The following is a 57319-nucleotide window of genomic DNA, read 5'->3' as shown; positions in this document are numbered from 1 at the left end:
ACCAGGACGTCTAGCTCTAACTCGACCGCGAGAACGCATTCATCATGGCCCGCACTCCTTTAAACGACCGCCTGCCCGACTTCCCCTGGGACTCACTGGCCAACGCCAAGGCCCGCGCGAGAGCCCACCCGGACGGACTGGTGGATTTATCCGTCGGCACCCCGGTGGACGAGGTCGCCCCGTCGATCCAGCTCGCCTTGGCGGAAAACGCCGCCGCGCCGGGCTATCCCCAGACCACGGGCACCCCTGAGCTGCGGGCCGAGATCACTGAGTGGATGCGCCGGCGCTATCACGTCAGCGGCTTAAGCGATGACGCGGTGCTGCCGGTCATTGGCACCAAAGAGGCGATCGCCTGGCTGCCGACGCTTCTGGGCCTGCAAGGCCAAGTGGTCATCCCCGAGATCGCCTATCCCACCTACGAGGTCGGCGCCCGCCTGGCGGGCTGCGAGATCCTGCGCGCCGACTCGCTCACCGCGATCGGCCCGGGCCGGCCCGATCTGATCTACATCAACTCGCCGTCGAACCCGACTGGCAAGGTGTTAGGGGCGGATCACCTGCGCAAGCTCGTGGACTTCGCCCGCGAGCGCGACGTGATCATCGCCGCCGACGAGTGCTACCTCTCGCTCGGCTGGGACGATGAGAACCCGCCGATCTCGCTTCTCGACGATCGCCTCACCGACGGCGACCACACCAACCTCTTGGTGCTCAACTCGCTGTCGAAGTCCTCGAACCTTGCCAGCTACCGCGCCGGTTTCATCGCCGGCGACGAGCAGCTGGTCCGCGAGCTCCTCGAGGTGCGTAAGCACGCCGGCCTCATGATGCCGGGGCCGATCCAGCACGCCATGCTCGCCGCCTTGCGCGACGATGACCAGGAGCATTTCCAGAAGCTGCGCTACGCCGCCCGCCGCGCGAAGCTTCTGCCCGCGCTCATCGACGCCGGTTTCCGCATCGACAACTCCGAGGCCGGCCTCTACCTCTGGGCCACCCGCGACGAGGACTGCCGCGACACCGTCGACTACCTCGCCGGCCTCGGCATCCTGGTCGCCCCGGGCGAGTTCTACGGCCCGCGCGGGCAGCGCCACGTGCGGATCTCGCTGACGGAGTCCGACGAGCGTATCGACGCCGCCGTCGGCCGACTTGCCCAGCACTGACCCCAGCGGGCGCCCACCGGCCCGTGACGGCATCCCCGCGCGCAAGGTGGTGCTCAGCGGCGTCGTCCCCGAGGGCGAGTACTGGGCCGCCCGCGCCGGCGACTCGCCGTTTCCGGCCGGCACACAGCTGGCCGCCGGCACCCGCCTGGCACGCGCCGTGCCCGCCTGGACGTATCCGGAGCTTCTCGACGAACCACCGATCCCCTTCGATTACGAGGTGGTGTATGCGGATGCGGGGATTATGATCGTCGATAAGCCGCCTTTTTTACCCACCACCTCCAACGGCCGCATCCAGCGCGAGACCCTGCAGACCCGCCTGCGCCGCGATCACGGCGACGAGGTTATCTGTTGCCACCGGCTGGATCGGCTGACCGCTGGGCTGGTGCTATGCTCGCGCAATCCGGAAACGCGCGGGGCGTATCAGCAGCTCTTCGCGCGTCGCGAGGTACGCAAGACCTACCGGGCTCTTCTGAGTGCGCCGGTGTCTTTCCCCGAGTGGGAGCGCGTGGAGCTGACGATGAACAAGCCGGCGGGCGCTCGGCGTGTGGAGGTCTCGCACACGGGCACGCCGACGCTCACCTATGTGCGTGGGGTGGGAAGGCTAGTTGAGATGCGGCCGGTGACGGGGCATACCCACCAGTTGCGGGTGGTGGCGCAGCATCTGGGCGCGCCGATCGTGGGCGATGATCTCTACCCGGAAGACCTCGGGCGCGGGTTGTGGGACTTCTCGACGCGCCTGCATCTGCTCGCCGAGCGGATCAGTTTTATCGATCCGTTAAGCTTCCGCCCGCGTGCGTTTCGGTCCCCGAGGCCGCTACTCGATATAATCGATTAACCAACTGTTCACTATAGGGAGCTCATGACGGACGTACGCAGTCGCAGCGCCGGCTCCACGGGAGCCCGGCAGGTTTCTGCCACCCGTCTTATGAACGGCATGCGCCAGTTCCTCATGTTCGGCGTGGTGGGCGGCTCGGGCACCATCGTCAACCTCGCGGTCATCTACCTGACCAAGAAGGCCGCCGAGCTGGGCTGGGGGATCTCTGAGCACGAGGTGTTCTTCAGTATCGTCGGCACGCCGTGGAACGTGCGCTGGTACCACGTGTTCATGATCATCGCCTTCCTCGCGGCGAATACCTGGAACTACCAGCTGAACCGCTCGTGGACGTTCCGGGGGATCGCGAAGCGGTCCTGGTGGCGCGGGTTCTTCCCATTTTTGGCCTCTGGGCTGGTCTCGCTGGTGGTCTCGACGTTCGTGGCCACCCTGTTGATGAACCCCACCTCGCCGATCGCGCTTCCCGAAGACATCTTCGACGACTCCTCGGGCCTGCGCACGAAGTTCTACTGGGCGTCGGCGATCTCGATCATCGTGGCGATGCCGGTGAACTTCGCGATCAACAAGCTCTGGGCGTTCCGCAAGCCCAAAACGACCGCGATCGTGCAGGAACCGCCGTATCGCTAGCGGCGTTGGTAGGCCTCGGCTGATTCCAGGAATGCCTTCTTATCGTCGCAGTAGATCTCGACGGCGGCGGCCTCGGCGCAGCCTTTGTGCAGATCGGCGGCCGTTACCGGCGGGTCGAGATCGATTCTGACGTTGACTTCGCTCAGCACCGGCAGGCGGGTCTCGCCGTTGTCGCTGATGGTGATATCGCCACCTTGGCCGGGCCGGGCGCCGGAGATGCGCGTGACGTTCTCCCAGGGGATCTCGCAGAAAAACCGGCCGCCGTGGCGCAGGATGAGCGCTTGTGGGGTCACGAGATGCGGGCGGGATTTCACCGAGGCGTAGAAGCCCAGGAGCACCATCAGGGCGTAGACGCTTAAGACCAGTAGCAGGAGTCGCCAGAACTCGCTGGGCACGGCCAGGTGCACGACGACGATCTCCACGACGACGAGCCCGACGATGACAATCACCACGGTGCGTAGGTTCTTATACCCGGGGTGGGTCTTGGTGACGGCCGTGTTGCCGGCCTTGTTGCCGGTCTTGTCGCCGGAGGGACGGCGCAGCAGCCAGGGGAGTGAGGCGAGGAAAATGACCTCGGAGACGAGGAGCGCGAGTGCTTTTCGCGGGACCCCGAAGCGCTCGGAGGTAATGGACAGGGAGACGGCCCAGGAGCCCGCATGGCGCCGGTCTGTGAGCATCCCTGAGAACAACAGCGCTAGGGCCGACAGAATCAACGCGAGGGGGAGGAGCAGCCAGGCCGGGGAGGTGCCGGAGGACGTAGCGACGACGATCAGCACCGCGATCTCGGCGCAGATGCCGAGGGCAAGGAGGGCACGGAATGCGGTTTTCATGATGGTGGGTTGTGTGGGTGGATTGTTGTTCTCTTTATTGTGTCTGAATTGCGTTTGTGTTCGCTAGGCTTAGGAAGCGGTTTTGTAGGGAGTTTGTGTGGAAGATGACGCGGAGGGAGCACGGGTGATGACCAAAAGAGAACTTGGCCTCAACGTGTGCTGGTTGCTGGCGTTGTCGGTGCCCTCTGCTGCCGGGGTGTGGTCGTGTGTGGCGAATGCGCGCACTGGTTTTGACTATGCGCTGGGGCTTCTCTCGGCGGTGATCCTCGTGGGGGCGCTGGTGTACTTTGTCCCGAAGTACAAGGTGCTAAAGCCCAAGGAATTCATGGACAACTCGTCGTTGGTGCTCTATGCCTCGTACGTGCCGGCCGCGATTGCACTTCCGGAAATCGCCGCCGTTATTTCTGCCCTGCTGTACCCCCTTATCGTATATTTCTTCATGGCCTTACTTGGGGATTTGCGCGAATGGGCAGCGAAAGGTGAAAAGTGACATCCCTCATGCTGCTGGGGTGTGTAACCTGAAGAAAAGGTTTTAACATTGTAACTTTTCAGGCGAACTCTTTGAAGCAAGGAGAATGACCACCATGACCGCTTACTCGATCATTATGACCGTGGCCTTGCTGGCGACTGGCGCGCTTATTCTCTGGCTCGGGGTGAGATCGGGGCAGGGAAAGCTTCCGAAAAACCAGTGGGTTGGTATCAGGACCGAAAAGCTCATGGCGAGCGACGAAGCCTGGGTGAAGGGGCATAAAGCTGCTGCGGGTTACTTGAAGCTGTCGAGCATCCCGCTTTTCGCCGGTGGTGTCGCTTGCTTGGTGTTGGATGACTCGTTGATCGCGTGGGGCAGTCTCCCCGTGGTTGTCCTATTGATCGCGATGGTGTTGCTTGCCTCGAAACAGGCGCACGTCGCGGTGTAGTACGTGCTTGGTGCGGGTCGGGGGGCGCTGGATTATGCCATGGCATAGAGGGGCCGGCTGTGTTTTACGCACGTGCGTAAAATGCAAAGGGTTTCCAGCAAGAGTATGTGACGGCGTGGGGGCTTCGGTGACCACCGTGGCTTTGGGGCGTGTCGAGGATTTTTGCGGACGTGCGTAATCTCTGGAGACTGTGTCGCGGCATGGTGGGTTAGATCCTAGGAGCTTTTCTCGCGCCTTAATTTCGGGTGTCGTCATTACGCACGTGCGTAAAATGCGAAACGTTTCCAGTAAGAGTATGCGACGGCATAGTGGTCGGGACTTCATCGCGAATGCCGTTCGGGGATTGGGGTACGCCCCGTTTACGCACGTGCGTAATGGTGTTGCGAACTATGCCGCGGCATAGGGGCTTCAGCGGCGACCGTTGCTTTAGGGTTGTCTTTCCGATCCGGGGTAGGTGGTAGCGCGTGTCCGCGGAGTTGGTAGTAGGGTTCCGGCTACGCGGTAGCATCCCTAACTCCGACGCATCCCTGATGCAGAGGCTCCGGCGATACATCTCATTCCACGCTGTCAGGCACCGCGAAATCTCCCACACGTCTGAGCGTTCTTACGGGAATGTTCCTGGCCTCTTGGTGATCAGCCTGAAAAGAATTGCGGGACCGCCGTCTTGGTCTACTGGCGGAGGTGAAGAGAGCCCCAGAATCCCTCTGCTGCCGCATAGTGCGGAGCGGGTTTTTACACACATGCGTAATCGGAAATCAATGGATCCCGGAGAATTCATGGGTACACGAGCCACACTGTCCCCTTGAGGCTTCTAATTTTTACGAACGTGCATAAAACCAAGCTCGGCTGTCGGAGTCGTTCGCCCTTTGCCCTCACAGGGCCGGACCCTGCGAGCCGAAACAGCTCCCAGACTCACTCTGCCGCCGCATAGTGCGGAGCGGGCTTTTACGCACGTGCGTAATCGGAAATTGATGGATCTCGGGGAATTCATAGGTACCCGAACCCCACCGTCACCCGAGGCCTCTGATTTTTACGCACGTGCGTAAAAGCCTCCGCCGGCTGGCACTGTGATCGTCCCCGCTGCCGATTGTGCCGTGCGGCGAGCACCGAGCCGCCTTGACACCCCAGCCGCGCTCGGGGGCTGCCGAGAGTTGGGAAGTCTGCGCCACTGCGGCCTAGGGCGTGGCGGCGGGGCCGGATGGCTGCTACCAACAAACCGCATCGGACAAGCGGCTTGAAGAAACGAGCCCTGCTCCCGCTTCAGAGTCCGCGCCGCAATCGGACAAGGACCAGCCCAAACAATGAGCCGATTCTCTAGACAATCGCCAGATGTGGGCGAATTCGGGCAGTCGTAGGGAGGCCGGGTCAGTTAAGGAAGTCCCGCTCCACAACGGTGTGCGCGTATCGAACCCAAGCGCAGACCGCCCTCGCAACGTGTTAGGGCGTGTCTGATAATTGAGGGAAGCGTGGCATGGGACCCTGGCTCCCGTGTCGCGTTTTCACATGTTGAGTGATGCCCAGTGGGAGATGGTCGAAGAGCTTCTGCCCCGTCGCACGGGGAGAAAAGGCCGACCGTTCTCCGATCCCCGGCAGATGCTCGAGGCCATCCTCTACTGCCTTCGGGCAGGGATCGCGCGGTGTGACCTGCCCGCCTGCTTCGGGTCCTGGCAGACGGTCTACACCTGGCACAACCGGATGGCCAAGGACGGACACCTGGGACGTGATCTTTCAGCGACTTCTTAGACAGGCCGATACGGAAGACCTGATCGACTGGTCGGTGTCGGTGGACTTTGACGATCGCCCGGGCCCATCAGCACGCCACGAACATCACGCGGGTCACAGGGGGCTTTGTCGAATTACAACAACCTGCTGGCCGAGCCGCCTGATCACGCGGTCGGCCGATCACGGGGTGGTCTGTCTACCAAGGTCCACGCCCTGGTCGACGGCCACGGCATGCCCCTGACCATGATCGTTACTGCGGGCCACCGCGGTGACTGCCCGGTGCTGATCCCGTTGTTGAAACGCCTGCGGGTGCCCGGGATGGTGGGCCGACCGCGCACCCGGCCCGATGAACTGCGCGCGGATAGGGCGTATGCATCGAAGGCTGTGCGCAGGTATCTGCGCGAGCACAAGATCACGGCGACGATCCCGGAGAAAAAGGACGTGATCGCCGCCCGGAAGCGGAAAGGCTCGATGGGTGGGCGTCTACCGACGTTCGATGCGCAGTCCTACAAGGGCTGCAACGTGGTGGAACGGTTTTCGGCAACCTCAAGCAGTGGCGGGGTGTGGCAACCCGGTACGACAAGCTCGCGGTTGTCTACCGGGTCGGCGTGATGGCTATCGCCGTCATGACCTGGCTGAAGAAATTGTCAGACACGCCCTAGCGCTCAACCGGGCGGTTCGCCGGATCGCCTATCACGAGCAGCGCACCGGCGATGGTGATGAGGATCAGCGCCACCCAGTTCGGTCCGCCCACAATGTAGTTGACCACTAGGCCAATCAGAGCGAGGCCAGCGATAGCGATTTCTGTAGCGCGGTTCATGGCTGCTCCTTTCAACACCGACTTTCCACACCGGATCCTAGTTCTTATGCAGCGAGGCGTTGAGCTCGACGCCGTCGACCTTGCCACGGAGAGCTTCGATCGCGCCGCTGATGGAGTTCCGACGGAACGTCACCCCGGACACACCGGAAAGCTTTAGGGCTTTGACTTCGTCGCCGGGGGTGGCGTCGACAAGCTCGGCGACCTCCTCGCCGACGATCACCCGCGTGCCGGCAGTGAGGTAGAGCCCCGCCTCGACGGTGCAGTTATCGCCGAGCGAGATACCCAGCCCCGAGTTAGCACCCAGCAGGCAGCGCTTGCCCACCGAGATCGTCTCCTGCCCGCCGCCGGAGAGCGTGCCCATGATGGAGGCGCCGCCGCCGACGTCGGAACCATCGCCGACGACCACGCCCGCCGAGACGCGGCCTTCGATCATGGAGCTGCCCAGGGTGCCGGCGTTGAAATTCACGAAACCTTCGTGCATCACCGTGGTGCCTTCGGCCAGGTGGGCGCCGAGGCGCACACGGTCGGCATCCCCGATGCGCACCCCCGAAGGGACCACGTAGTCCACCATGCGGGGGAACTTATCCACCGAGTAGACCGTCACCGGGCCCCGGCCGGCGAGGCGGCCGCGCACCATCTGGAAATCAGCCACGGAGCACGGCCCGTAGTTGGTCCACACGACGTTCGCCAGAAGCCCGAACACCCCGTCTAGGTTAAGCCCGTGCGGGCGCACCAGCCGGTGGGAGAGCAGGTGGAGGCGCAGGTAGGCGTCATAGGTGTCGACGGGCGCCTCCTCCAACGAGGCGATCGACGTGGCGACGGCGATGCGGGCGACGCCGCGCTCGTCGTCAGGCCCTATCAGGTGAGCGAACTGCTGCGGCGAGTCTGCCAGCCGCTCGGTGCCCGTGGCGGTCACCGTTTCGTCGAGAAGCGGCGCCGGGTACCAGACATCCAGTACCGTGCCGTCGTGGGTGATGGTGGCCAGTCCGCGGGCGTATGCAGTGGTCATGCGGGCAGGGAAGTCCCTTCTGGTGAGGCTGGTGCAGCTATGGGCGCTTATCTTACGCCTTGGTGGCAAAAGCCTCGGTTTCCCGCGCGTGGGCGATGGACTTCTTACGGGATAGCAACGACAGCGCCACGATCACCGCGACCATGATGGCGACGGAGACGACTTGGCCGCGGGCGCCGGCGTCGAAAAGCATGAGCACGATGAGACCGCCCAAGCCCACCAGCGTGGCCCACGGCACCCAGGGGTAGCCGGGCACGCGCATGACGGTAAGCTCGCCGTTGAGGCGCATCTGCGGGTGCAGGCGCAGGTAGCTTAAGGTGATCATGATCCAGATGACCAGCAGGCAGCCGCCGACGGCGTTGAGCAGGAAGGTCAGCAGTCCCGGCGGGTTCCACCACTGCAGGCCCACGGAGGCGAAGGCGAAGATGATCGACAGAATCACCGCGTTGATCGGCACCTTGTACTCGGAGGTCTTGCGGAACAGGGCGGGCGCGTCGCGCTCCTCGGCGAGGTTGTGCACCAGGCGCGAGGTGGCGTAGATCTGCGCGTTGAAGGCGCTGAGCAGCGACAGGACGATGATCGCCTCCATGAATCCGACCACGCCCGGGATGTTCGCCAGCTCCAGCACGCGGGTGAACGGCGACTCGGCGGCGGTCTCGGCGTCGGTGATGCGCTCCGGCGGCAGCAGGGCGATGATGATCGCCACCGAACCCAAGTAGAAGATCATGATGCGCACGACCACGCTGCGCACCGCCGTGGTGATGTTCTTCGCCGGGTTCTCCGACTCGGCGGCGGCGATGGTCACCAGCTCGATGCCGCCGAACGCGAAGGCCACCGCCAGCAGGCCGGCGGCGATGCCCGGCAGGCCGTTCGGGGCGAAGCCGGATTCAGCCACGTTGCTCAGGCCGACGAAGTCATGCCCGGGCAGCAGGCCGAACCAGAGGGCCAGGCCGATGAGCAAGAAGCCGATGATGACGGCGACCTTGATGAAGCTGAACCAGAACTCGAACTCGCCGAAGCCCTTCACGGCGGCGAAGTTGATGATGGTAAACGCGATGACCACCACTAGCGCCGGGATCCACGGCTCCACGCTGAACCAGGTGGCCATGATGGCAGAGGCGCCGGTGATCTCCGCGCCCATGACCATCACCAGCATGAACCAGTACAGCCAGCCCAGCAGGAATCCACCCCAGTGGCCGAAGGCCTGCCGGGCGTAGGTGGAAAAGGACCCGGACGACGGGCGGGCGGCGCCCATCTCGCCGAGCATGCTCATCACAGAGACGACGAGGATGCTGGCGACGAGGTAGGCGATGAGGACGGCCGGGCCGGCAGCCTGGATGCCGACGCCGGTGCCCAGGAAGAGGCCGGCACCGATAGCCGAGCCCAGCCCCATCATGGTCAGGTGGCGGGTTTTGAGACCCCGGCCCAGACTGGTGTTTTGATTTCCGTCTGCGGCGGAGGTGGACGTGGCAGTGCTCATACAGGACACACTAGTAGTGCGCCGCCTCACAGGAATATGTCAGGGTGCCTTTAAGCCCCGGTGGTTACACCCGCCCGGCGCACAGGGGGTTTAGGAACTCATTAGGAACTCGTCCAGCGCACCGTCGGCACGTTGTAGCCCGACTCGCTGCGCACGTGCCAATTCGACTGCCCGTTGAGATAATAGCCCTTGACCACCTGGCCGAGGGCGACGTCGAAGAGGTCGGTCTCCGGCTCGATGATGATCGACGGGCCGATCGAGCAGCCATTGCCCATCGAGATCCCGTGCACACCCGCCGAGACCGCGAAGTGACAGTTTTCCCCGATGCGCAGCGGCTCGCGCAGCCCGCTGGCCGAACGCTCGCTGACCACGGTGGCGGAGAGCCCAATATCCGAGCCCTTGCCGACGACCGTGCCCGAGGTCAGCCTCCCCTCGATCCGCGCCGCCCCGAGCGTGCCGGAGTTGTAGGAGACATAACCCTCCCGCAGCACCCGGGAGCCGGGGGAGAGGTACGCGCCTAAGCGCACGCGCTCGGCCTCTGCGATGTTGATGCCCGAGGGCACGACGTAGTCGACCATGCGCGGCAGCTTCTCGATGCCATAGACATGGATCAGCCCGCGCGAGCGCAGCGCGGTGCGGAGGTATTCGAAGTGATCCGGCAGGCACGGGCCCTTGTTGGTCCACACCACCGTCGACAACAGATGCAGGGCACGATCCAGGTTGATCGTCAGCGGCTTGATCAGCCGGTGCGACAACAGGTGCAGGCGCAGATAGACGTCGTGGGCATCGACCGGGGAGGCGTTGAGATCCGCGATGGTGGTGCGCACCGCGACTTGTTCGACCATGCGCTCGTTGTCGACGGAGACGAGCTTCAACAGCTGGTCCGGGATATCTGAGGCGCCGAGGCGCTCGGTGCCGGAAACCAGCGACACCTCCGGGTCATCGAGGTCGACGACCTCCGGCGAGGGGTACCAGGTATCCAGAATGGTGCCGTCCATGGCGATGTTGGCGATTCCGACGGCGCGCGCTCCCAGTCTCTGCATGCTTTTCACACTATCGGTTCTGCCGAAGGGCTACACGGCAAGGGGGACGGTCAGTAACATGTGCCGATGTGTCTAGACTCACCCTCTCTAAGGATCCGGTCGCGCTGGCCGCTGACCTCATCGACATCGCCAGCCCCTCGCACCACGAGAAAGCCCTCGCCGATGCCATCGAGGCCGGACTGCGCCCGCTGGAAAAAGACGGCGTGGAGATCCTGCGCATCGACAACACCCTGCTCGCGCGCACTAACCGCGGCTTTCGCGAGAGGGTGATCCTCGCCGGACACATCGACACCGTGCCGATCGCCGACAACGTCCCCCACCGCCTCGAAGGCGCCGGCGAGGACGCGATCCTGCACGGCTGCGGGGCAGTCGATATGAAAACCGGCCTGGCCTGCTACCTGCACGCCTTCGCCAGTTTGGCCGGCTCTACCCGGCTCAGCCGGGATCTCACCCTCATCTGCTATGAGGGGGAAGAAGTCGCTTCGAGATTCAACGGGCTGGGGTTCGTCGAAAAGCGAGCACCCGAGTGGCTGCGCGGCGACGTTGCGCTGCTCGGCGAGCCCTCCGGCCGGGTGATCGAGGCCGGCTGCCAGGGCTCCATCCGCCTCACCCTCACCGCGCACGGCGAACGCGCCCACTCCGCGCGGGCCTGGCTCGGCGACAACGCGGCCCATAGGCTCGCCGGGGTGATGCAGCGTATCGACGACTACCCACCGCGCACCGTGACTATCGACGGCTGCGAGTACCGGGAAGGGCTCAACGTCGTCGGACTCGCCGCCGGGGTGGCCACGAACACCCTGCCCGATGAGGCGAGGCTGACCGTCAACTTCCGCTTCGCCCCGGATCGCCTTCTGGAAGACGCGATGGGCCACCTGCGCCAGGTGCTGGCGGTGGACGACGACCCCGCGTTCGACGTGCACGTCGACGATGCCGTCGGCGGCGCGCTGCCCGGTCTGCACGCTCCGGCGGCCGAGGAACTTGTGCGCGCGGTCGCAGGGGAGGTCCGCGCCAAATTCGGATGGACGGATGTAGCCAGGTTCTCTAGTCTGAATATACCGGCTGTGAACTTCGGCCCCGGCGATCCGGGGTATGCCCACAAGCCGGGCGAGCAGTGCCCGGTCAGTGACATCACGCATGTCGCCGGCGTCTTAGAGTTGTATCTGACCGGCGAGTTCAGCAAACAGTAGAAGGAATTCTTTTTAACCCCATGGCCCCGAATCAGACCCCGGATCCGAGTAAACAGCGGATGCTGCGCGGCCCGGTGCTCATGCGCACCGCCGAGGAGAAGCAGCAGTCGACCTACGATCAGCGACTGTTCGAACTCGGCGCGGACCACGACTGGCAGCACGCCGACCCGTGGCGCATCTTGCGCATCCAGTCCGAATTCGTCGCGGGCTTCGACGCCCTGTCCGGCCTGCCGCAGGCCGTGACCGTGTTCGGCTCCGCCCGCCTCGGCGAAGGGACCCCGGAATACGAGACCGGGCGCGAGGTTGGCGCCGCCTTACACAACGCGGGCTACGCCGTGCTCACCGGCGGCGGGCCCGGTCTGATGGAGGCCGCCAACCGGGGCTGCTCCGAGGCCGGCGGGCTGTCGGTGGGCCTTGGCATCGAGCTGCCACACGAGCAGCACCTCAACGAGTGGGTCGATCTCGGCATCAACTTCCGCTACTTCTTCGCCCGCAAGACCATGTTCTTGAAGTACTCGCAGGCGTTCATCTCGCTGCCGGGCGGGTTCGGCACCATGGACGAGGTCTTCGAGATCCTCTGCATGGTCCAGACCAAGAAGGTCACCAACTTCCCGATCGTGCTCATCGGCACCGACTTCTGGGGCGGGCTCGTCGACTGGATGGACAACCAGCTCGTCACCCGCGGGCTGATCTCGCCGGAAGATACTGATCTCTACCTCGTCACCGACTCGGTGACGGAGGCGGTGGACTACATCGTCGAAAAGCACCAGATCATGACCGACGGCCGCCTGGCCGCACGGGGTCAGGCCCGCGAGTGAGTGCCCGCCGACTCGCCGAGGTGATGGCGATCGTCAACCGCACGCCCGACTCCTTCTATGACAAGGGCTTGACCTGGCAGCTCGAGGCCGCGCTCGAGCGTTGCGATGTCGCCGTCAGCGAAGGCGCCACCATCATCGATGTCGGCGGCGTGAAAGCCGGCCCCGGCGACGAGGTCACCGCCGCCGCCGAGATCGACCGCATCGTGCCGGTGGTGGAGGCCGTCGCGAAGCGCCACCCCGAAGTTACCGTCTCGGTGGACACCTGGCGTGCCGATGTCGCCGAATCCGCCATCTCCGCCGGCGCCCGCCTCATCAACGACACGTGGGCCGGCTGGGACGAGAAGCTCGTCGAGGTCGCCGGCGCCCACCAGACCGGCTACGTCTGCTCGCACACCGGCGGCGCCACCCCGCGCACCCGCCCGCACCGCGTGGGCTACGACGACATCGTCGCCGACGTCATCCGCGAGACCACCGCGCTGGCCGAACGCGCCGTGGCCTGCGGCGTCCCCGCCGAGCGCGTCTATATCGACCCCACCCACGACTTCGGGAAGAACACCTTCCACGGCCTGGAGCTTTTGCGGCGTGTCGACGAGCTCGTCGCCACCGGCTGGCCCGTCCTCATGGCGCTGTCGAACAAGGACTTCGTCGGCGAAGCGCTCGACCGCGGCGTGGGCGAGCGCACCGCTGGCACGCTGGCCGCCACCGCCTGGGCCGCCGCGCGCGGGGTGGCGGCGTTTCGCGCCCACGAGGTCGCCGAAACCGTCGACGTCATCGCCATGACCGCCGCCATCGCCGGTGATATCCCGCCCGCCGCCACGATCCGAGGACTCGCATGAGCACCGCGCTGAAGGTGAGCGTGGTCATCCCGGTTCTCAACGAAGAAGACACCATCGCGGCGGTGGTGCGTGCCGTCGCTGCCGATCGGCCGCACGAGATCCTCGTCATCGACGCCGACTCCACCGACAACAGTGCCGCACGCGCCAGCGAGGCCGGGGCACGCGTGCTCAACTGGCGAGCGATCCTGCCCACCGTCACACCCCGCCCCGGCAAGGGCGAATCCCTCTGGCGCGGGACCATCGCCGCCACCGGCGACATCGTCTGTTTCATCGACGGCGATCTCACCGCCCCACCCACCGACATGGTGGATCGGCTTAGCGCCCCGCTTATCGACGACACCATCTACCTCGTCAAGGCCCGCTACCAACGCACGCTGGGCGGGCAGCCGAGCGGGGGAGGACGCGTCACCGAGCTGACCGCCCGCCCACTGTTGGCGCTGTTCTTCCCGGAACTCGGAGACATCGCCCAGCCTTTAGCCGGCGAGTACGCGATCCGGCGCTCGGCCGCGCTGGAACTGCCGTTCGTCGGTGACTACGGGGTGGAGGCGGGCCTGCTCATCGATACCTGCCGGCGGTATGGGCGTCAGGCCATCGCGGAGGTTGACCTGCCGCCGCGGCAGCATCGCAACCGGCCTCTCGACGAGCTGGCGCCCATGGCCCGCACCGTCGCAGCCACCATCGCGCAGCGCGCCGGGAAGCTCGAGTCAGAGCATCCACATTTCCCAGGCGAGCGCCGCGCGCCGGGTACAGTGTGATGATATGTTCTCCTGGATTCTGCTGCTGCTCGTGCTCGCCGCGCTCGTCGTGCTCAGCACGTGGGGGTGGGGCAAGATCTTCGGGCTTGGAGACGTCATGGGCGACGTCGACGAGAAGGTCGACGTGCGGGCTTTCAACCGCGCCGCGCTGGACCGCGGGGAGCTTGACGATCTCCGTTTCGAACTCGTACCCAGGGGATATCGCCCCGAACAGGTCGATGAGGTCATCGCCGATCTACGGGCTCAGCTGGATGAGGCCCACCGCCTCGAGCGCGAAAAGGACTAGGCTAGTGGGAGTAAGGCCCGACTAATCTCGCCGCAGGAGCACTATTCATGGCTGCAATGAAACCCCGCACCGGCAGCGGCCCCATGGAGGCCGTGGTCGAAAACCGCATCATCGTCACCCGTATCCCGGCAGACGGTGGTGGTCGCCTCGTCGTCGAGATGACTCATGAGGAAGCCGCCGAACTCGGTGCACTGCTGACCGAGGCCGCAGGAGATACTTCCGCCTAAAGCGACTACCCTCAAGGTCATGCTCTCGCACGTCATCGACCTTCTCGCCGACCCCGTCGACGGCACCGCGCTGTCCGGGGTCGATGATTACGCCCGCCTAACCTCCGCTTCCGGCCACAGCTACGACGTGGCCAAACAGGGCTACGTCACCCTCGCCGGCGGCGCCGGACTTAAACACCAGGGCGATTCCGCCGAGATGGTCCAGGCGCGCGAGACCTTCTTGTCTCTGGGGCATTTCGCTCCTTTCGTCGAGGCCGTCTCGGCGGCCGCAGCCGACGCTTTGGACGCCGCCGGCGTGCCGGAAGACCACGACCCCGCCATCCTCGAAGTCGGCGCCGGCACCGGCTACTACCTAGCGCACACCCTCGACGTCGTGCAGGAAGCACGCGGGGTCGGGCTGGACATCTCGACGGCGGCGGCGCGTCGCCTGGCCAAAGCCCACCCGCGGCTCGGTGCCGTCGTCGCTGATATCTGGGATGGCCTACCACTTCTCGACGACACCATCGACGTCATCTCCGTCATCTTCGCCCCACGCAACCCCGCCGAATTCGCCCGCGTCCTGCGTGCGGATGGGCAGGTCATCACCCTCACCCCGGCGCCGGGGCATCTCGATGAGCTACGCGAACCCCTCGGCATCATCGGCGTCGAGGCGAACAAACTCGAGCGCATGATCGACCAGGCCGAAGGCCACCTCCGAGTGCTCGGCGAGCCGGAGTCGCTGGAGTTCACGATGACGCTGGATCGCTCCGCGATCGCCGCGCAGGTGGGGATGAGCCCCTCGGCACGCCACATCGAGGACCTATCGGAAAAGCTCGAGCGCTTGCCCGAGACGATGACCGTCACAGCCCGCGCGCACCTGACCCGGCTGGGGAGGGTGTAGGTTCGGGTCTGGTTTCTGGTTCTGGTTCTGGTTTCTGGTTCTGGTTCTGGTTCTGGTTCCTCGCTGGTTGGTGCATGTTGCGTTTGCGCTGGTCGAAAGGAGGGCTATCGAAAGGAGTGTTGGTTTCGACCGCGTGGGACTCCTTTAGGGGTGGGTGATTTCGACCAGCGTTAACGCAACACGGGTGTCTGCAAAGATAGGCGCTTGGTGTTGCTGGGCGGTCCGTCCCATCCGTCACGCGGGCCTCTTCTGTAGCGATCCCGTGGTCTGTTGGCTCTGCCCTGGTATGCGGCGCTAGCGCTAGTCGAAAGCAGGGCTATCGAAAGGAGTGTTGATTTCGACCGCGTGGGACTCCTTTAGGGGAGGGTGATTTCGACCAGCGCTAACGCAACACTGGTGTCTGCAAAGATAGGCGCTTGGTGTTGCTGGGCGGTCCGTCCCATCCGTCACGCCGGTCTCTTCCGTAGCGATCCCGTGGTCTGTTGGCTCTGCCCTGGTATGCGGCGCTAGCGCTAGTCGAAAGCAGGGCTATCGAAAGGAGTGTTGATTTCGACCGCGTGGGACTCCTTTAGGGGAGGGTCATTTCGACCAGCGCCAACACACACGGGAGTCCTCAGAGATATGCGCTTGGTGTTGCCGGCGAGTCGCCCCACCCGTCCCATCTGTCGCGTCGGTCTCTTCCGTAGCGCTCCCGCAGTCCACCAGGTCTGCCCCCGGTATGCAGCGTTAACGCAACACGAGGGGCGAAAGGGATAAGCAGCCAGCTAGTCGCCAACCATTCGCCCCACAGTACACCAAGCCGCCCCAGCCAACCAGAAAACCGACCTACCCCTCGCCGTCGCCGTCGGAAAACAGTCCGTCTTCGTCGGCGAGTTCCTGCAGGTCGGCAAGCAGGTTGGAGTCGGCCGTGTGCGGGGAGTGTTCGTAGGCGCGCTCAATCTTTGCCCCACCGGAGGTGGTGACCTCGAAGGTAGCCTCGCCGCCCACAATGTAGGCCCGTGATGCCAAGGCGGCCTCGCCACCGTCGACGAAGACCTCCACGGTGGAGCCGTCGACGAAGATCGACAGCGACTGCGAATCGCTATCCACGACCGGCGCGGAGGCGGTCTCTTCGTCAGAGTGCAGCGGGTTCATCGTGCGATCGACAATGACCTCGGTGCCGCGGTGTGTCACGCTGAAGGCGATGTTGCCTTCGGTATCGCGCAGGTCAACGTGGACTTCGCCGCCGTGCGGGATCTCGCAGAGTCCGATCCAGGAGCGGGCGCGATGCGAGGTGTGGATGGCGTCGAGGACTCCGGAGCGCGGGGGCTGGAAGATGCGGCCGCCCTGGAGCGACAGCACGCGCGGTAAGGAGAGGACGTTGGCCCAGTCGGATTCGCGGATCGAGAGGTGCTGCGAAGGATCATCGGCCCGCCCGGCGCGGTTGAGGAGGCCGAAGATGACGGCCTCGTCGAAAAGCGGGCCGGACTCCAGCGTGCGCTGGGTGATGTTCGCGGTGCGCGGGCGGGTGAAGTCGTAGCCGTGGTCGATGCGGGTGAAACCGGTGACGACCTCGAAGTTCGCCCCCTCGAGGGTGCCCACGAGGTAGCCGGAGATGTCTTGGCCGTCGTTTTCGATGGTGATGAGCAAGACGTCGTAGATCTCGCCGTCGACCTCGTCGCGCAGCCGCAGGAAACGCGGCGCCACCAGGTGGGTGGTCGATTCCAGCCCGTGGTCACCGGAGAAGGTGAGCGCGCCGGTGACGTGCCAGTCGCGGCCGTCGTCGCTGTGCAGGATGACCGGCTGCGGGTCCTCGGTAGCGCCGGTGACCGCGAGCATGAGCCAGCCGGCGTGCCCGGCGTCGCGGTCGTCGGCGTTCTGCCATCCCGGCACGACGCAGGGGGAGCGGAAGTTGTAGAAACCGTCCCGATCGTCGACGACGGTGCCGGCGCGGGCGACGGAGGCGTCGAGAAGCGAGGGATCGTCGGAGACCTCGCAGGCATCCTCCACCGACTCGATGTGCGCCACCTCCACGGAGGTGCCCTTGTCGGTCACCGAGGTGAAGTAGAGGTCTGCGCCCTGTTGCGTGGCGACGACAGCGCCCGCCCGCACCGCGATCTCCTCGCCCTCGGGCGCGAGCGCGTCGTCGCACTCGCTCCAGTCGAAGGGGCCGTCGTCGCTGACGACATGGCCCCAGCGCGGCGGGGCGTCGAGCTGCGGCTGGAACTGGTAGAAGACGTGCCACGCGTCGCCGTCGCGTAAGACGCCGGCGGGTGCGTTGAGCACGCCGATCTCGGCGGTGACGTGCAGTTCAGGGCGGTACGGGACAGGCATGGTGAAAAAGCTTCTCGACTTTCCGGTGGGGTGCAGGTGCGTGTCTTCGGTCGCGGGAGGCGGGCTAGATCAACGAGCGGTAGATCTCGACCGTCTGCTTGGCGATCTCCTCCCAGGAGAACGTCTCGACGGCCCGCTCACGGCCGGCCGCTCCGAAACGAGCCGCGCGGTCACGGTCCGCCACCATAGCGTTGACTGCCTCGGCGAGGTCTTTTTCGAAGGTGGTGGTGTCGTTCTCGTCGTAATGCACCAGGGTGCCGGTCTCGCCGTCGACGACGACCTCCGGGGTACCCCCGACATCGGAGGCGACCACCGCCGTCGAGCACGCCATCGCCTCGAGGTTCACGATGCCCAGCGGCTCGTAGATGGAGGGGCAGACGAAGACGTCGGCCGCGGTGTATATCTCCTTGATGTGCTCCGGGCCCAGGTGGTCCTGGACCCAGTAGACGCCGTCGCGCGTCTCGCGCAGGTCGGCGACTAGCTGCGCGGTGCGCTCGCCGATCTCCTTGGTATCCGGCGCTCCGGCGCACAGGACCAGCTGGATGTCCGGATCGAAGTCGTGGGCGGCCTTGACCAGGTGCTCGACCCCCTTTTGGCGGGTGATGCGGCCGACGAACGCGGCGATCGGGCGGTCTTTATCTACCCCCAGGCGGGTGAGATAAGAGTCGGGGTTGTCGGCGAAGACCGGCTGCGGGGTCCACAGCGTCGTATCGATGCCATTGAGGACGACGTGGATGCGGGATTCGTCGATACGCGGGTACGCATCCATGATGGCCTCCTTCATGCCGGCGGAGACCGCGATGACGCCGTCGGCGTATTCCATCGCGTTCTTCTCGGACCAGGAGGAGACGTCGTAGCCGCCGCCGAGCTGCTCGCGCTTCCACGGGCGGTGCGGCTCTAACGAGTGGGCGGTGGCGATGTGCGGCACGCCGTGCAGCTTGCCGGCCAAGTGACCGCCGAGGCCGGAGTACCAGGTGTGGGAGTGGACGACGTCGACGTTGTCCGCCGCATGCGCCATCCGCAGACCGCTCGACAGGGTCTTGATCGCGCCGTTGGCCTCCTCCAGCGCCGGGTCGACGCCGTGGGTGAAGACATTCTCTTCGTCGCGGGGCTGGCCCATGCAGTGCACATCGACCTCGACATCGTCGAGACCCCGCATGAAGCGGGTCAGTTCCGTGACGTGCACGCCTGCGCCGCCGTAGACCTCCGGCGGATACTCTCTGGTCATCATTCCGACTCTCATATCTCCGAGCGTAGTGATGCGCTGGTAGTCGTGCAGGTGACCCTGAACGGGCGGGATGCGGGTGGGGAATTCGCACGCATCGCTGCAAAGTGTGACAGGGACGAATAGATTTGGAAGTGTGAAGAATCAGCCGAATGTCCTCAGCATCGTTCTCGCCGGCGGCGAGGGGAAGCGCCTGTTTCCCCTGACCGAAGACCGCGCCAAGCCCGCGGTCCCGTTCGGCGGCACCTACCGTCTCATCGACTTTGTTCTGTCTAACCTCGTCAACGCCGGGTTCTCCAAGATCGCGGTGCTGACGCAGTACAAGTCCCACTCCCTCGACCGGCACATCTCCCAGTCCTGGAACATCTCGGGACCGGTCTCGCAGTACATCGCTTCCGTCCCGGCGCAGCAGCGCCGCGGCAAGCGCTGGTACAACGGCTCGGCCGACGCGATCGTGCAGTCGCTCAACCTCATCTACGACGAGAAGCCCGACTACGTCATTGTCTTCGGCGCCGATCACGTCTACCGCATGGACCCGGCGCAGATGCTGGAGGATCACATCGCCTCCGGCCGCGCCGCCACCGTCGCGGGCATCCGCGTGCCGCGCCGCGAGGCCACGGCCTTCGGCTGCATCCAGTCGGACGAGGACGGCAAGATCACGGAGTTCCTCGAAAAGCCCGCGGACCCGCCCGGCACCCCCGACGATCCGGACCAGACGTTCGCGTCCATGGGTAACTACATCTTCACCACCCAGGCGCTCATCGACGCCCTGTTGCGCGACGAGAAGAACGAAGACTCCAACCACGACATGGGCGGAGACATCATCCCGTACTTCGTGGAGCAGGGGGAGGCCAACGTCTACGACTTCTCCGGCAACGAGGTCCCCGGCGTCACCGACCGGGACCGCGGCTACTGGCGTGACGTCGGCACGATCGACTCCTACTACGAGGCGCACATGGACCTCATCTCGGTCCACCCGGTGTTCAACCTCTACAACATGACCTGGCCGATCCACTCGACCGACGATTCCAACCTGCCGCCCGCCAAGTTCGTCCAGGGCGGTATCGCGCAGGCCTCCATGGTCGCTCCCGGCTCGATCATCTCGGGCGGCACGGTGCGCAACTCGGTGCTCGCCACCGACGTCCACATCGAAGACGGCGCCACCGTCGAAGGCTCCGTGCTCCTGCCAGGCGTGCGCGTGGCCAAGGGCGCGGTGGTACGCCACGCGATCCTGGACAAGAACGTCTATGTCCGCGAAGGCGAGATCATCGGCGTCGACCAGGCCCGCGACGAGTCCCGCTTCAAGGTCTCGCCGGGTGGCGTGGTGGTCGTCGGCAAGGGTGAGGTCGTCTAAGTCTTTAGGCCGTGCGCGTCACCAGCGTCACGCCCGCGCCCAGCGGCAGGCGGGTGGTGATGCAATTCTCGAGGGCGCGGGCCTCCGCATCCGCCTCGCGCGCGCCCCGAGTGTCCGGGTCAGTGCGGGTGGTGTCGGCGACGGTGCCGTCGAGAAGCGAATCCGCCATCACCAGGGTGCCGCCGACCGTGAGTAGCCCCACCGCGGCCTTCAGCGCGGCCGGCATGTCCAACGGCGAGACGTCGAGGTAGACGAGATGGTAGGCGTCGTTGGCAAGTCGGCTTAAGACATCGAGCGGGCGCGAGGGCAGGAAGCGGGCCCGCGAAGGAGAGTACCCGGCGGTGCGGAACAGCGACTTCGCGTGCTGCTGGCGCTCGGCCTCCGAGTCGATGCAGGTCACGTTCTGGCGCTCGCCGAGACCCTCCAGCATGTACAGGCCGACGACGCCGGCGGCTGGGGTGATCGCCACCGCCCCCGAGCTTCCCGACGCCGCGCCGGCAGCCGCCAACGTCGTCACCAATTGGCCGGTGACCTCGTCGGGGATGGTCAGGCCGAATTCCTCAGCGTCCGCGCGGGCGGCGTCGAGCGCCTCGCTCGTCTCGCTGGTCGAGCGGATGTATTGCACCTGTGCGGCTACAGCCGCGTCCGTCGTATCAGTCACGCCCACCAGTCTAGCCACCGCGCGGGGGCACTCACAGAATGTATTTAGGCTATTATCTGGTCTTTTTGCGTAGGGTAGGACAAAATAACAGGTATGACCGTACGCCACGCCGACGATGAGCCGGCCGTCAAGGCCGCAGGAAGCACCGAACCGTTGACCGGTACCGCCGCATTTGATGCGGGCGAGGGGGAGATGCCGTCGTGGTCGTCGCTTGTCGCTGAGCACGCAGACAGTGTTTACCGCCTCGCCTACCGGCTGTCCGGCAACCCGCACGATGCGGAGGATCTCACCCAAGAGACATTCATGCGCGTGTTTCGGTCGTTGAAGAATTACCGGCCCGGCACGTTCGAGAGCTGGCTGCACCGCATCACCACGAACCTGTTTTTGGACATGGTGCGCCACCGCCAGAAGATCCGCATGGAAGCGCTGCCGGAGGACTACGAGCGCGTCCCGGGCACCGACATGACCCCGGAGCAGCAGTACTCGGTCAACCGCTTAGACCCGGCGCTGCAGGACGCACTCGACGAGCTCGGCCCGGAATTCCGCGTGCCCGTGGTGCTGTGTGATGTCGTCGGGATGACGTATGAGGAAATCGCCGACACCCTCGGCGTGAAGATGGGCACCGTGCGCTCCCGCATCCACCGCGGGCGTTCGCAGCTGCGCGCGCACATCGAAAACGCCGCCGAAGGTTGTGACGATACCCGCGCCCTTCTGCGCACCAGGTAGCGCGTGCGCGCCACGGGCATACGCGCATTTCACTACAGTGGGCGGAAACTGAGACCTGCGTACACGTTGGAAAGGGCGGCGATCAGTATGCGCGGACATTTTGGCGAGAAGCCGAAGCGCCGGTCCGTGGTGGACTCCGTGGGTGCGCTCTTAGGTAGCACCGCGTCCCGCGTCAGCGGAGGGTGGAATTTGGGGCGTTTGGGCCGTTTGGGGCGCCGCAAGCGCCTGAAGAGCCGCACCCAGCCCCGTGAATTCAGCTCGATCGAGCACCTAAGCCACGAGGCGGTGGCGGCGTTCGTCGACGACGAACTCAGCGACAACGCCGCCCACCGCGCCCGCGTGCACGTCGTGCAGTGTCCCGAATGCCGACACGAGGTCCATGCCCAACGCCGCGCGGCCCAGATCCTGCAGGGCTCCAACATGTCCGCGCAGGTCCGCGCTCCCCGCGAGCTCCTCAACCGCCTAGCCGGCATCGCCGACGGCCCTGTTGCCGACGGACCCACCGCCGAAGCCACCCCCACCGCCCAGCCGGAGGACGTGATCGACCGCGTCGAGACTTTCGTGCGCACCTTCCGCCGCATGCATGGCCACCGCCCGGCACGCGGCGGACGCGGATAGGCGGCCGGACGCGCACCAGATAAGGTGTATGTGTGTTTGACAATATCCACTGGAGCGAGATCCTGGTCCTGTTGGTGGTCATCCTGATCATCATCGGACCGGAACGGCTCCCGGGGGTCATCAAGGACGTCCGCGCGGCCATCTTCGCCGCGCGCCGCGCCATCGCGAACGCCCGGGCCGAGCTCGACGGCACCCTCGGCGACGACCTCAAAGAATTCCGCGAGCCCCTTTCACAGGCCGCGGAATGGTCGCGCATGGGGCCGCGGCGGGCGATCACGAAGGCGCTTTTCGACGGCGACGAATCCGCCCTCGACGACTTCGACCCCCGCACGCTTCTGTCGGAGGCGGGGATCGACACCACCCGGGAGACGCCGCAGCAGGCTGCCCGGCGGCTGCGCCGGCAGGCGGATGCGCTGGAAAAGCGTTCGGCGGCGGGGCGTTCTGGTTCTGGGCGTTCTGGCCAGGCTTCTGCTCCGGAGCAGCGCCGTCAGCAGCCGACCCGCAATCCTCAAGGCCCGCCACCGGCACCGAAAAACCCATCGCAGTCTAAGGGGAATTACGAAACTGGTGGCGGATTCTCGTGGGAGGACATCACCTAGAGGCAGCCTGCCGCTGTCCGTTGGTAAAAGCCGAACCTAGCGTGTGACCCCGAGCCCCAGCGGCTTGCCGGCGATGGAGGTGCGGCGCACGGCGAGCTTGTCGGCGATTCCGGCCAGTGCCTGCGCGGACGGGGAGTCCGGCTGGGAGCCGACGACGGGGTGGCCGTCGTCGCCATGTTGGCGCAGCGCCGGATCGAGGGGGATCTGGCCGAGGAGGGGGACGTCGGCACCTGTGAGCACACTGAGGCGCTCGGCGACCGTCTCGCCGCCGCCGGAGCCGAAGATGTCCATGGTGGTGCCGTCGGGAAGAGCCATCGCGGACATGTTCTCCACCACGCCCGCGATACGCTGCCGGGTCTGCTGGGAGATGGAGCCGGCACGCTCGGCGACCTCGGCGGCCGCGGCCTGCGGGGTGGTGACGATGAGCAGCTCCGCGTTCGGCACCAACTGGGCGACGGACAGCGCGACGTCGCCGGTTCCCGGGGGCAGGTCCATCAGCAGGATGTCGAGATCACCCCAGAAGACATCCCCCAAGAACTGCTGGATCGCGCGGTGCAGCATCGGCCCCCGCCAGACGACGGGCGCGTTGCCCTCGACGAACTGCGCAATAGAGATGTTCTTAATGCCGTGGGAGATGGGCGGGAGGATCATGTCGTCGACAACCGTCGGCGGCTGCACGGAGCCGAGCATGCCCGGGATGGAGTGGCCGTAGATGTCGGCGTCCAAGACCCCGACCTGCAGGCCCTTGTTCGCGAGGGCGAGCGCCAGGTTCACGGTCACCGAGGACTTGCCGACACCCCCTTTACCCGACGCCACCGCGTAGACGCGGGTGGTCGAGCCGGGCTGGGCGAAGGGGATCACCGGGTCCTGGGCGTCGCCGCGCAGCTTGCGGCGCAACTCCTTGCGCTGCTCGTCGCTCATGACGTCCAGGGTGACGGTGACGTCACCGACGCCGTCGATGTCCTCGAGGGCGGCCCGGGTGTTGTTCTCGATGGTGTTTTTCATCGGGCAGCCGGCGATGGTCAAATAGAGCTCGACGGCGACGTCGTTGCCGTTGACCTCGACGGATTTGACCATGTCGAGTTTGGTGATCGGCTTACCGATCTCCGGGTCCTCCACGCGAGACAGAGCGGTGTTCACGGTTGATTCGTTGACAGTCATGATGGCTTTTGAGTCTATCGCTTCGCCTGCTTATCGGAAAGATCGCCCTGGATGGGCTCGTGCAGATCCTCGGGTGCCTGGTAGTCGTCGGCGGTGGCGTCGTCAAGTTTTGCCTCGATGCGTCCCATGAGGCTGCGCATGTCGTCGAGTTCCCGACGCAGGTAGTCACGGGTGACGGTATCACCCAGGTTCAGGCGCACCCTGGCGAGCTCGCGGGCGAGGAACTCGGTGTCGGCTTTGGTGAGCTCGTCACGACGACGATCCGCCGCCAGCGTGACCTTGTCGCGGTCCTCCTGGCGGTTCTGCGCGAGCAGGATGAGCGGGGCGGCGTAGGCGGCCTGCGTGGAAAACGCCAGGTTGAGCAGGATGAAGGGGTAGGGGTCCCAGTTCCACCAGAACCCGCCGAGGTTCAGCGCGATCCACACGACCACGACCACCGTCTGCCACATGAGGTAGCGGCCGGTGCCGAAGAACCGGGCGACGGTCTCGGCGGCCTCGCCGATGGACTCGTCGTCGATGCGGAACAGCCTGCGGCGCCGCGTGCCGACGGGCGTGGTCAGATCACTCCGGGTGGGCTCAGCCATGATTCACCTTTCTCGTGTCATCGGGACGTACGCCTTCTTCGCGCCAGTTTTCGGGCAGCAGGTGGTCGATGAGGTCGTCGACGGCGACGGCGCCGAGCAGGTGGCCGTCCTCGTCGAGAACCGGCCCGCACACCAGGTTGTAGGCCGCGAAGTAGCGGCCTGCGGTCTCCTGGTGATCGTCCGCGTACAGCGGCGGGAAGTCCGGGTCGAGAATGCCGCCGATCAGCGTCGAGGGCGGCTCGCGCAACAGCCGCTGTAGGTGCACGCAACCGAGGTAGCGCCCCGTCGGGGTGGCCGTCGGCGGGCGCACGACGAAGATGAGGGAGGATAACGACGTCGGCAGGTCCTCGTCCCGGGCGAGCGCCAGCGCCTCCGCCACCGTGGTCTGCGGGGTCAAGGTGAGAGGCTCCGGGGTCATGAGGGCACCGACGGTGTCGTCGGCGAAGCTCATCAGGCGGCGCACCGGGGCGGATTCCTCCGGATCCATGAGTTCGAGGAGGACCTCGGCCTTGTCGTGTTCGAGTTCCTGGAGCACGTCGGCGGCATCGTCTGGGTCCATCTCCTCCAGCACGTCCGCGGCACGCTCGATGTCCAGGGTGCCGAGGATCTGGGCCTGGCCGTCGTCGGGAAGCTCGGCGAGGATGTCGGCGAGCCTTTCGTCGTCGAGCTCGCGGGCGATCTGGCCGCGGCGGGTGGGGGAGAGGTCGTTGATGAAGTTCGCGATGTCGGTGGGATGCATGTCGTCGAACTCCGCGATGGTCTGCGCCAGCGGGGTGGCCTCGCCCGCGCCGGAGACCGACAGGCCCTCGACCCGCTCGAAGTCGACGGTGCGCAGGCGCGGCGAGCGGCCGAACTTCGGGCGCTCGGCGAAGACCGCGATGCGCGAGATGGCCCAGTCGCGGGTGCGGGTGCGCTCGAGCTCGACGTCGGCGATCTCGACGGCGCGGCCGTGCAGGTCGGCGACGTCGGGGTCGTCGGTATGCACCTTGGAGCCGACGATATCCCCCATCACCGTGACCTCCGTGGTGCGCGGCATAAACGTGCGCATGGACACCGATCCCGTCGACAAGGTTACGTCACCCGGCTCGATGGCGGCGATGCGCAGCATGGGCACGAAGATGCGGCGTTTGTTCGCCAGCTCGACGACCAGGCCCAACGCGCGGGAGGCGGAGTGGGAACGGATGATGACGACGACGTCACGCACCCGCCCGATCACCGCGAAGTCAGGGCCGCGGACCTGCAGGCCGACCAGTCGTCCGGCATAAACCCGGCTAACAGCACTCATGGTTGGCCAGTCTAAACGCCGGGGCTTAAACCAACCGAACGCAGCGAAAAGCGGGGTTACGCGGGGTTACGGAAAAGTTGGAATAAATGGTGCCACGTTTGTGTTGTGTAGGCTGAAACCCCAAGACACACGTACCCGGAAAGGATTCTGCCCGCATATGGCCGTAAACAACCGTCGTCCGAACCGCTCTCGTCCCACCGGCTGGCCGGTCGGCAGCTTCACCACGTATGAGAAGGCGCAGGCAGCCGTCGATACGCTGTCCGACAACGAGTTTCCCGTCGAGCACCTGTCCATCGTCGGCGTCGACCTCATCCAGGTGGAAAACGTCCTGGGTCGGCTGACCTGGCCGAAGGTCCTGCTCTGCGGCGCGGCCTCGGGTGCATGGATCGGTCTGTTCATCGGCCTGCTGCTCAGCATCTTCAGCCCGGCACTACTCGGTCCGATCCTGTGGGGCGTGATCATGGGTGCGATCTTCGGTGTCGTCATGGCGGCCGTCTCCTACGGTGTGACCGGCGGCCGGCGTGACTTTACCTCGCAGACCTCGATCGTCGCCGGCCGTTACGACGTCCTGTGCTCCGAGCAGTACGCCACCCGCGCCCGCGACATGATCGCCGATATGGGACTGGCGGACCAGCCGCGCCGCCAGCACCCGGAGGAGATGGGATTCGCCGGGCCGACGCCCACCGAGAACCAGGCTCGTCTGGAAGACCGCGCGGACGAGCGCTCCGAGAAGGATGAAGATCTCGATCGCTAAGACGTCGATAGTAGACTGACTCCGCCAGGGCACCGACCGGCAAGGAGTTGAATCGTGAAGCACACGCCCCGCACGCGCCGCCCGCGTTCGGCCGTCCGCCTGCTCGCCGGGCTGGCGCTGATTGCCACCACACTGACGGGCTGCGCGGCTGCGGAACCCGGCCGGGAACCTGCCCACGCGAGCGGGCGGCCCGTGGTCATCGCGGTGTCTGATACTTCCGACAAACAACAGATCATGGCGGAAATCTACCTTCGCGCGCTCGCCCGCGAGAGCCGGGACGCGGAGGTCACGGTCGTTGACGAGGGCGACCACGAGAACCAGATAGAATCTGTCGCTTCCCGAACGAGCGACTTCATCATCGGCTGCACCGGCGATCTTTTGCACCAGGCCGACCCTTCCCGCGCACGCGACCTCGTCGCCGAGGTCGAATCCGCCGACACCGACACCCACGCCCACGATCCCACGGTCGCCATCGAGACCTTCGAGTCCTTCCGCCGCTCACTGCCCGGCGGGGTGACCGCCACCGACCAGTCCGGCGCCGAGGCGTGCGAAGACTCCCCGGTGCACGGAAAGCTGCCGCAGCAGGTCGTGCCGGTGTTCCACTCCTCCCTCTTCGACCGCGAGGAGCTCGAGGCCCTCGACTACTACACGAAACTCGTGACCACCCAGGACCTCGACGAGATGGCCGAAAAGATCGACGACGGCGCCACGATCCCAGAAGTCGTCACCGACTGGGTCGGCGTGGCGGACACCGACTCCGGCGAACTCGGCGATTCCGACTCCGACGACGGCGGCGGCTTTAGCGGGGTGAACGGTTAGCTGCGTTGGGGTGCGGGGCGGTGGGGTGCTTGGAGGGCACGGATGCTTGGAGGGCGCGGGTGCTTGGAGGGGCGCGAAGTCGAATTCACCCTCACGAAAGGACCCCGTAAACGGTGCTCCTTTCGACTTCGTGGGACTCGTTTCTGTCGGGGTGATTTCGACCAGCGCAAGCGCGGCATGGGGGTTCGGAGGGGCAGGCGGTTAGTGTCGTCGCTCGGTGGTCCCATCCGTCTCACTGGTCTCTCCCGTGAGGCTCTCACCGTCTACCCGGACCGACCCGCCATGCAGCGCTATCGCTGGTCGAAGGGAGGTGTATCGAAAGGGCTCTTCCTTTCGACCTCGCGGGACTCGTTTAGTAGAGGCTCCTTTCGACCAGCGCAAGCGCAACATGAAAGCGCAGAGCGGCAGGTGCCCAGTATCGCCATTCGGTGGCCCCATCCGCCTCATCAGCCCCTTCCGTGAAGCCTCTCGCCTTCTGCCGGGCCGGCCTCGGAATACAGCGCAACCGAACTATGCACGTTTGTCCAAGGAACAGCGCAAAACCGAACCACAAGCGCACGCAAAAACGCCCCGCCGAGGCACCAACCTTAAGATCAGCACCTCAACGGGGCGTCAGCACCCGGAAGCACCCGGAAGCACCCATAAGCCCCGGAAACCCCGGAAACTTTAGTCCTCGAACGCCTCCTCAAGCAGAGCCTTCTGCTCGAGCTGGTGCACCTTCGCGATACCGGTCGCAGTCGAGGACTGCGGGCGGCGGGAGACCCGCTTCATCGCCGGCATGTCCGGGATGAGGTTCGGCAGGTGCTCGTTGAGGAACGGCCACGGGCCCTGGTTGGCCGGCTCGTCCTGGACGAAGCGGACTTCCGCGTAGTTCGGGAAGGCATCGAGGGCGTCCTTGATCCGGTTGAACGGGATCGGGTGGATCATCTCGATGCGCACGATGGCGACGTCCTCGCGGCCGAGCTCCTCACGCTTCTTCTCCAGCTCCCAGTAGATCTTGCCGGAGCAGAGCAGGACGGTCTTGACCTTGTCGGTGTCGCCGACCTTGTTGCCGTCGAGGTCCACCAGGCGCGGGTCGTTGATCACCGAGTGGAACTTCTTCACGTCGGTGAACTCTTCGGCGGTGGAGGTGGCGGCCTTGTTACGCAGCATCGACTTCGGGGTGAAGACGATCAGCGGGCGGCGCATCGAACCCAGTGCGTGGCGACGCAGCAGGTGGAAGTAGTTCGCCGGGACCGTCGGCTGGGTCACGGTGTAGGAACCCTCCGCGGCGAGCTGCAGGAAGCGCTCGATACGTGCCGACGAGTGATCCGGGCCCTGCCCCTCGTAGCCGTGCGGCAGCAGCATGATCAGGTTCGACAGCTGGCCCCACTTGGCCTCACCGGAGGAGATGTACTGGTCGATGATGGTCTGGCCACCGTTGACGAAGTCGCCGAACTGAGCCTCCCAGGCGGTGACGGCGTCGACGTTGCCGACGGAGTAGCCGTACTCGAAGCCGAGGCCCGCGTACTCGGTGAGCGCCGAGTTGTAGATCATGAACTTACCGCCGTTGCCGGTGGCAGCGGCTGCCTCGTTCAGCGGGTTGTACTCGGCACCGGTCTCGGCGTCGAAGGCGACGCCGTGGCGCTGGGTGAAGGTACCGCGGCGGGAGTCCTCACCGGAGAGGCGCACGGTCTTGCCCTCGGCCGCGAGGGTGCCGAAGGCCAGCAGCTCGGCCCAGGCCCAGTCGATGCCGCCCTCGTCGATGGACTGGCGACGCTTCTTCGCGATCGGCTTGACGCGCTTGTGGTAGGTGAAGCCCTCGGGCGGGTTGGCGTAGGCGTCGCCGATTGCCTTTAGCGACTCCAGCGACACGGAGGTGTCCAGGCCGCGGGTGAGCTCCTGGGAGCTGGTGATGCCGGTCTGCTCCTGCGGGCCGGCGTTCTCGGATTCCTTGACCTCGGTGAAGACGGACTCCATCTGGTCGGAGAAGTCGCGTGCTGCTGCCTCGGCCTCTTCCTCGGAGATGTCGTGGCGTCCGGAGAGCTCCTGGGTGTACTTCTCGCGGACGGTGGAGCGATCGTTGATGCGCTCGTACATCTCCGGCTGGGTCATGGTCGGGTCATCGGCCTCGTTGTGGCCGCGGCGACGGTAGGTGATCAGGTCGATGAAGACGTCCTTGCCGAAGCGGCGGCGGTACTCGGTCGCGAGCTGCGCGACCCACACGACGGCCTCCGGGTCGTCGCCGTTGACGTGGAAGACCGGGGAATCGAAGCCCTTGGCCAGGTCGGTGGCGTAGTAGGTGGAGCGCGAAGAATCCGGGGTGGTGGTGAAGCCGATCTGGTTGTTCACCACGATGTGGACGGAACCGCCGACCTTGAAGCCACGCAGCTGGGACAGGTTGATGGTCTCCTGGACCACGCCGAGTCCGGCGAAGGAGGCATCGCCGTGGAGCATGAGGGGCATGACGGTGTAGCCGTCGTCACCCTTGTCCAGCAGGTCCTGCTTGGCGCGGGAGATACCCACCATGACCGGGTTGACGGCCTCGAGGTGCGAGGGGTTGGCGGTCAGCGAGACCTTGATCTCGCCATCGCCGAACATCTGGATGTGCTCGCCCTCGGCGCCGAGGTGGTACTTCACGTCGCCGGAGCCGCCGTCCTGGCCACCGGTCATGCGGCCCTCGAACTCCTCGAAAATATCGGACAGAGGCTTGCCGACGATGTTGAACAGCACGTTGAGGCGACCGCGGTGCGGCATGCCGATGACGACTTCGTCGAGACCCTGGCCGGCGGCGGTGTCAATGACGGCGTCCATCATCGGGATGAGGGCCTCGGCGCCCTCCAGCGAGAAGCGCTTCTGGCCGACGTATTTGGTCTGCAGGAAGTTCTCGAAGGCCTCGGCGGCGTTGAGCTTCTGCAGGATGTACTTCTGCTCGGCGTTGGTCGGCTTCGGCATGCCGGCCTCGAGGCGGTCCTGCAGCCACTCGCGCTCGTCGCGGTCGAGGATGTGGGTGTATTCGGAGCCCACCTTCAGCGTGTAGGCCTCGCGCAGGGTCTGCATGACCTCGCGCAGGGTCATCGTCTCACGCCCGGCGAAGCCGCCGACGTTGAAGGTGCGGTCCAGATCCCACAGCGTCAGACCGTGGGTGGCCGGATCCAGGTCGCGGTGATCCGGGATCGGCAGACCCGGCTGCTGCCAGCCGAGCGGGTTGGTATCCGCGATGAGGTGGCCGCGGGAGCGGTAGGCCTCGATCAGCTGCATGACGCGGGTGTTCTTGTCGATGCCGGTGTTCGGCAGGTCCTGCGCCCAGCGGATCGGGGCGTAGGGCACGCCCATGCACTCGAAGAGGTGGTCCCAGAACTTGTCGTCGACAAGCAGCTGGGAGATGGTGCGCAAAAACTCACCGGTCTCCGCGCCCTGGATGATGCGGTGATCGTAGGTGGAGGTCAAAGTCAGCAGGCGGCCCACACCCATATCGGCGAGGCGATCCGGCGCGGTGCCAGCGAACTCGGCGGGGTAGTCCATGGAGCCGACGCCGATGATGGCGCCCTGGCCCTTCGTCAGACGGGGGATGGAGTGGCGGGTGCCGATGCCGCCCGGGTTGGTCAGGGAGATGGTCACCCCCTGGTAGTCCTCCAGCTTCAACTTGCCCGCCTGAGCACGGGAGACGATATCGTCGTAACCCTCGACGAACTCCGAGAAGTCCATCTTCTCGCATTCCTTGATGGCGGCGACGACGAGGGCGCGGGTGCCGTCCTTCTGCTCTAAGTCAATGGCCAGACCCAGGTTGATGTGCTCCGGGGTGATGGCGTACGGGCGCTCTTTCTCGCCGAGCTCGTAGCGCAGGTTCAGGCTCGGGTGGTTCATCACGGCGCGCACGACGGCGTAGCCGATGATGTGGGTAAACGAGATCTTGCCGCCGCGGGTGCGCTTGAGATGATCGTTGATCATCTGGCGGTTTTCCCACATAACCTTCACCGGCATGTCGCGCACGGTGGTCGCGGTGGGAATCTCGAGGGATTCCTCCATGTTCTTAGCGATGGCCTTGAACATGCCCTTCAGCTGCTTCTCGCCTGCCTCTGGGGCGTCCTTCGCCTTAGCCATCGGCGACTGCGGGGCCTTCTTCGCCGGCTTCTCCTTCTTGGCGGCCTTCTCTTCGGTGGTGGCCTTGACCTCGTTACCGGGGGTGACGGTCTTCGGCTTCTTCGGGGCCTTCGCGGTAGCGCCGGCCTTCACGCCCTTCTCACCAGCCTGGGTGTCATTGCCCTGAGAGGAATCGGACGATGCGGAGTGCTGGGAGGCCGAAGAGGTAGTAGTGTCCTTCTTCGCTGCCGCGGAGCGCGGCTCCCCATGCTTCTCGAACAGCTCGCGCCACTCCGAACTGACCGAGTCCGGATCCTTCTTGAACTGCTGGTACATATCGTCGACCAGCCACTGGTTCTGGCCGAACGTGCTAGCGCTGCTCACAGTAGAGGCACTCCTCATTACATCGTTGACAATTGTGGGATTCGTGATGTTCAACCCTAGCCTAACGGGCGCTGGACACACGTGGATAAGTCAGGCCAGGGGCTTAAAGAATCCCTTCGCGCCCATTCCGGTCACCATCCTACGGTTGAAACCGCGACCTAAGCCATAGTCCACCCCGAATTCATGGAAGGAGTCGCTACTTCTTGTCGGCCTCCATGGCATCCAAGGCGAGGCGGTCGAGATCGGTGGCTTCGTCGTCGATATCCGTGTCCTTCTTCCGCCCCGGCAGGATGCGTTTCGCCCACCCGAAGCGCGAAGAGCGCTTCCTCTTCTCGGCAGGCTTCGGGGCAGGGGTGGAAAACTCCGCCGGCGGGGCGCCCAAGGACTCGCCGACGTTCGCAATGATGCGGCGCGCTAATCGACGGTTGAGCACCACACCCGCCACAGCTCCCACCCCCATGGGCATGATCTTTCCGATCCAGCCACGCATCAGCTTGCGGGTGAAACGCTTCAGCACCAACCGCACCAGCCGGTTGTTCAGCGGCTGCAGGCGCGGGCCCGACATGCGTCCCACCGCGGTGACCGCCGAAAACACCCCGGTTTTCGGGTTGCGCTCCAGATCGCCGACGACGGCCTCGACTAGTTGGTTGCCCTGCCCGCCGAGCAGCGCCAGTAGCACGAGCGTGCGGCGCCGCTCGGGGTCGTCGATATCGACGCCGCGCAGCCGCGCGCTCGCGATAGTGAAGAAGGCGGCGGCATCCAGAAAGATCAACGACTCGCCGGCGATGGCGGCGGTGCCCGTCATCAGCCCCACGCCCGGGATCGCGGCTGCCGCGCCCGCACCGCCGCCCGAACCAGACGCCAGCCGCAGGAAGTGCTTATCGAGCATCTCCTGGACCTCCGCCGGAGACGCCTCCGGGTTCCTGCGGCGCATGGCCCGCAGATAAGGATCGATCGCGGAGGTCTGCATGCGCACGGCGCGATTGAGCGCAGAGATCAAGATCTTGCCGGCACGGCCGACCGACTCCTCGATGTCAGCAGTCTCGGTGGTCAGGTCTTTAAGCTCGGTGTCTACGTCCTTGCGCGTGGTCATGGCGATCAAGTCTAAACATAAAGAACTCAGCAGGAATCCAGCCGGCGACCTTAAAATCGCGGGCATGAACACGTGGGCGGGTACGCGGCGCAACCCAGAGGTGGTCACCACCACCGCCGGCGCCGTGCGCGGTCTCATCGATACCGATGCCGGGATCTGCACGTGGCGCGGCGTCTACTACGGTGCGGATACCTCCGGGCGTCGCCGATTTCGCGCGCCCACCCCCGCGCGCCCCTGGCAGGGGGTGCGCCCGGCCGCCGACTTCGGCCCGCCGGCACCGCAGCCGACGAACTCCTGGAGCGATAAGCCCGAAGGCGACGAAGACTGCCTCCACCTCGACATCGTGCGGCCCAACACCGATGAACAGCTGCCCGTCGTCGTCTACTTCCACGGCGGCACCTTCCTCGTCGGGTCGTCTTTCGAGCCGGTGCTACAGGGCTGGAACCTGGCCACGGGCCTCGATGCCGTGTACGTCTCGGTGAACTTCCGGCTCGGGGTGCTGGGCTATCTGGATATGCGCAGCTTGACGGAGGGCGACGATGTCGTCGCCACCCCCGCGCTGCACGACCAGGTGCTCGCGCTGCGGTGGGTGCAGGACAACATCGCCGAGTTCGGCGGGGATCCGAAAAATGTCACCATCATGGGCGAATCCGCCGGCGGCGCCAGCGTGTTATCGCTCATGGCGGTCGCTAGCGCCCATGACCTCTTCCACCGGGTGATCGCGCAGTCGCCGCCGATTGCGCAGATCCATTCGCGGGCGCAGTCGATCATGTGGACGCGCCGGTTGGTGGAGAAGATGGGGTTGGGGCGGTCCACGGGCGTCGATAAGCTCCGCGAGGTCGAGGCCGGCGATTTGGTGCGCGCCGGGCAGGCGATGCTCGGGGTGGGCAAGGAGCTTTTGCATTTGAACCCCTGCTTCGCGCCGACGGTCGACGGGATTTTGCTGACGAGGCATCCTCTGGCGGTATTTGCCGACGGCGAGCAGGCGCGGGTTCCGCTGATCATCGGCACGAACGCGGACGAGGCGAGCTTCGGCAAGTTCATGTACCAGCGCTCCTCGCGCAGGTACCGGGCGGCGCGGCGGCTTCTCGACGTCTACGACCCCGAATTCACCGAGACCATCCTCGAGTCCTACCACGGCGCCACCCGCCGCGAGTGCTTCGCCGAGCTCCTCGCCGACGTCATGTTCTGGGCGCCGGCCGTTCGTGTTGCCGACCAGCACTCCGAGGTGGCGCCGACCTGGATGTATCGCATGGACTACGCCCCGCGGGCGCTGCGGTGGCTCGGGCTCGGCGCGATGCACACGCTCGATCTCTCGGTAGTGTTCAACGACCTGCGCTCCTCGCGCGCCGGGGCGATTTCCCGGCTGAGCAAGGACGATGGTTTTCGGGAGGTGGCCGCCGAGATGCAGGCGCAGTGGCGAAGCTTCATCCATCACGGCACGGCGCTTTCAAGCTGGCCGCGGTATCGCCGCGCGGAGCACGCGGTGCGGGTATTCGACGCCGAATCCAGCGTGGAAAACGCGCCGAAGGAGAAGCAGCGTCAGGCGTGGGAGAGCTTCCAAATGACGGATTGGGGCATCGGGCGTCCCGATCTTTTGGCGGAGTTGGGGCTCGATTCGGTGACGCCGGCCGCGGTGGAGAATTCGGCCCTAGCAGGGGGCTGGAGTCAGGACTAGGCTAGGTGAGCGATCGCCTCGGTAGCGGTCGTCGACAGGTCCAGCAAGCGGAACGGCCCCAGGAAGGACGCCTGACCACCATGAGCTTCTTCGAAGATATTGCTAGCGCACTCGATGCCGAGGGGATCGAGTCCCGGGTGCATGACGATGTCATGTTTGTCCCCATCACCCCCGAGATCGAGATCCAGTTCGTCGAGATCGATCCGCACCTGCCAGCGGCCAACGTCTATATCGCCGACGCTGCCGTCTCGGAAGATGATGACGGCTTCCAGTCCGCACTCGTCTCGGTCGTGTTCTCCGTGGAGGATGCGGTCGCCCGCGTCGGCGAGCACGTCGCGACCAACCAGGTGGTCACCCTGCTGCGCGATCTTCTGCAGGGCACCGACGAGCGCATCAGCGATCTGTCGTTCTACCCGGACGATATCGACCCGACGCTCGTGCGCGCCGATGTCGGCCAGAGCGCCGAGATTCACGTAGGCGTGAGCGTTCAGGAACACTCCGTGGTGGCCCACGTGAAGTTCGTGGTCACCTCCCACGAGATGGACGAGTGGTTGGACGAGGCCATCGATGAGGTGTGGGGGCCGGAGGTCCCGGCCGCTCTCTCGGAGGAAGACCGCGCACGCCTGTTTAACAACCTGCAGTCGGATCTCTCCGAAGAGGTCCTCGTGCTGGGTGATTTCGAGGACTTCGACAAGCTTTTCGACGTTCTGTCCCTCGCCTCCGACCAAGCCGAGGAGTGGGAGAGCCAGCTCGATCCCCTCGACTTCCCCGATTTCGGCGACGTCGATCCCCTCGACTTCTTCGACGAAGATGCCATCAACTTCGACGACATCGACACGGACAACTAGGCCGCGTCGCTGAACCCGGCGAACAAGGAGCTGGGGGAGGGCACGGGCTGGTAGTGCGCGTCGGCCAGCCAGACGAAGGTGAGGGTGTGGCCGTCGCCCAGCTCGTGGACACATTCGATGTGCAGCTCGCCGACGAGTGCGCGTAGCCAGGCCTCGCTCAGAGTCGGATCGACCCGGCCGCCGGCGGGATCGGTGATGCGTATCGCGATGACGTAGGCCGGTTCGCTGCGCCCGCCGTAGCCGAGTGCGCGGGCTCGGGCGCGGGGCCCGACCCGGTGGCGGGTGACCGACGCGCTCAGTTCCGGATAGCCGGAGACCGCCGGCAGGCCCAGCGTGATTGGCCGCCAGGCGGCGCTGGTGCGTGCCAGTGAGCGGGGATGGCGCAGCATGGTGTACAGGGTGCCCAGCACATCGTGGTGCCGCTGGGCTATGCGATCGGCCAGCTGGCCGGGGTTGAGGTTGGATCGGGTGCGGTGGGCGGTGGTGCGTGCGTGGTTGATCTTGTGCATGTCTCGCACGCTAATAAACACCCCGGACAGGACCGCCTGAGGGCTCGAACATAGATTCGAAAAACCGGGGCGGGCCGGCCAGTTTGCCTAAGGGGCTAGGCTAAGTAGTCGCCATGTCATCTTCCGCTTCTTCCCCTCGCCGTGGGCGTACGCCGCTGCCCACGGAGATCTGGGTCCTCGTCGCGGCGGCGTTCATCATCGCTTTAGGCTACGGGCTGATCGCCCCGTTGCTGCCGCAGTTCGTCGTCAGTTTCGATGTCTCCATGGCGGCCGCCGGCCTCGTCGTTTCCGTCTTCTCCGGCGCCCGGCTGGTCTTTGCCCCGGTCTCTGGCTCGCTGGTGGATAGGCTCGGCTCCCGCAAGGTCTATCTGACCGGCCTTATGACCGTCGCCGTGAGCACGGGGCTGATCTCCGTGGTCTCGGAGTACTGGCAGATCGTCGCCCTCCGGGCGCTGGCGGGCATCGGCTCGACGATGTTCACCGTCTCGGCGATGGGGCTCATCGTGAAGATCTCCCCGCCGGATTCCCGCGGCCGCGCCTCCGCGGTCTATGGCTCGGCGTTTTTGATCGGCAACGTCATCGGTCCGGTCGCCGGCGCCGCGATGAGCTTTCTGGGTTATCGCTGGCCGTTCGTCATCTACGGCATCGGGGTGGCGTTGGCCGCGTTCGTCGTGTGGTGGCGCATGCCCACGCATACGGACGCCGCCGACGATCCCCGCAAGACCTCGGCCCAGCCACCGATGCCGCTGGCGGAAGCGCTGCGCGATCAGGCCTATCGCGCCGCTTTGAGCTCGAATATCGCGCACGGCTGGATCAACATGGGCATCCGCGTCTCGGTGCTGCCGCTGTTCGCCGCGGCCGTGTTCGCCAACGGCGGTGCGATTGCCGGCTTCGCCTTGGCCGCCTACGCGCTGGGTAACGCGGTGGTGCTGCAGTTCTCCGGGCGCCTGGCAGATACCTATGGCCGCAAGCCGCTGATCATCATCGGTCTGATCGGCAGTGCGGTGCTCATGGCGCTGCTCGGCTTCGCGGATACCGCGCCACTGCTGTTGGGCGTCTCTGTCCTTTCCGGCATGGCCGCCGGCCTGCTCAACCCCGCGCAGCAGGCGGTGCTCGCCGATGTCATCGGCAACCACCGTTCCGGCGGCAAGGTGCTATCGACCTACCAGATGGCGATGGATCTCGGCCAGATCATCGGCCCCGTGCTCGTCGGCATGCTCGCTGATGTTTATGGCTTCCGCGTTGCCTTCGCGTCTTCCGCGGTGATCGCGGTCGTCGCCGTCGCCATGTGGTCCGTCAGCCGCGAGACCTTAGGCACCCGCTGCCCCGCCCCGACGTGGATCAAGAGGATCACACCCCGTGGCCGCCGACGCACATAACGCCGAGTCGCACGGGGAGTTGCGCGCGGCCTACCTCGCGCTCGTCGCCATGTGTATCGGGATGTTTCTGACCCTTATGGATCCCGCGCTCGTCGCGGTCGCGCTCCCCGAAATCCAGGCCGAGTTCGACGCCAGCGTCAACCAGATCTTCTGGGTCCCCGCGGTATTCCTGCTGGCCTTCGCGGTGCCGATGCTCATCACCGGCCGCCTCGGCGACCGCTTCGGCCACCGCCGGATCTATTTGCTCGGCATGGTCGGTTTCATCGCCGGCGCCTTCGGCACGGCACTCGCGACGACGATCGAGTTCGTTATCGCCATGCGCGCCCTCCAGGGCCTGGGGGCGAGCCTTCTCAACCCGCAACCCCTGTCCATCATCAACCGGATCTTCCCGCGTTCTTCGCGGGGACAGGCCGTCGGCATCTGGGCGGCGGTGGCCAGCTCCGCCAGCCTGTTCGGCCCGGTGATCGGCGGCGTGATCGTCGGGCTTTTCGACTGGCGCTTCGCCTACGCCCTCTACCTCCCCGCGGGCCTTCTCGCCCTCATACTCGTGACCCTCTTCGTGCCTCGGCTGCCTAGATCCGCCCCGCCGATCGCGATCGGCTCTGCGCTCTTGTCGCTCATCGCCCTGTTCGGCATCGTCTTCGGCCTGCAGCAGGGCCCGGAGCTCAGCTGGAGCCCGCTGATCTGGGCCTCGCTGGGCATCGGCATCGCGGCCTTCGGCTGGTTTATCCGGGAGCAGGCCCGACTCGGCGAGCGTGCGCTCATGCCGCTGCGGCTTTTCCGCAACCGCAACTTCCGGCTCGCCACCATCGCCGTGTTCGCCCTGGGCTTCGTCAATTACTCCTTCCAGCTGCCGTTGATGCTCTTTCTCCAGACGGTCGCAGGCATCGCCCCGCAGCACGCCGCGCTCATCGTCGTGCCGATGGGCATCATCTCGGTGATCCTCTCCCCGGTGGCCGGACGGCTCACCGACCGCATCCGCCCCGGGATCCTCTCGCCGATCGGCTTCGGGTGCATGGCCGCCGCCTTCGTGTTCTTCGTGGTACTGATGCTTATCGACGCCTCCATCCCCTGGTTCATCCTTCCGGTCTCTTTGCTCGGTGCGGCGCTCGGGCTGGCGTGGACACCGAACTCGGTGATCGCGCTGCGCGGGCTGGGTAAAGAGATCGTCGGCGCCGGCTCCGGCGTCTACGTCACCTCCCGGCAGGTCGGCGCCGTGGTGGGGGTGGCCGCGCTCGGAGCGACGATGCAGACGATCACGCCGGCGTCCTATGGCGCAGCGGCGGCGATGGCAGTGCCCCTCATCGTCGTGGTCATGGGCGCCGTCGCGGTCTGCCTTTTTGTCGACGATCGCCGTGCCTAGACGAATAGCGAATCAGCCATGCGTAGCGTACTGTTGCCAGGGCAATGAGCATTACCGATGAAAACGCCTCCGGCGGCGTCAACGAGCCGGATAACTACACTACGTCGGAATCTCAGGACAACTCGCAGGGTGACGCAGCTCAGGCTGCCAACGACACCAGGGATGCGAACGCTTCTGAGTCCACCGGCTCCGCACAGGCAGAAAACGCCGACGCGGACAACGACAACCAGGGCGCCAACGCAGAATCCTCGGCCGACGAGGCCGCTGCCGAAGACAACGCCACCACCAACGGATTTGCTGGACTCGGCCTTTCGGACAAGGTCCTTGACGCCGTGAAGCGCGTGGGCTTTGAAAACCCTTCGCCCATCCAGGAACAGACCATCCCGCTGCTGATGGAAGGCCGCGACGTCGTCGGCCTCGCCCAGACGGGTACCGGCAAGACGGCCGCGTTCGCGCTGCCGGTCTTGTCGCAGATTGATATCGACGACCGCAGCCCCCAAGCCCTCGTCCTCGCGCCGACCCGCGAACTCGCCTTGCAGGTCGCCGATTCCTTCCAGTCCTTCGCGGACCACCTCGGCGGGGTCGAGATCCTGCCGATCTACGGCGGCCAGGCCTACGGCATCCAGCTGTCTGGTCTGCGTCGGGGCGCGCAGGTGATCGTCGGCACGCCGGGGCGCGTCATCGACCACTTGGAGCGTGGCTCGCTCGACATTTCGAATCTGAGCTTCCTCGTGCTCGATGAGGCCGACGAGATGCTCAACATGGGCTTCCAGGAGGATGTCGAGCGCATCCTCGAAGACACCCCGGACGACAAGCAGGTCGCTCTGTTCTCGGCCACCATGCCGACGGGCATCCGGCGCATCTCGGGTCAGTACCTCGACGACCCCGTCGAGGTCACCGTCAAGTCCCAGACGCGCACCGCCACCAACATCGAGCAGCGCTACCTCATGACGGCGCACCGCAACAAGCTCGACGCGATCACCCGCATCCTCGAGGTCACGGACTTCGACGCCATGATCGTCTTCGTGCGCACCAAGCAGGAGACCGAGGAACTCGCGGACAAGCTGCGCGACGCCGGCTTCTCGTCTGCCGCCATCAACGGCGACATCAACCAGGCGCAGCGCGAACGCACCGTCGATCAGCTCAAGGACGGCCGCCTCGACATCCTCGTGGCGACGGACGTGGCCGCCCGCGGCCTCGACGTCGAGCGCATCTCGCACGTGCTCAACTACGACATCCCGAAGGATACCGAGTCCTACGTCCACCGCATCGGCCGTACCGGCCGCGCCGGGCGTAGCGGCGAGGCGATTTTGTTTGTCACTCCGCGCGAGCGCCGCATGCTGCGCTCGATCGAACGCGCCACCAAGGCCGAGCTCGAGGAGATGGACCTTCCCACGGTCGACGAGGTCAACGAGTCCCGCAAGAAGAAGTTCGCCGACAAGATCACGGAGTCCCTCGAGTCTGACCAGGTCGAGATCTTCCGCAGTCTCGTGCGCGACTACGCCGAGCAGAACGACGTTCCTATGGAGGACATCGCCGCCGCCCTCGCCGCTCAGGCGCAGGCAGGCGACGAGTTCCTCATGAAGGAACCGCCGCCGGAGAAGCGCCGCGGCCGCGAGCGCGAGGATCGCGGGCGGGGCGGCAAGGGCCCGCGGCGTGACGACGGCGATTTCGACCTCTACCGTCTGGCCGTCGGTAAGCGTCACCACGTGCGCCCAGGAGCCATCGTCGGCGCGTTGGCCAACGAGGGTGGCCTAAGCTCCCGCGACTTCGGGCGCATCACCATCACGCACGAGAACTCGCTGGTCGAGCTCCCGAAGAACCTCGACCCCTCGTTCTTCGATCGCCTGCGCGATACCCGTATCGCCGGCGAGCTCATCAACATCGAGCGTGACTACGGACGTCCGCCCCGCAAGGGCGGACCGCGTGGCGGACGCGGTGGCGGTGGCCGTGGTGGCGATCGACGCGGCGGCGGTGGACGTGGTGGTCACCGTAAGGGTGGCGACCGCGGGCGTGGTGGCCGCGGTGGAGATCGCGGTCGCGGAGGCCGGCGCTAGCTGGATGTGGTGCGGAAGCGTCGACGGAACCGCCCGCCGGCTGGGGCTGGGTCTGGGTGCTCTTATTCGCATGCGGCGCTAACGCAGGTCGAAAGCAGTCGCCCCTAAAGGAGTGCTCGTTTCGACCTCGTGGGACTCCTTTCTGTGGGGCTCCTTTCGACCAGGCGTACGAACGCGGTACTGCTTGATGGCTGCGGGGGTGCTTGACGCTCTGCGGCTCGTGGCGATCTGGAGGCGCTGCGAAGCCGCCCTCGACCGGAGCTGATTACTCTTGTTCGCATACCGCGCTAACGCTGGTCGAAAGCAGTCGCCCCTAAAAGAGTGCTCCTTTCGACCGTGCACCCTCTCCTTTAGGGGAGGGCCCTTTCGGCCCGGCGTGCGAATGCCCGGCCACCAGCGCTTTGACCAGCAAAAAGGCACCCCAGAAACCCCAGAACCCCCAGAACCCCAGAACCCCCACAAAACCAAAAGCCCCGGCCACTCTCGCGAAGAGGAACCGGAGCTGTCAGTTTCTAGCGTAAAGCCGCCGAGAAAACCTAGATGTACATCAGCACCAGCATGATGATCCACAGCAGGTTGAAGATGCCGCTGGAGATGGTCAGCTGCTTCTTGAGCTTGACTGGGCTGGCCTTCTCCTCAGAGACGGTGGCCTCGCCGGGGGCGAGCAGGCCGGCGGCGGCAGCCATCTTCTTCTGCTTCGGGATGACGAAGAAGAGCAGCAGCGCCCAAGCGATCACGCCGAGCAGAAGGGCGGTGTGGTACTGCGGCTGGGAGGCGTAGGTGTCCCAGTCCGTGAACAAAAGCGTGATGCCGAACAGTGGGACGAGCGCCGAGAGGTAGCCGTAGAGGGTGGACATGCGGTGGGTCGAGCGGGCGATTCCCTCGTTGGCGGTGTCACCGTTCGAGGCGGCCAGCGCCGCCTTCGGGAACACGGAGGTGCCGTAGGTGACTGCGCCGAGGAAGAGGATCGCCGCAGCGACGTGAAGGAACACGAAGATCGTAGACATGAAAGCCTTTCGACAAATTGGGGTGGGGGAGTACAAGGCTCGCCCGAGTGCGCCTAGCTGTGCCCGCCTCCCACCACGAAGCACCACGAAGCACCACGAAGTAAAGAGTACGGGCGTATTGCACGCCCAACTCTAATAAATCTTGAGCAATTCTGATAGTCGACACTGTCGGCGCATCGCCGCGATGTCGTCGGCGGGCAGCGGCAAGGAGTAGCGCACCGCCACCACCGCGATGCGCCGGGAATACCAGCAGCGGCGGTGGCGGTCTGTGGGTAGCCAAGAGCTCGGCAGCTGGTCGGATTTTGCGCGGTTTTCTTCCGCGGCCGTCGCAACGAGATTGATTGGGTCGTTGGCGAACTGTACGCGGGTGGCCTCGTCCCAGCGGTGCGCGCCTAAATCCCAGGCGGCGGATAAGGGGATGACGTGGTCGATCTCGACGTCGTCTGGTTCCAGCGCCAAGCCTGTATACGGGTCCGTGGCTGTGCCGGTGGCGGTGCAGGGGGCTTGGTGGTCGTCGAAAAGCTCCAGCATCGCAGCCTCGCGCACGGTGCAGGCCCCGGCGCTGCCCCAGCCGGAGCCGAAGGCCTCGCGCTCGTAGCCGAGCACGCGCTGGCGCAGGGGGATTTCGGAGGTGTGGGAAATAAGCGTCGATAAGCGGGGCAGCGACGGGTCGGTGACCGGGCGCAGTTGAGGCCAGGCAAGCCATAGGCCGTATAGCACCGTGGCCACCACCAGTAGATAGGCGAAAAGCCGGGTCCACGTCAGTCTCATGTAGTGATGAGACTGACCGGACCCGGCAGGAGGTTCCAGACGAACCGGCGAAAGCCTAGTTCGTGCGGTTGTCCTCGGCGTCGATGCGCTCGGCTTCCTCGGAGAAGTCGATGTTCTCATCGACCTTGACCGCGTTGGAGAGCTTCGCGGCCTGGTCGAACTCGATGCGCACGCGCTCGTCGGGCTCCTTGGTCATCAGGGAGACGACGACCATGAGGATCGTGGAGACGATGACGCCTGGGACGATCTCGTAGATGACGTCGCCGAGGAACATGCCCCAGATGATCGCGGTGATCGCACCGCTGACCATGCCGACGATAGCGCCCGGTGCGGTGAGACGCTTCCAGTAGAGGCTGGCGATGACCAGCGGGCCGAAGGCCGAGCCGAAGCCGGCCCAGGCGAAGCCGACCAGGCCGAGGATGGAGTCGCTCGGGTTGATCGACAAGAGCAGGGCGATCGCGGCGATGACGACGACGGCGCCACGGGAGAGGAACACCAGGAACTTATCCGACGGGTTGGTCTTGGTGACCATGCGGTAGAGGTCCTCGATGAGCGAGGAGGAGACCACCAGCAGCTGGGAGGACATGGTGGACATGATGGCCGCCAGCACGGCGGTGAGCACCAGACCCGCGATCAGCGGGTGGAACAGGATGCGGGACATGTCCAGGAAGATGGTCTCGAAGTTCTCCTGGTCGGTGACCTGGATGTCCGGGTTCTGGCCGAAGAAGGCGGTACCGATCATGGCGACGAACAGGCCGCCGATGAGCGACAGGCCCATCCAGGAAATGCCCCAGAAGCGGCCAGCGCGGGCATCCTTCGGGGAGCGCAGGGCCAGAAAGCGCACGACGATGTGCGGCTGGCCGAAGTAGCCGAGACCCCAGGCGAGGTTACTGATGATCACGGCAGCGGAGACGCCGGCGAACATGTTGAAGTAGGTCGGGTTACCTTCGTCGCCGTACGGGCCGTACGCGTTGTCGGTGGCCCAGGTGAACATGTCGGACGGGTTGTCGAGGGCGAACAGCGCCATGATGGGCACGATCATCAGCGCCATGAACATCATCAGGCCCTGGACGACGTCCGTGTAGGAGACCGCCAAGAACCCACCGAAGAAGGTGTAAAGGATGGTCACCGCGGCGACGATCAGCATGCCGGTGAGGTAGTTGCCGTCGAAGGTCGCCTCGAAGTAGCGACCGCCGGCGACCATGCCGGAGGCGACGTAGAAAGTGAAGAAGAAGATGATGATGATCGCCGCGATGGTGCGCAGAAGGTGCGACTTGTCGCGCAGGCGGTTCTCGAAGAAGCTCGGCATCGTAATCGAGTTGCCGGCGATCTCCGAGTAGGAGCGCAGGCGCGGCGCGACCAGCTTCCAGTTAGCCCAAGCGCCGATGGTCAGGCCGATGGCCATCCAGGCCTCAGCCAGGCCCACGAGGTAGAGGGCGCCGGGCAGGCCCATCAAGAGCCAGCCGGACATATCAGAGGCGCCCGCGGAGAGGGCGGCGACGAACGGCGGGAGCCCGCGTCCGCCGACGGCGTAGTCATCGTAGGCCTTGGTCTGGCGGTAACCCCAAAGCCCGATCAGGAGCATCACCAGCAAATAAATGACAATGGCGATGATAAACCAGGTGGATTCCTGCATAGGAAGTTCCTTCCGAATGTGCAGTGCTCACGTGTGCAAGCGTCGTACAGTGAACGTGGTCATAGTAAATGCCAGCGTGTGTGCATCAAACCGGCATCTATCTCACAGGTTCGCGGTGGCTTGTCGAAGAGCCTGTACAAACCGTCCGACCGTCCGGGTGTAAGACCAGACATGTCGGCGTGAATAAAATAAACCTTTCCGTCAAGATGTCTGAGAAACGACCGCTTGCACAATAACGTAGCCACAGCAGAATGTCAGATGAACGACGTCGAATCAGGGCCTTTTGGACGCTTGTCGACGCCTGCAGGCCCCCTAAATGTGGACACCAGCTCAAAGTTGGCTGTGTATTGGCTGTGCGCGATGATATGGGGAGAAGGCCGTATCGCGTTAAAGACACTGTAGCTTCATACGGCCACTGGCCGCATTCGAGCTCAATGGTAGAAATGTCCCTATGGCCTCTCACCTCCTGCACGGACTCTGGTTGCCGGATAACGGCCTGAACCTGTGGGTCGAGCAGGTTGCGGGCCACCGGATCGTTCTGCCCTCGGTCGTGCCCAAAGGTACGTTTCCCTCGGTCGTGGAAAACCTGTTGGACGAGAGCATGTTCCGCCACCGGGCGCGGGTGGATCTGCAGTCGCCGAAGGGGCGACATGTCCGCCTCGTCATCCCCACCGCAGCGCTGGGGCCCGAGAAGACGATCGAGTGGTTAGAGGCCTTGGCGTATCTCGATCAGGATTCGCCGGTGGCGACGAAGAGGCAGCGCGAGGCTATCGCCCCCGATCTTTATTGGCTGATCCGCGCCTACCGGGGCTTGAGCCGTTTTGTGAAGGCCGGGCGCGTGATGATTCGCATGGTCCATTCCGAAGGCGCGTGGATGCCGCAGTGGCAGCTGGCCACCGGCCTGTCGGAGCGCGGGTGGATCGCCGAGATGGAGGCAGCGGCGCCGGGCATCCTGAAGGCCAATAACCCGCAGCTCAAGGAGAACATACGCGATACCCTCACCCACTTCATCGCCACCGCGATGCTGAAGGGTTTGGAAGAGCGCCCGCGGCCCTATCCCTGGCATGACTTCGCCGCCGCCCTCATCGAGGACCGCCCGCTGCGCCGCGGCGGGTCGAGCCTGATCCGGGCGCTCAACAGCTGGCGGGATTCGATTACGGCGGTGGATTTACAGCTGGTGTTCATCATCGAGGCGCCGGATGACGACGTAGACGTCGACCCGAGCGAGGTCGCCTGGCCGGTGCGGCTCCAGGTGCGCAGCTCCACGGACTCGCCGCGCCCGATCCGGGTGCGCGAGCTCGACGTCGGCAGCGTCGAGCAGCTGCGCGCCGCTCAGCGCCGGGCCATCCAGGTCACCGACATGGTCGATGACCTGCGCCATCCCCGCACCAAGTTCGCGTATCCGGGGTTTAACCCCGAGTCGGAAGGCGACTGGGACGTCTATCTGACCACCTCGGAGATCGTTACGTTTATCTCCAAGGAGGTGCCGAAACTCCAGCGCCGCGGCTTCGACGTCATGCTGCCGAAGGCGTGGACGGCCCAGGAGACGAAGGCGAAGCTGGTCACTAGTTCAGCTGACGACGCCGCCGTGGCTGCGACCACCTCCCAGATCGGCATGGACCAGCTGATCAATTACAACTGGCGCATCTCCGTCGGCGACACCGAGCTCACCGACGAGGAGATGGAGGAGCTCGTCCACTCCAAAACCGGTCTGATTCGCCTGCGTGGGGAGTGGGTGATGGCGAACACCCAGTCGCTCAAGCAGGTCGCCAACTACATGGACCGCCTGCAGGAATCGAGCCAAAAGCGCAAGCGCGAGGCCCTAGAGGAAGCGGCGCAGATGGCCGAGCGGGCGCGCAAAGCCGGCTCGCCGGACGCCGAGGAACTCGCCGCCGAGGCCGAGCGCCTGCGCGAGAAGTATAACGAGGAGTATCGGGCGTTCGGCGAGGTCACCGTCGCCGAGTTGCGCGAGCTCGCTCTGGAGTCGCTTGCCGACGAACCCATCGAATTCACCGGCACCACCTGGCATTCCAGCCTGCTGGGAGATGGCCAGGCCACGGCGCCGGAGCGCGTCGAGATCCCCGAGACCGTCCACGCCGAGCTGCGCGAGTACCAGCGCCGGGGCGTCGACTGGATGTACTGGATGAGCCGCAACAACTTAGGCTGCGTGCTCGCCGATGACATGGGCCTCGGCAAGACCCTGCAGCTGCTCACCGTGCTGGAGATCGAGCGGGTGCGCGAGGAGGCCACCGGCCCGTCGCTGGTGGTCGTGCCGACCTCGGTGGTGGGCAACTGGGCCCGCGAGGCCGCCCGCTTCACCCCGGAGCTCAAGATCATCGTCCACCACGGCACCGACCGCCTGCACGGCGAGGAGCACGCCGACGAGCTCGCCGGGGCCGATGTGCTCATCACCTCCTATGGCGTGGTCGCGCGAGATCATAAGGAGTTAGCGGAGTTCGACTTCGACCACGTGGTCCTCGATGAGGCGCAGGCTATTAAAAACTCGACGACAAGGGCGTCGAGAAGCGTTCGTGCCATGCGTTCGCGCCACCGCATCGCGCTCACCGGCACCCCGGTGGAAAACCGGCTGACCGAGATGCGCTCGATTTTGGACTTCGTCAACCCGGGGGTTTTGGGATCGGCGAGTTTCTTCCGCAACCACTTCGCCCGGCCCATCGAGCGGAACAAGAACGAGGAGATGGCCGAAAGGCTGCGCCGGCTCACCGCTCCGTTTATCCTGCGCCGGCTGAAGACCGACACGACGATCATCAATGACCTGCCGGAAAAGACCGAGCAGATCATCACCGTGGAGATGACCGCCGAGCAGGCCGCGCTGTATAAGGCGCTGACCGACAGCGTGCAGAAGGAGCTCAAGGAGCGCGAGGGCATCGGGCGCAAGGGGCTGGTGCTGGCGACCATCACGCGCATCAAGCAGATCTGCAACCACCCGGCGCACTACTTGGCCGATGGCTCGGCGGTCGCTCCGCGCGGCAAGCACCGCTCCGGCAAGGTCGCCGAGCTGGTCCGGCTGTTGGATATGGCGGTCGAGAACAATCAGCGCGTGCTCATCTTCACGCAGTACCGGGCGTTCGGGGACATCCTCAAGCCCTATCTCTCCGAGCGCTACGGCACCGACATTCCCTTCCTGCACGGCGGGGTGAGCAAAAACGCCCGCGACAAGATGGTCGAGCGCTTCCAGGCCGACGACGGACCGCTGGCGATGCTGCTGTCGCTCAAAGCCGGCGGTACGGGCTTAAACCTCACCGCGGCGTCGATGGTCATCCACCTGGATCGCTGGTGGAACCCGGCCGTAGAAAACCAAGCGACCGACCGCGCTTTTCGCATCGGGCAGGAGAGTAACGTCGCGGTGTATAAGATGATCACCACGGGCACCCTCGAGGAGTCCATCCAGGATATTCTCGACGGCAAGACCGAGCTTGCCGGCGCCGTGGTCGGCGAAGGGGAGGGCTGGATCACGGAGCTCGAGCCGGAGCAGCTCGCCGAGCTCATGAGTTACCGAGGAAGAGAGAGCGCCGATGGCTGAGAAGAACGCACCGCGCAAGCGGGTGCAGCATGACAATGTCATCTACGCCAACTTCGGCGCGCGCCAACGCGTGGAGTCCTCGCAGGATCTGCCGGAGCGCCGCGTCGATAGGCAGGTCTCCCCGGCGGCCGCCCGGGTCATCAACGCCGTCGTGCCCCACGCCGACCAGGGACGGCGTACGCGCGGGCGCGACTATGCGCGCAACGGCAACGTCGTGGAGATCCAGGAAAACAAGGGCGCGATCCACGCCCAGGTGGCCGGCTCGCAGCTCGCGCCCTTTAACGTCACGATGTGGCTGCCGCACCGCGCGCACGAGGACATCGAGGCGGCGGTGCAGGAGCTCAACCGTATCCCCAACGGACTCCAGCGGGCCCAGCGGGGCCAGCTCGACGGCCAGATCCTCGACGAGCTTTTCGCCCAGGAATCGGAGCTGCGTTTCACCTGCGACTGCCCGGATAACCACCGCGTGTGCAAGCACATCGTGGCCGTCGCCGATCGGGTTGCCGCGCGCATCGACTCGGATCCCGGCCTCATCTTCCGCGTGCGGGGCTTCAACCTCTCCAGCATCGCCCGCCGCCTGGAGAGAAGCGTCGAGCACCGAACGACGCAGACGCCCGTACACAGCGATCCGGACTTCTGGGACGGCGGAAAGCTTCCCGACCTGCCGGAGCCCAAGGTGGCCCCGGCTCTCGACGACTCGGATTCCGATCAGCTGCAAAAAGCCATGCGCATGATCTCCTATACCAACATTGACCAGCTGCGCGCCGTCAGCGACATCGAAGACCTCTACGACTATTTGACCCACTAAACCCCGTAGCGAGGACAGCATGCCCGACCTAAAGTTTTTGCACACCTCCGACTTACAGCTCGGCATGCGCCGCTGGTTCTTAAGCGATGAGGACCAGGCGAACTTCGATGCCGCGCGCCTCGAGGCTCTGACGACGCTCGGCCAGCTCGCCGAAGAACACGGCGCCGAATTCATCGTCATCGCCGGGGACGTCTTCGAACACAACTCCTTAAGCAACCGCGTCATCGAACGCGTCAAGGAACAGCTGCGCCGCCTTAAAGTGCCCGTCTACCTCTTGCCCGGCAACCACGACCCGCTGGTAGCCGACAACGTCTTCCTGCGCACCGAGGACCTGGACGGCGTGCATGTCCTCAGCGACAACCGACCCGTAAAGGTGCGTGAGGGCGTCGAGGTCGTCGGCGCGCCCTGGCGCTCCAAGGCCCCGGTCGGCGATCTGGTGGCGGAGATGCTTAGCGATCTCGAGCCCACCGACAACATCCGCATCGGTGTCGCCCACGGCCAGGTGGAATCCCGCAGCCAGGAGATCGTGCCCGGCCTCATCGATCTGGAGACAGTGGAGAAAGCGATCGCCGAACGCCGCCTCGACTACCTCGCACTCGGCGATACGCACTCCACCCAGTCGCTGGGGGCGACCGGCAGGGTGTGGTTTTCCGGCGCGCCGGAGACCACCGACTTCGCCGAGCCCGGCGGCGGGGGAGAGGCCGACTCCGGAAACGCCCTGCTCGTGACGGTGCAGAAAGGCGAGGAGGTGCGGGTGGACGTCGATAAGCTCCCCATGGGTCGCTGGACCTTCGAGGCCCTCGCCGACGACCTCTACGACCGCGCGGATGTCGACGCCTTCCTCGCGCGCCTCGATGCCTACCCGGAGAAGACCACCACCGTCATCAAGTACGCGCTGACCGGCACGTTATCCCTGAGCGATACCCGGTACCTGCACGAGGAGCTAAGCCGCCGTGCCGATGTGTTCGGTGCGCTCTACGAGCGTGTGCGGCTCATGAACCTGCATCTGCAGCCCGGCGAGGAGGAAATCGAGGATCTCGAGCTCGGCGGCGTGGCCGGCGCCGCGCTCCAGGAGCTTCTCGACGACCGCGAGCAGCCCGGCCGCCAGGACGCCATCAACCTGCTGTTCCGTCTCGCCCAGGAGGTGGCGAACTAACATGCGTATCCATTCCTTAGAGATGAGAAACGTCCGCGCCGTCGAGCACTTAGTACTCGATGACCTGCCGGATACCGGGGTTATTGTCATCCACGGTGACAACGAGGAGGGTAAATCGACCATCCTGGATGCCTTACACGTGGTGCTCAGCCAGAAACACAACTTTAAAAACAAGCATGTCAAGCCATTGCAACCGGTCGCTCGCGACGTCCCTATGGAGGTGAGCGTGCGGATGAGCGTGGGGCCGGTGGAGCTGAGCATCACGAAGCGGTGGTTCCGCCGCGTTGGCGCCGAGCTGACGGTGTATGCCCCGCAGCCCGCCAGTTATACCGGGGGAGAGGCGGAGGATAAGCTCGCCGAGATCCTCGACACCTACCTCGATAGCCACCTGCGCGACACGCTGTTTCTGCGCCAGAACGAGCTCGACGCCGGCGTGGCCGCCGCGGGCATTCCCTCGCTGGAACGCGCGCTCGACAGCGGCAAGGACACGGACGCCGACGCCGGCGATAGCGACGCGTTCATCGCCGCCGCCCGCGCCGAGTACCTGAAGTATTACTACCCGAAACGCGGCCTGAAAGATACGGTGAAGAAACTCCAGGCCGATCGGGAGAAGGCCGCCGAGGAGCTCGCCGAGGCCAAGCGCGAGGCCGCCGCGATGCAAGACAGCGTCGATCGCGTCGAGCGCCTCGAGGCCGAGCTCAAGCAGGCGAAAACCGAGCTGCCCGAGGCCCGCAAGCACGTCGACGAGGCCACCGCCGAGGTCGAGGCGCTTACCGGCCTGGAAGGCGCGGTGGACAAGGCCGCGGAGGTCAGCGAGCGGCGCCGCGTCGAGCTCGAGGCGCGCCGCCGCACGGTCACCCAGCGACGAGAACTCGAGAAGCGCTACGCCGAAGCGGAGAAGAAAAGAACAGAGCTTGCCGACGATCTCACCACCGCCATCGAGAAAGCCGAGCAGGAAGGTGAGCAGGTCGATACTTTGTCGGCCGAGCTCGAGAAGGCGAAGGCTCAGCGGGAGGAGATCGGCGAGAAGCTGCGCGAGGCCCGCCGCATCCAGCGGGTGCTCGCCGATCTGCGCACCCGCGAGGAGCTCGCCACCACCGTGGCGCAGCTGCGAGACCTCGATGAGACCGCAGACCGCCTGCGCTCGCGACTGGCGGGGCTGACCGTCACCACTGAGACGGTCAGACAGGCGGAAAAAGCGCGCCGGGAACTCGAGGTCGCTGAGCGCATCCGGGAGATCGCCACCCCGCACCTGGAGCTCAGCGCCAGCGCGGAGACCGAGATCACCGTCGATGACGAGGCGATCACCTTAAGCGAAGACGCCCGCCACGTCGCGCTTCACGACGGCACCACCGTCCACATCGGCGAGGTCACAGCACAGTTTCGCGCTGGCAGCACCGGCGGCGACGATCCAGAGGCGGCTGTGCGCGAGGCCGAGAAGCGGCTGACCGCGGTGCTCGAGGAGGCGGGTTGCGAGGACGTCGAGACGCTGCGGGCGCGCCGGGACGAGCGCAGCGAGGTCGACAGCGAGCTTCAGCGCAACCGCCAGCGCCGCAGCGATGTGCTCCACGGCCGCGACGCCGATGAGCTGCGGGCGAAACTCGCGCATCTCGACGAGGTCCTCGACGATGACTCTGCCGTAGTAGAGCGCGACGAAGACGAGCTCGCCTCCGAGGTCGAGACCCGTGAGGCCGAGTTGAGCGAGGCAGAAGAGGCCGTACGCCACGCCGAGGTGGCGCTCGAGCCGATCCGCAGCCGCAACGCGTTTCTCGAGCGGACCCGCATCCAGGCGCGCTATGAGGGCGCGGAGGAAGAACGCGATCGCTTGCACGAAGAGCTCACCGCGCAGCGGGAAGAGGCAGGCCTCGAGGAGCTGGAGGAGTCGGCGGCGCAGGCTGAACAGGCCCGCGACGAGGCTATTGGGGAGCTCAAGCGCCTGCGCGAGAGGCTCGCCGCCGCCGATCCGGAGGGCAAACGTGGGCTCTTAGAAGCGGCGCGGGCGCGTCTGGAGTCTTTACAGTCGCGCATCTACGACCACGAATTAGAGTGCGCCGGTCTCTCCAGCAGCATTGAACAGGCGGCGGGCGTGGCGGAAAAGGTCGACATCTGCGCGTCTAGAGACGAGACGCTGAAGCGGGAGTTGCATAGCACGCTGCGCCAGGCAGAGGCCGCGAAGCTCGTCTACGAAACCCTGGTTAAGCACCGTTCTCAGACGTGGGAGCGCTACGCCCAGCCCTATGTCGACGAGCTCAGCCGGCTCGCGCGCCCCCTGTTCGGCGAGGACGTCTCTTTCGGGCTGGACGAAAACTTGCGGATCACCGGGCGCACGATCGGGAACGCAACGGTGCCGCTTGCGGAGCTTTCCGGCGGTACGGAGGAGCAGCTGGCGATCTTGTCTCGTTTCGCGATCGCCTCGCTGATTGCCCGCGGCGACGAAAAGGTCGGCGCCCCGCTGGTGGTCGACGACGCCTTGGGCTCGACTGACCCGGGCCGTTTGCAGCGGATGGGTCAGCTCTTTTCGAAGCTGGGCCAAGACACCCAGATGATCGTGCTGACCTGTTTCCCGCAGCGCTATGACTGGGTGCATCCGAAGACTCAGTATCAGATGACCCAGCTCAAAGCGGTGGAGGATTAAGGCTTACTGCTTGATGGCGGAGCCTTCGATCTCGATGGTGATCTTGTCGGAGACGAGCACGCCACCGGAGTTCAGCGGGGCGTTGAAGTCGATGCCGAAGTGCTTGCGGTTGATCTGAGCCGAGGCGTCGAAGCCCACGCGCACGTTGCCGAAGGGGTCTTCTTCCTGGCCGAAGATCTCCACATCGAGGGTGACCGGCTTGGTGGTCTCCTTGATGGTGAGGTTGCCCTCGAGCGTGCCGTTGTCCAGGTCGACCTTCGTGGACTCGAAGGTCATCTCCGGGTACTTCTCGACGTCGAAGAAATCCTCGCCCTTGGTGTGGTTGTCACGGTCGGCGTTGCCGGTGTCGATGGAGGAGGTCTTGACGACGACCTTCACTGCCGGATCGTTATCCGAGTTGATCTCGGCGTCCCAGTCGGTGAACTGGCCGCGCACCTTGGTGACCATGGCGTGGCGGGCGATGAAGCCGATGCGGGTGTGGGTGTTATCCAGCTGGTAGGTGCCTGCGTAGTCAGACATGGGATGCTCCTTTTGTTGGTCTTGGTTTGTTTTGACTTGCCGCGTCATCTGCGCGACTGAGTCCTACTGTACACGAGGTTGGTGATGTGTCAACTAATTAATTTCACGTTGTGTGAAAACTAAAGAAACCGCAGCGTGTGTCGGGAAAAGTTGGGGATTACCCCGGGAGGCGTTAGGGTACATTGCGTGACTGATCAACCTCGCTGGCTTTCCGACGAAGAACAATCCCTCTGGCGACTCATTCTGGCCGCCACCCGGAAAGTCGACCGCGTCATGGACGAGACGCTCCAGATGGGCAGCGAGCTCTCGGTCTCGGAGTTCTCGGTCTTGGTCAGCCTCTCCGAGTCGGAGACCGGCTGCATGCGCCTGCGCGAGTTGTGTGCTTCCCTCGACTGGGATCGCTCGCGCACCTCGCACCAGATCACGCGCATGGAGCGCCGTGGTCTCGTCACCAAGCGTAAGAGTGAGGGCGACGCCCGCGGCGTGGTCGTCGAAATTACCGACGACGGTTCCGAACGCCTGCGCACCGCCGCCCCATCGCACGTGGAATCCGTGCGCCGCGTGATGTTCGACCACCTCACCGAGCAGCAGTCGGATACCCTCCGCGCGATCCTAGAGCAGGTCATGGCCGTCGATAATGTGCCCGGCACCGAGGGCTTGTGTGGCCCGCTCTACGGCGGCGAGCCGGAAAGCAAGACCCCGTAGGGGGGAAACTCGGGGTTCTACCCGATGTGTGGCGGGCGGCCGCGGTGATTGCATAGAAAGTGCAGAGATCACCGGAAACGTCGAGGAGACGAGTTGCCATGAGCCACCCACACAGCCTGCCCTACTCGGAGCGTCGCCTGATGCGCTCCCATACCGATTACTACATCGCCGGCGTGCTCGGCGGGTTCGCCGAGACCTACGGCGTCGATCCCACCTTGGTGCGCATCCTGTTCGCGGTAGGAACGTTGATGAGTTTCGGGGTGATGGTCCCGCTCTACCTCGTGGCCTGGGTGGTTATGCCTTGAGTTTTTTGAGGAAGCGTAAAGGCCTCCCCAGTATGACAAGGGGAGGCCTTCAGCGTATCGCGAGCGTGCCGACTAGTAGTCAGTGTGCTCCGTGCGGTTCGGGTGGGTGGTCAGCGGCGTCATCTTGATGTTCATGTACTTAAACATCGGGAAACCGGACATGACCTCCTGCAGGTGCTCGTTGTCGCGCACGTCGTAGATGGAGTAGTTGGAGTATTCGCCCACGACGCGCCAGATACCCTTCATGACGCCCTCCTTCTGGAGGTTGCCGGAGTACTCCTTTTCCCGCTTCTGGAAGTCAGCGACCTCCTCCGGGGTCAGGTTGTCGGGGAAGTGGACGTCCATACGTGCCAGAAACAGCATGGCGAACAGACCTTTCTATCGGGTGACGTGTCTGGGTCAGTAGTGTAGTCGTTCGCCTATCGGCTGTGTGTGCGCATAGCGCACGGGGGTGGGTTTGTGATGGTCGGGCTCATTCGTCTGGTTGCGCAGTCAGTTGGTCGCCGATAGGTCACGTGTATGACTTGTGGTGGTCCAGTGGTTCTGACCGCCCGTGGTATACCGAGTCGGGGCTTCCGGGCTTTCGGGGTTCCGGGGTGGGGAATCTAGTGGGCGTGGCAGGCGAGTGCTTGGTTTCCGCGGGATTTTCTATACAGGGGAACCTGGAAACGAAGTGCGGTGCTTTCATTGGCATGATGCGCTTGCGCTGGTCGAAATCAGGTCTATAGAAAGGAGTCTCGCGCGGTCGAAAGCAGGACTCCTTTAGGGGTGGGGCCTTTCGACCAGCGATAGCGCCTTATGGTCGGGAGGGTGCGGGCAGACCGTGGGGATTTGCCGGAGAGGTCGATGGGGTGGATGGGCTTGGTGTGACCGTGCGCCGGGCGGCTAACCCCGATTTCCCGGCCTGGCCTCATGGTGCGCTTGCGCTGGTCGAAATCAGGTCTATAGAAAGGAGTCTCGCGCGGTCGAAAGCAGGACTCCTTTAGGGGTGGGTCCTTTCGACCGGGCGCGCGAGGTGCGCCGCCGCAGCGCCGCCACCGCATACAGCGCTAGCGCAAAGCGCACAACCCAAAACCCAAACCGCAACAACAAAGAGTGTCCCCGACAGGATTCGAACCTGCGACCCCTGGTACCGGAAACCAGTGCTCTAATCCTCTGAGCTACGGAGACAGTCAAGCCGCACGAACCGCGGCTTACAAAGAAAACACTTTAGCACTGGGTGCCCGGCGGAACCTAAACGGCCTGCCAGGAACCCCAGGGGCTACGAAGATCAGTCCCGCACGATCATCACGAGCAGGTCGCGCGGACCGTGCACGCCCTCGACGCGGCTGAGCTCGATATCCGAGGTCGCCGAAGGCCCGGAGATCATCGTCGCCGGTCGCTGCGGGTCGATCCGGGCGATCATCTCGGGGACGCGGTGCACGATGTCGGCCTCCCGGACCAGACACACGTGGCGGTCCGGCACGAGGCTGAGCGCGCGCCTGCCGTCACGCTCACCGGCTTGCAGCACGATCGTGCCCGTATCCGCACACGCGACCAGGCTGCCGGTAACGACAGCGTCGACGTCGTTGAGTCCGCGCGGATCGTCGGCGATGTCGTCGCGCCGCAGAGAGCCGCTGAACTCCGCGAACAGAGAGTCCTCGAGTCCGGGGGAGGCGACGATGGTGTGGGCGCCGCGGTCGTCGAGAAGCGAGGCCAGCACCGTCGCCGCCTCCTCCTGCGAGCAGACCTGCACCGTGGCCTCGTAGTCGTCGAGGCGATCGACGAGTAAGTCGAGCAGCTCGTCACCGCTGACCGATCCCTCGTGGTGGTAGTCGCGGGGGATGGGGGTCTCGCTCGGCGGGGCGAGGCGGTGGGCGTCGCGGATGCGGCGGAGGATCTCGCGCTTGGCGGCGGCGTTAGTCATCGGTGTTCTCCTGGTGTGTCGAGGCGTCGCGGCGGGCCTGCGAGAGCAGAGACTGCGCCTCGTCGGAGGCGAACCACTGCCGGAAGGACTGCTTCGGCGGGACCTTCGTGTCGCGGGAGCGCGACCAGCCGGAAAACGCGAAGGGCAGAGAGTTCATCTCGCCCTTGAAGCCGCCGAGGACGCGTCCGAAAGCGACCATGTGCATCACCCGGTTCCACCAGCGCGGATGCGACATGAGCATCGCGGCCGGGCCCATGAGGAAGGCCTCGGGCTTCGGGGTGAACTGGCGGACCTTCTCGTGACGCTGGTCGAGCAGGATGTCGGTGATGGGGATCTTGACGGGGCAGACCTCGTCGCAACGCCCGCACAGACTGGAGGCGAAGGGGAGGGAAGCGGTGACGTCGTCCACTGCGTCCATGCCCGCCAGCTGCGGGGTGAGGATCGCCCCGATCGGGCCCGGGTAGACCGAGCCGTAGGCGTGTCCGCCGGCGCGCTCGTAGACGGGGCAGACGTTCAGGCACGCCGAGCATCGGATGCACTTTAGCGCCTCGCGGCCGGTTTCGCTGGCCAGCGCGGCGGTGCGCCCGTTGTCGAGGAGGATGATGTGGAAGTCCTGCGGGCCGTCGCCCTCGGTGACACCCGACCACAAGGAGGTATACGGGTTCATGCGCTCGCCGGTCGAGGAACGCGGCAGCAGTTGCAGGAAGACCTCGAGGTCGTTGAACTCGGGCAAAAGCTTCTCGATGCCCATGACCGTAATCAGCGTCTCCGGCATGGTCAGGCACATCCGGCCGTTGCCCTCGGATTCCACGATGCAGACGGTGCCGGTTTCGGCGACGCCGAAGTTCGCCCCGGAGATCGCGACGCGGGCCTGCAGGAACTTCTCGCGGAGGTATTCGCGGGCGGCGTTGGCCAGCTCGGCAGGGACGGCGTTGAGGCTGTCGTCGGTGTTCGGCATCTTCTCGACGAACAGGTCCCGAATCTCCGCCCGGTTGCGGTGGATGGCCGGTACGAGGATGTGCGAGGGGTAGTCGTCGGCAAGTTGGACGATGAGCTCGGCCAAATCCGACTCGATGGCTTTAAGCCCGTGCTCTTCGAAGTACTCGTTGAGCGCGATCTCCTGGGTCGCCATCGACTTGATCTTTACCGCCTCGGTCTCTCCGGTGGCGCGCACCAGCTCGGCGGCGATGCGGTTGGCCTCGGCGGCGTCGCGCGCCCAGTGCACGTGCCCGCCGCGGGCGGTGACGGCCTCTTCGAACTGCTCGAGCAGCTCTGGCAGCTCCCGGGCGACGCGGCGCTTGATGGCCGAGCCGGCGTCGCGAAGCTTCTGCCAGTCGTCGGCTTCGGAGACGACATTCGCGCGTTTGGCGCGGATCTTGGTGGTCGCGTGGTGCAGGTTGCGACGCTGCGTCGCATTGCTCATGTCCTCGCGCGC

General features: G+C 65.2%; 53 protein-coding genes and 1 tRNA gene (2 of these 54 only partly in view). 32 read left to right on the top strand and 22 right to left on the bottom strand.

The features are described from left to right. The 4 genes from fdxA to C3B44_RS07200 all read left to right on the top strand — a co-directional run. On the top strand, positions 1–14 hold the 3' portion of the coding sequence (gene fdxA / locus C3B44_RS07215; protein ID WP_108431786.1) for a ferredoxin. Its footprint begins 313 nt before the window's first position; the window shows 14 of its 327 coding nt (coding positions 314–327); the start codon falls outside the window, past its left edge; it ends in the stop codon at positions 12–14. Positions 15–44: 30 nt separating this feature from the next. After that, positions 45–1151, top strand: a complete 1107-nt coding sequence (gene dapC / locus C3B44_RS07210; RefSeq protein ID WP_108431785.1) for a succinyldiaminopimelate transaminase — start codon at positions 45–47, stop codon at positions 1149–1151. Between the two features lie 46 nt (positions 1152–1197). Next, entirely contained in the window at positions 1198–1986 is a 789-nt protein-coding gene (locus C3B44_RS07205; protein WP_108431784.1) for a pseudouridine synthase, read from the top strand. 99 nt (positions 1987–2085) lie between these two features. After that, on the top strand, positions 2086–2610 hold the full coding sequence (locus C3B44_RS07200) for a GtrA family protein (RefSeq protein WP_108432605.1): 525 nt from the start codon (positions 2086–2088) through the stop codon (positions 2608–2610). Here the strand turns inward: C3B44_RS07200 and C3B44_RS07195 are convergent. Then, the gene (locus C3B44_RS07195) at positions 2607–3440 is read right to left on the bottom strand and encodes a hypothetical protein (protein WP_108431783.1); all 834 of its coding nucleotides are present in this window, start codon (positions 3438–3440) and stop codon (positions 2607–2609) included. The genes C3B44_RS07200 and C3B44_RS07195 overlap by 4 nt on opposite strands. Before the next feature lie 127 nt (positions 3441–3567). On the opposite strand from C3B44_RS07195, the gene C3B44_RS07190 reads away from it, so the two are divergent. From C3B44_RS07190 to C3B44_RS11765, 4 genes are all read left to right on the top strand, one after another. Further along, positions 3568–3930: a hypothetical protein gene (locus tag C3B44_RS07190; protein ID WP_146183498.1), complete on the top strand. Its 363-nt coding sequence runs from the start codon at positions 3568–3570 to the stop codon at positions 3928–3930. 85 nt (positions 3931–4015) lie between these two features. Next, positions 4016–4357: an SdpI family protein gene (locus C3B44_RS07185; protein WP_235840510.1), complete on the top strand. Its 342-nt coding sequence runs from the start codon at positions 4016–4018 to the stop codon at positions 4355–4357. Positions 4358–5860: 1503 nt separating this feature from the next. After that, positions 5861–6100 (top strand): transposase, encoded by a 240-nt coding sequence (locus tag C3B44_RS11770; RefSeq protein ID WP_108430616.1) that lies wholly within the window; start codon positions 5861–5863, stop codon positions 6098–6100. Positions 6101–6205: 105 nt separating this feature from the next. Then, positions 6206–6691, top strand: a complete 486-nt coding sequence (locus C3B44_RS11765) for a transposase (protein ID WP_199906013.1) — start codon at positions 6206–6208, stop codon at positions 6689–6691. Between the two features lie 46 nt (positions 6692–6737). Here C3B44_RS11765 and C3B44_RS11650 read toward each other — a convergent pair whose 3' ends face one another. The 4 genes from C3B44_RS11650 to C3B44_RS07165 all read right to left on the bottom strand — a co-directional run bounded on the left by C3B44_RS11650 (position 6738) and on the right by C3B44_RS07165 (position 10431). Continuing rightward, positions 6738–6899: a hypothetical protein gene (locus C3B44_RS11650; RefSeq protein WP_158268616.1), complete on the bottom strand. Its 162-nt coding sequence runs from the start codon at positions 6897–6899 to the stop codon at positions 6738–6740. A 37-nt stretch (positions 6900–6936) separates the two neighbouring features. Continuing rightward, on the bottom strand, positions 6937–7908 hold the full coding sequence (dapD, locus tag C3B44_RS07175; protein ID WP_108431781.1) for a 2,3,4,5-tetrahydropyridine-2,6-dicarboxylate N-succinyltransferase: 972 nt from the start codon (positions 7906–7908) through the stop codon (positions 6937–6939). Positions 7909–7960: 52 nt separating this feature from the next. Further along, positions 7961–9388 carry an amino acid permease gene (locus tag C3B44_RS07170; RefSeq protein WP_108431780.1) on the bottom strand — a complete coding sequence of 476 codons (1428 nt, stop codon included), beginning with the start codon at positions 9386–9388 and terminating at the stop codon, positions 7961–7963. 101 nt (positions 9389–9489) lie between these two features. Continuing rightward, positions 9490–10431, bottom strand: coding sequence for a 2,3,4,5-tetrahydropyridine-2,6-dicarboxylate N-succinyltransferase (locus C3B44_RS07165; protein ID WP_199222381.1), 942 nt, complete (start codon positions 10429–10431; stop codon positions 9490–9492). A gap of 68 nt (positions 10432–10499) precedes the next feature. Between C3B44_RS07165 and dapE the strand changes: the two genes are divergently transcribed. The 7 genes from dapE to C3B44_RS07130 are packed head-to-tail and all read left to right on the top strand — an operon-like array spanning position 10500 to position 15420. Further along, positions 10500–11618: a succinyl-diaminopimelate desuccinylase gene (gene dapE / locus C3B44_RS07160; RefSeq protein ID WP_108431779.1), complete on the top strand. Its 1119-nt coding sequence runs from the start codon at positions 10500–10502 to the stop codon at positions 11616–11618. 20 nt (positions 11619–11638) lie between these two features. Beyond that, positions 11639–12436, top strand: coding sequence for an LOG family protein (locus tag C3B44_RS07155; RefSeq protein ID WP_108431778.1), 798 nt, complete (start codon positions 11639–11641; stop codon positions 12434–12436). Positions 12437–12459: 23 nt separating this feature from the next. Then, the gene (gene folP, locus C3B44_RS07150; RefSeq protein ID WP_108432602.1) at positions 12460–13272 is read left to right on the top strand and encodes a dihydropteroate synthase; all 813 of its coding nucleotides are present in this window, start codon (positions 12460–12462) and stop codon (positions 13270–13272) included. After that, complete coding sequence (locus C3B44_RS07145) at positions 13269–14027, top strand: glucosyl-3-phosphoglycerate synthase (RefSeq protein WP_108431777.1); 759 nt, start codon at positions 13269–13271, stop codon at positions 14025–14027. Before folP ends, C3B44_RS07145 begins: the two co-directional genes overlap by 4 nt. A gap of 4 nt (positions 14028–14031) precedes the next feature. Continuing rightward, positions 14032–14313 (top strand): hypothetical protein, encoded by a 282-nt coding sequence (locus tag C3B44_RS07140; RefSeq protein ID WP_108431776.1) that lies wholly within the window; start codon positions 14032–14034, stop codon positions 14311–14313. 47 nt (positions 14314–14360) lie between these two features. Then, a complete protein-coding gene (locus C3B44_RS07135; protein ID WP_108431775.1) occupies positions 14361–14540 on the top strand; it encodes a DUF3117 domain-containing protein in 180 nt (59 codons plus the stop codon). Between the two features lie 19 nt (positions 14541–14559). Then, entirely contained in the window at positions 14560–15420 is an 861-nt protein-coding gene (locus tag C3B44_RS07130) for a methyltransferase domain-containing protein (protein WP_108431774.1), read from the top strand. 825 nt (positions 15421–16245) lie between these two features. On the opposite strand, the gene C3B44_RS07125 is transcribed toward C3B44_RS07130, so the two are convergent. Further along, positions 16246–17733: a GH32 C-terminal domain-containing protein gene (locus C3B44_RS07125; RefSeq protein ID WP_108431773.1), complete on the bottom strand. Its 1488-nt coding sequence runs from the start codon at positions 17731–17733 to the stop codon at positions 16246–16248. Between the two features lie 64 nt (positions 17734–17797). Then, positions 17798–18976, bottom strand: coding sequence for a glycogen synthase (glgA, locus tag C3B44_RS07120; RefSeq protein ID WP_108431772.1), 1179 nt, complete (start codon positions 18974–18976; stop codon positions 17798–17800). A 118-nt stretch (positions 18977–19094) separates the two neighbouring features. On the opposite strand from glgA, the gene glgC reads away from it, so the two are divergent. Next, positions 19095–20312 (top strand): glucose-1-phosphate adenylyltransferase, encoded by a 1218-nt coding sequence (glgC, locus tag C3B44_RS07115; protein ID WP_199222380.1) that lies wholly within the window; start codon positions 19095–19097, stop codon positions 20310–20312. Positions 20313–20316: 4 nt separating this feature from the next. On the opposite strand, the gene C3B44_RS07110 is transcribed toward glgC, so the two are convergent. Further along, positions 20317–20973 (bottom strand): O-methyltransferase, encoded by a 657-nt coding sequence (locus C3B44_RS07110; RefSeq protein WP_108432601.1) that lies wholly within the window; start codon positions 20971–20973, stop codon positions 20317–20319. 93 nt (positions 20974–21066) lie between these two features. Between C3B44_RS07110 and sigE the strand changes: the two genes are divergently transcribed. The 3 genes from sigE to C3B44_RS07095 all read left to right on the top strand — a co-directional run bounded on the left by sigE (position 21067) and on the right by C3B44_RS07095 (position 22916). Beyond that, positions 21067–21699 (top strand): RNA polymerase sigma factor SigE, encoded by a 633-nt coding sequence (gene sigE / locus C3B44_RS07105; RefSeq protein WP_108431770.1) that lies wholly within the window; start codon positions 21067–21069, stop codon positions 21697–21699. An 87-nt stretch (positions 21700–21786) separates the two neighbouring features. Then, positions 21787–22317, top strand: a complete 531-nt coding sequence (locus C3B44_RS07100; RefSeq protein ID WP_108431769.1) for an anti-sigma factor family protein — start codon at positions 21787–21789, stop codon at positions 22315–22317. A gap of 32 nt (positions 22318–22349) precedes the next feature. Next, complete coding sequence (locus C3B44_RS07095; protein WP_108431768.1) at positions 22350–22916, top strand: twin-arginine translocase TatA/TatE family subunit; 567 nt, start codon at positions 22350–22352, stop codon at positions 22914–22916. A 36-nt stretch (positions 22917–22952) separates the two neighbouring features. Here C3B44_RS07095 and C3B44_RS07090 read toward each other — a convergent pair whose 3' ends face one another. From C3B44_RS07090 to C3B44_RS07080, 3 genes are read right to left on the bottom strand one after another with little or no spacing between them, the layout of a single operon-like run. Next, positions 22953–24077, bottom strand: a complete 1125-nt coding sequence (locus C3B44_RS07090; protein ID WP_108431767.1) for an Mrp/NBP35 family ATP-binding protein — start codon at positions 24075–24077, stop codon at positions 22953–22955. 14 nt (positions 24078–24091) lie between these two features. Then, positions 24092–24661, bottom strand: coding sequence for a DUF1003 domain-containing protein (locus C3B44_RS07085; protein ID WP_108431766.1), 570 nt, complete (start codon positions 24659–24661; stop codon positions 24092–24094). After that, positions 24654–25946 carry a magnesium transporter MgtE N-terminal domain-containing protein gene (locus C3B44_RS07080; protein ID WP_108431765.1) on the bottom strand — a complete coding sequence of 431 codons (1293 nt, stop codon included), beginning with the start codon at positions 25944–25946 and terminating at the stop codon, positions 24654–24656. Before C3B44_RS07080 ends, C3B44_RS07085 begins: the two co-directional genes overlap by 8 nt. 157 nt (positions 25947–26103) lie before the next feature. Between C3B44_RS07080 and C3B44_RS07075 the strand changes: the two genes are divergently transcribed. Next, entirely contained in the window at positions 26104–26700 is a 597-nt protein-coding gene (locus tag C3B44_RS07075; RefSeq protein WP_235840359.1) for a general stress protein, read from the top strand. Positions 26701–26754: 54 nt separating this feature from the next. Beyond that, positions 26755–27519 (top strand): type 2 periplasmic-binding domain-containing protein, encoded by a 765-nt coding sequence (locus C3B44_RS07070; protein WP_108431764.1) that lies wholly within the window; start codon positions 26755–26757, stop codon positions 27517–27519. Positions 27520–28185: 666 nt separating this feature from the next. On the opposite strand, the gene C3B44_RS07065 is transcribed toward C3B44_RS07070, so the two are convergent. Continuing rightward, the gene (locus C3B44_RS07065) at positions 28186–31965 is read right to left on the bottom strand and encodes a multifunctional oxoglutarate decarboxylase/oxoglutarate dehydrogenase thiamine pyrophosphate-binding subunit/dihydrolipoyllysine-residue succinyltransferase subunit (RefSeq protein ID WP_108431763.1); all 3780 of its coding nucleotides are present in this window, start codon (positions 31963–31965) and stop codon (positions 28186–28188) included. A gap of 196 nt (positions 31966–32161) precedes the next feature. Beyond that, on the bottom strand, positions 32162–33058 hold the full coding sequence (locus C3B44_RS07060) for a hypothetical protein (protein ID WP_199222379.1): 897 nt from the start codon (positions 33056–33058) through the stop codon (positions 32162–32164). 64 nt (positions 33059–33122) lie between these two features. Between C3B44_RS07060 and C3B44_RS07055 the strand changes: the two genes are divergently transcribed. Both C3B44_RS07055 and C3B44_RS07050 read left to right on the top strand, forming a co-directional pair. Continuing rightward, positions 33123–34736, top strand: coding sequence for a carboxylesterase/lipase family protein (locus tag C3B44_RS07055; RefSeq protein WP_108431762.1), 1614 nt, complete (start codon positions 33123–33125; stop codon positions 34734–34736). 80 nt (positions 34737–34816) lie between these two features. Next, on the top strand, positions 34817–35584 hold the full coding sequence (locus tag C3B44_RS07050) for a hypothetical protein (protein ID WP_108431761.1): 768 nt from the start codon (positions 34817–34819) through the stop codon (positions 35582–35584). On the opposite strand, the gene C3B44_RS07045 is transcribed toward C3B44_RS07050, so the two are convergent. After that, on the bottom strand, positions 35581–36093 hold the full coding sequence (locus tag C3B44_RS07045; protein WP_108431760.1) for a hypothetical protein: 513 nt from the start codon (positions 36091–36093) through the stop codon (positions 35581–35583). The genes C3B44_RS07050 and C3B44_RS07045 overlap by 4 nt on opposite strands. 113 nt (positions 36094–36206) lie before the next feature. On the opposite strand from C3B44_RS07045, the gene C3B44_RS07040 reads away from it, so the two are divergent. Genes C3B44_RS07040 through C3B44_RS07030 form a run of 3 tightly spaced genes read left to right on the top strand, consistent with a single transcriptional unit; the run spans position 36207 to position 40892 of the window. Then, positions 36207–37472: an MFS transporter gene (locus tag C3B44_RS07040; RefSeq protein WP_108431759.1), complete on the top strand. Its 1266-nt coding sequence runs from the start codon at positions 36207–36209 to the stop codon at positions 37470–37472. 49 nt (positions 37473–37521) lie between these two features. After that, positions 37522–38835 (top strand): MFS transporter, encoded by a 1314-nt coding sequence (locus C3B44_RS07035; RefSeq protein WP_108432600.1) that lies wholly within the window; start codon positions 37522–37524, stop codon positions 38833–38835. A 44-nt stretch (positions 38836–38879) separates the two neighbouring features. Further along, positions 38880–40892, top strand: a complete 2013-nt coding sequence (locus C3B44_RS07030; RefSeq protein WP_108431758.1) for a DEAD/DEAH box helicase — start codon at positions 38880–38882, stop codon at positions 40890–40892. A gap of 536 nt (positions 40893–41428) precedes the next feature. Here C3B44_RS07030 and C3B44_RS07025 read toward each other — a convergent pair. From C3B44_RS07025 to putP, 3 genes are all read right to left on the bottom strand, one after another. Beyond that, the gene (locus tag C3B44_RS07025; RefSeq protein ID WP_108431757.1) at positions 41429–41899 is read right to left on the bottom strand and encodes a DUF2269 domain-containing protein; all 471 of its coding nucleotides are present in this window, start codon (positions 41897–41899) and stop codon (positions 41429–41431) included. Positions 41900–42031: 132 nt separating this feature from the next. Further along, the gene (locus C3B44_RS07020; protein ID WP_108431756.1) at positions 42032–42670 is read right to left on the bottom strand and encodes an HNH endonuclease family protein; all 639 of its coding nucleotides are present in this window, start codon (positions 42668–42670) and stop codon (positions 42032–42034) included. A 55-nt stretch (positions 42671–42725) separates the two neighbouring features. After that, entirely contained in the window at positions 42726–44306 is a 1581-nt protein-coding gene (gene putP, locus C3B44_RS07015) for a sodium/proline symporter PutP (protein ID WP_108431755.1), read from the bottom strand. A gap of 451 nt (positions 44307–44757) precedes the next feature. Here putP and C3B44_RS07010 point away from each other — a divergent pair, with 451 nt between their 5' ends. Genes C3B44_RS07010 through C3B44_RS06995 form a run of 4 tightly spaced genes read left to right on the top strand, consistent with a single transcriptional unit; the run spans position 44758 to position 52449 of the window. Continuing rightward, complete coding sequence (locus C3B44_RS07010; protein WP_108431754.1) at positions 44758–47850, top strand: DEAD/DEAH box helicase; 3093 nt, start codon at positions 44758–44760, stop codon at positions 47848–47850. Then, positions 47843–48658, top strand: a complete 816-nt coding sequence (locus C3B44_RS07005; RefSeq protein WP_108431753.1) for an SWIM zinc finger family protein — start codon at positions 47843–47845, stop codon at positions 48656–48658. Before C3B44_RS07010 ends, C3B44_RS07005 begins: the two co-directional genes overlap by 8 nt. Positions 48659–48677: 19 nt before the next feature. Beyond that, positions 48678–49814, top strand: a complete 1137-nt coding sequence (locus C3B44_RS07000) for a metallophosphoesterase family protein (RefSeq protein WP_108431752.1) — start codon at positions 48678–48680, stop codon at positions 49812–49814. A gap of 1 nt (position 49815) precedes the next feature. Further along, complete coding sequence (locus C3B44_RS06995) at positions 49816–52449, top strand: AAA family ATPase (protein ID WP_108431751.1); 2634 nt, start codon at positions 49816–49818, stop codon at positions 52447–52449. A 3-nt stretch (positions 52450–52452) separates the two neighbouring features. On the opposite strand, the gene C3B44_RS06990 is transcribed toward C3B44_RS06995, so the two are convergent. Continuing rightward, positions 52453–52968, bottom strand: a complete 516-nt coding sequence (locus tag C3B44_RS06990) for a YceI family protein (protein WP_108431750.1) — start codon at positions 52966–52968, stop codon at positions 52453–52455. Between the two features lie 186 nt (positions 52969–53154). Here C3B44_RS06990 and C3B44_RS06985 point away from each other — a divergent pair, with 186 nt between their 5' ends. Continuing rightward, positions 53155–53673, top strand: coding sequence for a MarR family winged helix-turn-helix transcriptional regulator (locus tag C3B44_RS06985; protein WP_108431749.1), 519 nt, complete (start codon positions 53155–53157; stop codon positions 53671–53673). Positions 53674–53771: 98 nt separating this feature from the next. Continuing rightward, on the top strand, positions 53772–53978 hold the full coding sequence (locus tag C3B44_RS06980) for a PspC domain-containing protein (RefSeq protein WP_108431748.1): 207 nt from the start codon (positions 53772–53774) through the stop codon (positions 53976–53978). Positions 53979–54050: 72 nt separating this feature from the next. Here the strand turns inward: C3B44_RS06980 and C3B44_RS06975 are convergent, their stop codons facing one another. From C3B44_RS06975 to C3B44_RS06960, 4 genes are all read right to left on the bottom strand, one after another. Beyond that, positions 54051–54341 (bottom strand): muconolactone Delta-isomerase family protein, encoded by a 291-nt coding sequence (locus tag C3B44_RS06975; RefSeq protein WP_108431747.1) that lies wholly within the window; start codon positions 54339–54341, stop codon positions 54051–54053. A gap of 733 nt (positions 54342–55074) precedes the next feature. Beyond that, positions 55075–55148, bottom strand: a tRNA-Arg gene (locus C3B44_RS06970). A 100-nt stretch (positions 55149–55248) separates the two neighbouring features. Then, positions 55249–55884 carry a LutC/YkgG family protein gene (locus C3B44_RS06965; RefSeq protein ID WP_108431746.1) on the bottom strand — a complete coding sequence of 212 codons (636 nt, stop codon included), beginning with the start codon at positions 55882–55884 and terminating at the stop codon, positions 55249–55251. Continuing rightward, positions 55877–57319, bottom strand: the 3' portion of a protein-coding gene (locus tag C3B44_RS06960; RefSeq protein WP_412841937.1) for a lactate utilization protein B. 96 nt of this gene lie beyond the right edge of the window; 1443 of the gene's 1539 nt are visible here — the last part of the coding sequence; its start codon lies off the right edge, out of view — the gene reads right to left on this strand; the stop codon is at positions 55877–55879. Before C3B44_RS06960 ends, C3B44_RS06965 begins: the two co-directional genes overlap by 8 nt.

Origin of the sequence: Corynebacterium yudongzhengii, assembly GCF_003065405.1 — a bacterium.
Taxonomy (GTDB): Bacteria; Actinomycetota; Actinomycetes; order Mycobacteriales; family Mycobacteriaceae; genus Corynebacterium; species Corynebacterium yudongzhengii.
The sequence above is the reverse complement of the archived record's forward strand: the minus strand, read 5'-3'. Positions and strand labels throughout refer to the sequence as shown.

Coding starts and splice junctions, on each gene's coding strand:
- C3B44_RS07135 (WP_108431775.1), top strand. CDS start 14,361: ATGGCTGCAATGAAACCCCGCACCGGCAGCGGCCCCATGGAGGCCGTG.
- dapC (WP_108431785.1), top strand. CDS start 45: ATGGCCCGCACTCCTTTAAACGACCGCCTGCCCGACTTCCCCTGGGAC.
- C3B44_RS07100 (WP_108431769.1), top strand. CDS start 21,787: ATGCGCGGACATTTTGGCGAGAAGCCGAAGCGCCGGTCCGTGGTGGAC.
- C3B44_RS07140 (WP_108431776.1), top strand. CDS start 14,032: ATGTTCTCCTGGATTCTGCTGCTGCTCGTGCTCGCCGCGCTCGTCGTG.
- C3B44_RS06965 (WP_108431746.1), bottom strand. CDS start 55,884: ATGACTAACGCCGCCGCCAAGCGCGAGATCCTCCGCCGCATCCGCGAC.
- C3B44_RS07040 (WP_108431759.1), top strand. CDS start 36,207: ATGTCATCTTCCGCTTCTTCCCCTCGCCGTGGGCGTACGCCGCTGCCC.
- C3B44_RS07185 (WP_235840510.1), top strand. CDS start 4,016: ATGACCACCATGACCGCTTACTCGATCATTATGACCGTGGCCTTGCTG.
- sigE (WP_108431770.1), top strand. CDS start 21,067: ATGACCGTACGCCACGCCGACGATGAGCCGGCCGTCAAGGCCGCAGGA.
- C3B44_RS06995 (WP_108431751.1), top strand. CDS start 49,816: ATGCGTATCCATTCCTTAGAGATGAGAAACGTCCGCGCCGTCGAGCAC.
- C3B44_RS11650 (WP_158268616.1), bottom strand. CDS start 6,899: ATGAACCGCGCTACAGAAATCGCTATCGCTGGCCTCGCTCTGATTGGC.
- C3B44_RS07190 (WP_146183498.1), top strand. CDS start 3,568: ATGACCAAAAGAGAACTTGGCCTCAACGTGTGCTGGTTGCTGGCGTTG.
- C3B44_RS07170 (WP_108431780.1), bottom strand. CDS start 9,388: ATGAGCACTGCCACGTCCACCTCCGCCGCAGACGGAAATCAAAACACC.
- glgA (WP_108431772.1), bottom strand. CDS start 18,976: ATGAGAGTCGGAATGATGACCAGAGAGTATCCGCCGGAGGTCTACGGC.
- C3B44_RS07130 (WP_108431774.1), top strand. CDS start 14,560: ATGCTCTCGCACGTCATCGACCTTCTCGCCGACCCCGTCGACGGCACC.
- C3B44_RS07200 (WP_108432605.1), top strand. CDS start 2,086: ATGCGCCAGTTCCTCATGTTCGGCGTGGTGGGCGGCTCGGGCACCATC.
- folP (WP_108432602.1), top strand. CDS start 12,460: ATGGCGATCGTCAACCGCACGCCCGACTCCTTCTATGACAAGGGCTTG.
- C3B44_RS07075 (WP_235840359.1), top strand. CDS start 26,104: ATGGCCGTAAACAACCGTCGTCCGAACCGCTCTCGTCCCACCGGCTGG.
- C3B44_RS07145 (WP_108431777.1), top strand. CDS start 13,269: ATGAGCACCGCGCTGAAGGTGAGCGTGGTCATCCCGGTTCTCAACGAA.
- putP (WP_108431755.1), bottom strand. CDS start 44,306: ATGCAGGAATCCACCTGGTTTATCATCGCCATTGTCATTTATTTGCTG.
- C3B44_RS07005 (WP_108431753.1), top strand. CDS start 47,843: ATGGCTGAGAAGAACGCACCGCGCAAGCGGGTGCAGCATGACAATGTC.
- C3B44_RS06990 (WP_108431750.1), bottom strand. CDS start 52,968: ATGTCTGACTACGCAGGCACCTACCAGCTGGATAACACCCACACCCGC.
- C3B44_RS06975 (WP_108431747.1), bottom strand. CDS start 54,341: ATGCTGTTTCTGGCACGTATGGACGTCCACTTCCCCGACAACCTGACC.
- C3B44_RS07055 (WP_108431762.1), top strand. CDS start 33,123: ATGAACACGTGGGCGGGTACGCGGCGCAACCCAGAGGTGGTCACCACC.
- C3B44_RS07025 (WP_108431757.1), bottom strand. CDS start 41,899: ATGTCTACGATCTTCGTGTTCCTTCACGTCGCTGCGGCGATCCTCTTC.
- C3B44_RS06980 (WP_108431748.1), top strand. CDS start 53,772: ATGAGCCACCCACACAGCCTGCCCTACTCGGAGCGTCGCCTGATGCGC.
- C3B44_RS07020 (WP_108431756.1), bottom strand. CDS start 42,670: ATGAGACTGACGTGGACCCGGCTTTTCGCCTATCTACTGGTGGTGGCC.
- C3B44_RS07010 (WP_108431754.1), top strand. CDS start 44,758: ATGGCCTCTCACCTCCTGCACGGACTCTGGTTGCCGGATAACGGCCTG.
- dapD (WP_108431781.1), bottom strand. CDS start 7,908: ATGACCACTGCATACGCCCGCGGACTGGCCACCATCACCCACGACGGC.
- C3B44_RS07045 (WP_108431760.1), bottom strand. CDS start 36,093: ATGCACAAGATCAACCACGCACGCACCACCGCCCACCGCACCCGATCC.
- C3B44_RS07195 (WP_108431783.1), bottom strand. CDS start 3,440: ATGAAAACCGCATTCCGTGCCCTCCTTGCCCTCGGCATCTGCGCCGAG.
- C3B44_RS07125 (WP_108431773.1), bottom strand. CDS start 17,733: ATGCCTGTCCCGTACCGCCCTGAACTGCACGTCACCGCCGAGATCGGC.
- C3B44_RS07030 (WP_108431758.1), top strand. CDS start 38,880: ATGAGCATTACCGATGAAAACGCCTCCGGCGGCGTCAACGAGCCGGAT.
- C3B44_RS07050 (WP_108431761.1), top strand. CDS start 34,817: ATGAGCTTCTTCGAAGATATTGCTAGCGCACTCGATGCCGAGGGGATC.
- C3B44_RS07165 (WP_199222381.1), bottom strand. CDS start 10,431: ATGCAGAGACTGGGAGCGCGCGCCGTCGGAATCGCCAACATCGCCATG.
- C3B44_RS07060 (WP_199222379.1), bottom strand. CDS start 33,058: ATGACCACGCGCAAGGACGTAGACACCGAGCTTAAAGACCTGACCACC.
- C3B44_RS07080 (WP_108431765.1), bottom strand. CDS start 25,946: ATGAGTGCTGTTAGCCGGGTTTATGCCGGACGACTGGTCGGCCTGCAG.
- C3B44_RS07000 (WP_108431752.1), top strand. CDS start 48,678: ATGCCCGACCTAAAGTTTTTGCACACCTCCGACTTACAGCTCGGCATG.
- C3B44_RS07085 (WP_108431766.1), bottom strand. CDS start 24,661: ATGGCTGAGCCCACCCGGAGTGATCTGACCACGCCCGTCGGCACGCGG.
- C3B44_RS07035 (WP_108432600.1), top strand. CDS start 37,522: ATGTGTATCGGGATGTTTCTGACCCTTATGGATCCCGCGCTCGTCGCG.
- C3B44_RS07090 (WP_108431767.1), bottom strand. CDS start 24,077: ATGACTGTCAACGAATCAACCGTGAACACCGCTCTGTCTCGCGTGGAG.
- C3B44_RS07155 (WP_108431778.1), top strand. CDS start 11,639: ATGGCCCCGAATCAGACCCCGGATCCGAGTAAACAGCGGATGCTGCGC.
- C3B44_RS11770 (WP_108430616.1), top strand. CDS start 5,861: ATGTTGAGTGATGCCCAGTGGGAGATGGTCGAAGAGCTTCTGCCCCGT.